Genomic DNA, 57,671 nt, shown 5'->3' with positions numbered 1-57,671 from the left:
TGGTGATAACAGTGAGCTGATGAGCCACGTTGTTGTCTCAGGTTTCACGACATTAGGTGAAAACGCTAAAGTATTTCCGCATGCTATTTTGGGCTGTGAGCCGCAGAATGGTAAACACAAAGGTGGGCATACAAAGCTTTTGGTTGGTAAAAATGCGATGATCCGCGAAGGCGTGACCATGCATCGTGGTTCGGATACCAGCCGCGGTTACACCAATGTCGGCGATAACTCTACATTCCTCGCTTATGCGCATGTGGCACATGATTGCGACGTAGGTAATCACGTAACATTCGCTAATAATGTGATGATCGGTGGTCATTGCGAAATCGGTGACTACGCTATCCTTGGCGGTGGCGCAGCTGTGCATCAGTTTGTTCGTGTTGGCCACCACGCTTTTGTTGGCGGTATGGCAGCCGTTGTTCAGGACGTTATTCCGTTCGGTATGGCTATCGGCGTTCATGCGCATCTCGGTGGTCTGAACATCATCGGGATGAAGCGTTCCGGTCTGGAACGTAAAGAAATTCATGCTGTTCGCCGCGCTGTCCGCATGTTGTTCGACCGTACAAAACCGGTGAAAGAACGTGTTGAGGATCTGCGTGTAGAATTCACGGATTCTGCAGCCGTTGCCGATCTGGTTGCCTTCATTACGGCTGATGCTAAGCGAGCATCTTTCACAACGCCGCTTTTGCATGGCAAGCACGGTCAGAGTGAAGACCATTCCTGATATGATCAAAAGCGATGTTCCAGTGCAGGCTAATCATGCCGATGCCAGAACCGCAATTATAGCCGGTAACGGGCTTCTGCCACAGGTTGTGGCGGAAGCTCTTGAAAAAAAAGGCAATCCGCCCTTTGTGATTTGCCTGAAAGGCGAGGCGGATGAGGGGCTCTACAAATACGACCATGTGGTCGTGTCTATTGTTGAGTTTACTCCGCTCATTCGTGCGCTGAAACAATCCGGTGCGAAAAATGTTATTCTCGCCGGTGGTGTACGTCAGCGTCCGCATTTAAGCGATATTCGGCTGGATATGACAACATTGCGTGCTTTGCCGCGCGTGTTTCGCGCTTTGGGTAAGGGCGATGATGCATTGTTGCGTGCCTTTATCGGGCTGCTGGAGTCTTATGGCTTCAATATGGTGGGAGCGCATCAGATCGTGCCGGATATTTTGGCGCCAAGTGCATCGGTTTTGACTGCAACAACTCCTGATAAAAAAGAACAGCATAATATTGATTTAGGCCGCGAGGCTGCATTTATGCTTGGTAAGCTGGATGTCGGGCAGGGTGCGATTGCTGTTGGCGGACGTGTCGTTGCGCTTGAGGGCGTTGAAGGCACGGACAACATGATTGAGCGTGTGCGCCAGCTACGTCAGGAAGGCCGGATTCCGCGCCAAGGCGGTGTGCTGGTAAAATGTGCCAAGCCGACGCAGGATGAGCGCGCTGACTTGCCGACAATCGGTATTGATACAATTACCAATATTGCCGCCGCCGGTTTAGCGGGCGTTGCAATTGAGGCCGGCCGCACTGTGATGTTATCCTATCACGATACCGTACAGGCTGCGAATGTACAGAACCTGTTTATTGTCACTTTTGACGGGGCTGCTTCTGCTTGAGACAGCCACTTTGATGCAAAACAGACAGTGTTTCTCCTGTCTTTAATGCACCCCGATATTCTGCAAAGAGTGTATAGCCGTGTTTGCGTCTAAATTTTTTTAGTGGTCGCATTGTCACGAACGTCAGGTGTTTCAACTTGACTGTGAAATGCTCCATAGCAATTATGCTACAAAACATCGTCGCTTAATGGATTTATTGAGCAAACGCGACCCACTCTGGGTATTTCATACTCCTCAAGGATGCCGGCCAGACTATGAGCGAAAAACTGCCTTTAAAAATTGCTGTCGTTGCCGGTGAAGAATCCGGCGATCTGCTGGGTGCCGATCTTGTAGACGCTTTGCGTATGAAAACGGATCGTCTTGTTAGCCTTGTCGGTGTTGGCGGTACGCATCTTCAGCAGCGCGGATTGCAGAGCCTGTTCGATCCAGATGAAATCGCATTAATGGGGCTTGGTGCCGTGCTGGCGCGCTTGCCCAAACTCATCATGCGTATTCGACAAACTGCTAAAGCTATTGTTGCGGCAAAACCGGATTGCCTGCTGATTATTGATAGTCCTGACTTTACGCATCGGGTCGCGAAAAAGGTGCGTCAGGCTGATCCTTCAATTCCGATTATCAAATATATTGCACCGACTGTCTGGGCATGGCGTCCGGAACGCGCCAAGGAAATGCGCAAATATATTGATCATGTTTTGACTGTTTTGCCGTTTGAAGTTGAAGTGATGCAGCGGCTTTCCGGTCCCAAATCGACCTATGTCGGGCATCGGCTGACCAGTTATCAGCCATTGGTAGATGTGGCGAATATGCGAGCTAATCGCAAAGCGCCGGACAAAGATGCAGAGAAAACTATTCTGCTTTTGCCGGGCTCGCGCCGGTCTGAAATACAGGCGCTGCTCAAAGAATTTGGCACGACGCTGCAAATGCTGAATGAGCGCAATGGTACTGTGCATGCGATTTTGCCAACGCCGGAACGTCATGCAGCCTATGTGCAGGATCTCACTAAGGACTGGCCGGTAAAGCCGGTTATTGTGACCGGTGAGGCGGCTAAATGGGATGCTTTCTCGAAAGCGGATGCGGCGCTTGCAGCTTCAGGCACAGTCTCTCTGGAGCTGGGTTTGGCTAAAATACCAACAGTCGTTACCTATAAAGCTGATCTGTTCAGTAGGTTGTTTCTCGCGCGTTTGATAACAATCTGGAGTGCATCTCTGCCGAATATTATTGATGATACGCCGATTATTCCGGAGTTCTTCAATGATTTTGTGCGTGCGGGAATGTTGTGCCGCCAGATTGAGCAGTTGTTAGAAGACGGACTGACACGTCAGGCGCAGATCGAGGGCTTTGAACGGATTATTGCTAAAATGCACACGGATAATCCGGCCGGCGAGATGGGCGCCAATGTGCTGCTGGAAATGCTTGCACCAGGCAAGTCTGGTTAAGCAGATTAGAGAGGCCTTTGTGCCAAGTCTGGCACAAGGTGCTCTGGTTTTGAGAATAAAAAAGCCTGCCCCTGAATTTCAGGGGCAGGCTTTTTTGTTTGTGGTACTGCCTTATCGTTTAGCGGATAAGGTGAATGGTGATACGGCGTTCAATCCACTCAATAATATTGCGAAGTACTTCGACAATCGCCAGATAAATGATTGCAGCCCACAGGTAGGTCTGAAAATCAAAGGTGCGGGAATAGGCACGACGGGTTTCACCCATCAGGTCATAAACAGTGATGATCGCGACAATGGCAGAGCCTTTAATCATCAAAATGATTTCGTTTCCATATGGACGCAGCGCAACGATCAAGGCCTGAGGCAGAATGATTTTGCGGAAAGTCTGGAACTTGGACAGACCAAGTGCATGGGCACCTTCCCACTGACCTTTAGGAACGCTGGCGATTGCACCACGCAGAATCTCAGCCTGATAGGCTGCTGTATTCAGCGTAAATGCCAGCACAGCGCAATACCATGCTTCGCGGAAGAAGCCCCACAACCCGATTGTTTCGAGAAACGGACGGAATGTTCCCAGGCCGTAATAGATCAGGAAGATCTGTGCCAGCAATGGTGTGCCGCGGAAGAAATAGACGTAACCATAGGCGATAGCGCCCAGAATACGATTGTCTGACATACGGGCAAGTGCAACCGGCAAAGATAGCAGTGCGCCAAGTACAATCGAGATGGAAACCAGAACCAGTGTTGTTTTAAGGCCGCTCCAATAGCGAGGACCATAGGTCTCAATCAGATCAATCTGCCAGGAATTATACAGATAGATCGCAAGACCGGCAAAAAGTGCAAGCCAGATGCCGACGAATACATGGCCGGTGATACGAGCGCCTGTCCATGGACGCGGTGGCTCAGCAGGGCGAAAAACGCGCTCGCTTGGTGTATCGGTTATAGTCGTCATTGGCTTACCCCGCTTGACGCCGGCTGTTTGCGGCTGCCTTCAGCCCATTTTTCAATGCGGGCGATAAAGTAAGAAGAGATGATTGCGAGTGCCAGATAGATCAGGCAGGCCACACCGTAGAACAGGAATGGTTCTTTGGTAACGCGTGCCGCTACAGAAGTCTGGCGCAGAATATCGGTGAGGCTGATAACCGAGACCAGCGATGTATCTTTGAGCAACACCATCCATAGATTGGCGAGACCCGGCAGCGCAATCTTAATCAACTGCGGAAGAATGATCTTTCGCATTGTCTGAAATTTGGTGAGGCCGATTGCAAAGGCCCCTTCATATTGGCCTTTAGGAATAGCACGAAATGCCGATAAAAAGACTTCACTGGAATAGGATGAAAATACAAAGCCCAGCGCGATCATACCTGCAGCAAAGGCGTTGACCTCAACAGATCCTTCAAATCCGATCAGCGAAAAGAATTTCTGAACCGCGAGAGAACCGCCAAAATAAACCAGAAACAGCGTGAGCAGTTCCGGAAGGCCGCGGAAGATCGTTGTATAAATATTGGAAGCAAGGCGCAGTGATGGCTCCGCAGATTGCTTGCCTAAGGCAACAAGGAAACCGAGGAACAAACCGATTGGTAATGTGGCCAGAGCCAACAGAACGGTTGTCAACAGTCCCCATGCTATGCTCAGCCCCCATCCGTCCGGACCAAAGCCAATCAACACAGCATATTTTTCCATTTAGTCTATCCCTGTGAGAACGGCGGCGAAAATGATTTGCCATCCGTCGAGAGCATGTCGCAGTTTGGCAACCGCGACTATGCGACCAATCAAAAATCCGAGCGGGGCAGAAATACATTCTATGTCCCGCTGCAAATCAGTGTTCAAAAATACCGGCCAGACGATGCTGACCGGTTGTTGTATGCTTATTCGCCGTAAATATCGAAATCGAAATATTTATCGTTGATTTCTTTGTACTTGCCGTTGTCGCGGATCGCGAGAATAGCCGTATTGAATTTTTCAACCAGCTCTTCGCGGCCTTTTTTGATGGCTACGCCAACACCCGGACCATGAATTTCAAGGTTTGGTTTGACCGGTCCGACCAGCTTACAGCATGCACCTTCCGGTGTTTTCAGCCAATCGATCAGCGACACAATATTATCATTCACTGCATCAACACGACCGGAGACCATGTCCATACGGGCTTCGTCAGCACTGCCATAAGGGTTGATCGTGCTGTCAGTATATTCATGCTCAGAGAAAATGGCATGAATGGTAGAAGACTGCACACCGATTGTTTTGCCGGCCAGATCTTCTTTGGTCGTGCCTTTAACATCGGAATCCTTCGGCACAGCAATTGCTGCGGCGGGATTGTAATATTTACGGCTGAAATCAACCTGTTCTTTACGAGCCGGTGTAATCGACATGGAAGAAATCACAACATCCAGCTTGCCGGATTGCAGTGCAGGGATCATCCCGTCCCAATCCTGCACAATGATCTCACATTTGGCTTTGAGTTCTTCGCAGAGGGCATTGGCAATATCAATTTCAAATCCGGCGACAGAACCGTCAGCTTTCACGAAATTATACGGAGGGTAAGCGCCTTCAGAGCCGACTTTCAGTACCAGTTGCTCTTGTGCCTGCGCTGAAGCTCCCAGAGCTGCAACGGCACCGGCTGTTACCATACCTGCAATGGCAAGATTACGCAGCGTTTTTCTGAAGGAGCTTTGTGCTCCAGTTGTATTTCTCATTCTCCTGATACCCCCATGAGATGCACTCTATATGTAGACTTGTTTTTCTGATTTTTCGCGATGTTTTGTTGTTGGTTTTTAGTGCGAAGAAAATTTTGTTAACGGTGATATTCCCATCATTTCAACGTGAAAGGCAAGTATCAAAAGCACGTTTTGCGTTGTCGTGGAAAAATAAAGCACTGGACAAGTGTAATAAGACGGCTTTATGCGTTTTTTGAAGTTTTATAAGATAATTTTTCTAATATTAATCAGTGAGTTAACTAGAATATATAATCTGTCGCACGATTGGTGTTTATATGTTTTTCAGAGAAAAACAGATTTTTAACGTACCGTATTTGCGACATTTAAACGGCGTTATTCATATAAAACAGCATGAGTTAATGCGGTTTTTGCATGAGCTGAGCCCCGAACATCACCACGAAAAAAGCTGCATATGACTATGCAGCTTTTCTGTACTTCAATTATTTATCGCAGTGGTTGTGCAACATACGACAAGAGAAGCGACAATTATTCTTTAATTTCTGCACCATAGGCATCAAATTCGAAATATTTGTCATTCACTTCTTTGTATTTGCCATTCGCGCGAATAGCCTTGATTGCATCATTGAACTTAGCGATCAGCTCAGGGTTGCCTTTCTTGAAAGCTACACCTGCACCCGGACCATGAATTTCAGGTACGGCCGGCCATGTACCAACCATTTCACAACAGGCACCATCTTCGGTTTTCAACCACTGACCGAGGGTCACGCTGTCATCACTGGCAGCATCAAGACGGCCATTTGCGAGATCAAGACGATATTCTTCCGCTGTCGGATAGGATTTGATTGTACTGTCGGTAAAGGTTTTTTCTGCATAATTGGCATGGGTTGTCGAAATCTGGACACCGATGGTTTTACCGGCCAGATCTTCTTTGGTGGTGCCTTTAATGCCGCTATTTTTTGGCGCAGCAAGACCCGGAGGGGTGTTGTAATATTTATTGCTGAAATCAACCTGTTTCTGGCGATCCGGTGTAATCGACATGGATGCGATGAAAGCATCAAATTTACCGGCTTGCAGGCTCGGAATAGCGCCATCCCATTCAATGGTGATGAACTTGCACTCAGCCTTCATTTCCTCGCAAAGCGCGCGGCCGATATCGACATCGAAGCCGGAAAGCTCACCGGCAGCATTGATGAAGTTGAAAGGAGGATAGGCGCCTTCTGTCGCGATTGTCAGCTTCAGAGGTTCTTGTGCCTGAGCAGCAGTTACACTCAATGAAACTGCACCTGTCATCAAAATGGCAGACAGTGCGGTTCCGATAATATGTTTATAATTTTTCATTGTACTTTTCACCCGTTAAACCCATCCAAAGTTGCAATGATTACGCCGCCGCCGGTTTATTCTAATCGGTTCATTTTTTAGCGCTTCGGGCGTAATTATTGTTCGCTGGATATTCCCACCATTTTTTAGGGAAAGGCAAGGGTAAAAAAGTGTTTTAAAACAATGTTAGAAACTATGAAAACGTAGCAATTGAAATTTTTAGCAGAGAAGAAATTAATTTTAAAAAATTATTATAAAATCATATGGATAGTAAGTTTTTATAATGCTTAAAGTGAGGTGGCTGTGTTGTTGGAAGCCATTCATTTTTGAAATCAGCTTTTTAATCCGCAGTAATTTTCAATAAAATCACTGACTGCAACGATATTGTTCAGATCAAGAACGGGTACGGTCTGGCTCTGTAAACCCTCATCTGTAGCAATTGCGACAATGGAATATTGCTCGGCATTCAGGGGTATCTGAGTCGGGCTATCCTTGCGGCGCACTTCAATCTTAGCGTGCTTATCATTTTTATAGCCCTCGACAATAATCAGATCGCACGGTGCCATGCGGCTGACAATATCATCCAGTGACGGCTCTGCTGTATCGCGCAGTTCATGCATCAGTGCCCAGCGGCTGAAAGAGACAATGGCAACCTCCTGCGCACCTGCTGCACGGTGGCGGTAGGAGTCTGTGCCTTCTGTATCAATATCAAAGCTATGATGGGCATGTTTAACGGTCGAGATTTTATAACCGCGATGGCTGAGTTCGCGCACAACACATTCTGTCAATGTGGTTTTTCCGGAGTTTTTCCAGCCGGTAATACCAAAGATTTTCTGGGGCATCTTGTTTACTCCGGCTGGTTGCCAGCATCCTGCAATTGCCATGCGGTTCTGGCCTGCGTTAGCTCCGTTTGTGTGTTGATATTAAAGAACGGATCCAGCCCGCTTATTTTATCAGCTTCCGTAAAATCTGCATAGGCAACCGTATGATTGGCGGCAAATACACGAATGCTCCGGCGTTTGGTTTCTGTGAACCAGTTCTCCAATGAGGCAGCAAGATCAACCGGCCACAATGCAAAAGTGGGGTGAGAGCCAAAATCCGAACGGGCAAAGACGATTGTATCCTGCATGAGGGATGTCGTATCAGCTAAGGTCTTCGCAAAACGCTGCAAAAGATCAGGCGGGAAAAACGGTGTGTCAGCTGCAACGCTCATCACATGACTATAGCCAAGCTGCGATGCATAATGAAAACCGGTGAGAATACCGGCAAGCGGACCGCTGTTAAGCCATTCCCCGTCATTGATAATAGGATAGCCGAAGCTGGCGAAAAAAGCAGGATCGCTGTTGGCGCTGATGACAATTTGGTCGGTTTGGGGTTTCAGCCGCGCGCAAACCTGATGGAGAATTGTGTGATCTCCCAGCGGGCGCAAAGATTTATCGCCGCCGCCGAGCCTCTGGCTGCTGCCTCCGGCGAGAATAAGCCCCAGTACGTTTTTACCGGTCAGAATTTGGTTCTCATCCGCCATTGTCAATTCTGCCTTTGTTACGAGCTGGATTAAGCGGAAAGGCTTTTTTGCTTACGCAACTCCTTGCGCTTACGGTAGCCGGTTATAGCTTCACGATAAAGCATATAGCAGCCGCTGGCGACCACGATTGTCGCACCAATCAGCGTATTCTGATCCGGCGCCTGATTGAAGATGACATAGCTGAGGACAATCGCCCATAGCAGGCTGGTATAGCGAAACGGTGAGGCAAAGGACATATCGCCTACGCGGGTCGCCAGAATGATGCAGTGATAGCCGATAATCAGCAAAACAGCGGCAATGCTGACATGAAGCAGATCAGCTTCTGTCGGCTGAACCCAGCCCGTATCCAGTTGCATCATGACAAAGCCGGTCATGGTTACCAGAACCGAGGTCATGGCTGAAATCAGAACGGTCGGGATTTGCATATTAATGCGGCGGGTCGAAAGATCGCGTAAGGCCGTAAAACACACACCAACCAGCAGCAGTAGGGCATAGGCATTCATGCCAGTGCCATCGCCACCACCACCGGGGCGGATAATAATCAGCACGCCGATAAAGCCGATGCCGATCGACAACCAGCGCCGCCAGCCTACTTTTTCACCGAGAAACAGCACCGCGCCAAGCGTTACCACCAGCGGCACTGCCTGATAAACGGATGAAACAAAAGCCAGAGATAAATGGGTAAGGCCGACAAGATAACAGGTCGTTGCGCCGATCTCACCAAAACCACGCAAAATCGTGATTTTGTCCAGAGTGTCGCGCCAGCGATGGAGTACACCTTGTCTGGAGGCCAGAAAGACCAGCAAAAGAATACATAATATTCCGCGCATAAACATAAACTGGCCGAGATTGAGCGTTTGGGTGGAATATTTTGTCAGCGCATCGCCGACGGCAAAAACGCCCATGCCGAGCATCATAAAAAGGCTGGAACGAATATTTGCTGAAAGTGCCACGGTCATTATCCTGCAGGAAAAGCTGATGAGCCTTTCGTTTATGCGAGTGTTATAACAAGTATTTATGCGACATGGTCACTTGTTTGCGTCATGCACAGCAAAATAAAATGCTATTAAAATCAATGGAATGCAGGAATGTGTTTTTAGCCGCCTGTAACGCTCATATGGCGCGAGACTGCAGGGCGGTTATTGCGGCGGTCAATGATGAAGTCATGACCCTTCGGTTTGCGCAGAATTGCATCGTCGATTGCGTCTGAGAGCAGCGCATTATCAGTGCTTGCACGCAGCGGCTCACGCAGATCAGCCGCATCCTCCTGACCAAGGCACATATAGAGTGTGCCGGTGCAAGTAATGCGCACGCGGTTGCAGCTTTCGCAGAAATTATGAGTCATCGGCGTAATAAAGCCAAGACGGCCGCCGGTTTCCGCAATCTGCACATAACGGGCTGGGCCACCGGTCTGATAGGGAATATCAGTCATAGTGAACTGGCGTGATAGCGTGGCACGCAGCATAGAGAGCGGCAGATACTGATCTGTACGGTCAAGATCAATCTCACCCATCGGCATCGTTTCAATCAGGGTCATATCCATGCCACGGCCATGCGCCCAGCGCAGCATGTCCGGAATTTCATGATCGTTGAAACCTTTGAGCGCCACGGCATTCAGCTTGATATGCAGGCCTGCTTTTTGAGCCGCATCAATGCCGCGCAGCACCTGTGCCAGATCACCCCAACGGGTAATCGTCTTGAACTTTTCCGCATCCAGCGTGTCGAGAGAAACATTGATGCGCTTGATACCGCAGGCGGCAAGCTCTTCCGCATAGCGTGAAAGCTGGGAGCCGTTGGTTGTCAGTGTCAGTTCATCAAGCCGGTCTGCCTCAATATGGCGCGACAGGCTGCCAATGAGATGCATGATGTTTTTGCGCACCAGAGGCTCACCACCGGTGAGACGGATTTTGCGCACGCCTTTATCAATAAAAGTTGAACAGAGGCGGTCGAGTTCTTCCAGCGATAACAGATCTTTTTTGGGCAAAAAGGTCATATGTTCCGCCATGCAATAGGTGCAGCGGAAGTCACAGCGATCAGTCACAGAAACGCGCAAATAGGTGATTGCCCGCCCAAACGGGTCGATCATCGGGGCTGCAGGCGCAGTTTTGCTGATGTTTTGTGCTGTTAAATCCATATTTCCGTATGCCGGTTTGCTCAAATACTATGTCTATATAAGAGAGATAAGTTCAACATATGGCACTGTCCAGTTGCATTATGTCACGCATGGGGAGAAGTAACGCGCAAACAAGGTCTTGTCCTGCTCCCGTTCTGAGACTACCACAGAACCAGATAAGAATATGGTGGATCATTCAATGAGCGATATCTGGCCGGAAGAACTGCGGGTTTCCCAAGACCGGAAAACCCTGTCTGTGACATTCAATAACGGGCATAATTATTCATTTCCTGCGGAAATGCTGCGCGTCTTGTCGCCGTCAGCTGAAGTACAGGGACATTCACCGGAACAGCGCGTGACAGTGCCTGGTAAGATCAATGTTGGTATCATGAAGATTGATCCGATTGGTAATTATGCCGTGCGCATTAGTTTTGACGATATGCACGATACCGGTCTGTTCACATGGATTTACCTGCATCAGCTGGGTGAAGAATATGAAACCCGCTGGCAGGGCTATCTTGATGAGCTGAAAGAGAAGAATCTCAGCCGCGAACCGAAGTTTCACTAAAAAGAAAGCCGGAGTTTCCTCCGGCTTTTTGTTTGGAAATATCTGAATCAAAAAGCGGTATGGCTTGGCGAAAATGATGACTTCGAGAACCGGAGCGGAGCGTACATACTGGTACGTGAGCACCGGAAACACAGAAGGCGCCATTTGCAGCCTGCCAGAGCGGCTTTTGGATCAGATATTATGACAGGTTCAGTTCCTTGAAGAAGTCATTACCCTTGTCATCAATAACGATGAAGGCAGGGAAATCTTCAACTTCAATACGCCAGATGGCCTCCATGCCGAGTTCAGCATATTCAACCACTTCGACTTTCTTGATGCAGTCCTGAGCCAGACGCGCAGCAGGGCCGCCGATGGAGCCGAGATAGAAGCCGCCGTGTTTGCCGCAAGCATCGCGCACCTGACGGGAGCGGTTGCCTTTAGCCAGCATCACCATGGAGCCACCGAAAGACTGGAACTGATCGACATAGGAATCCATACGGCCAGCTGTTGTTGGGCCGAAGGAGCCCGATGCGTAACCGGTCGGTGTCTTGGCAGGACCTGCATAATAAATCGGATGATTTTTGAAATAATCCGGCATGCTTTCGCCGTTTTCCAGACGTTCACGGATTTTTGCGTGTGCCAGATCGCGTGCCACGATGATGGAGCCGGTCAGCGACAGACGGGTTTTGACCGGATGCTGCGACAGGGTCTTGAGAATCTCTGCCATTGGCTGGTTGAGATCAATCTTCACCACGCTGTCGGAGAGCTTGGCTTCGTCAATGTCAGGCATATATTTCGCCGGATTGGTTTCCAGTTTTTCTAGGAAGATACCGTCTTTGGTAATCTTGCCTTTAGCCTGACGGTCAGCCGAGCAGGAAACGCCCAGACCAATCGGCAGCGATGCGCCGTGGCGTGGCAGACGGATAACACGGACATCATGGCAGAAATATTTACCGCCAAACTGCGCGCCGACACCCAGAGACTGGGTGAGTTTGTGGATTTCCTGTTCCATCTCCACATCGCGGAACGCATGGCCGACTGAAGAGCCTTTGGTTGGCAGGCTGTCGAGATAACGGGTGGAGGCGAGCTTAACAGTTTTGAGATTCTGTTCTGCCGAGGTGCCGCCGATCACAATCGCCAGATGGTATGGCGGGCAGGCCGATGTGCCGAGCGTCAGGATTTTCTCTTTGAGAAACTCGACCATGCGATCATGGGTCAGCAGGGAAGGTGTGCCCTGAAACAGGAATGTCTTGTTGGCTGAACCACCGCCTTTGGCGACAAACAGGAATTTATAGGCGTCTTCGCCTTCCTGATAAATGTCGATTTGTGCTGGAAGGTTGTTCTTGGTGTTAACTTCCTTGAACATTTCCAGCGGTGCGAGCTGCGAATAGCGCAGGTTCTTTTTGAAATAGGCATCCATCACGCCGGAACCCAGCGCGCTTTCATCGCCGGCTTCAGTCCAGACGCGACGGCCTTTTTTACCCATAATAATTGCGGTGCCGGTATCCTGACACATCGGTAAGATGCCACCAGCGGCAATATTGGCGTTTTTCAAAAGATCATAGGCAACGAAGCGGTCATTATCAGTCGCTTCCGGGTCTTCCATAATATTGCTGAGCTGCTGCAAGTGGCCAGGGCGCAGCAAATGGTTGATATCGGCAAAAGCAGCCTCGGCCAGCAAGCGCAGACCTTCCGGTTCAACGGTCAAAACTTCCTGACCTTTGAATGTATCAACCGAAACATGCTCGGATGTCAGTTTACGATAGGGGGTTGTGTCCTCACCAAGCGGAAACATTCCGGTATTCAATTGCTCAGCCATATATCACCTTGTTGTCTGTCTTCGCTTCAGATTTTCTGAGCAGCGCGGATAGACGTAAAATTATCAGATGACCGGCTTTTAGCGCTTGTAACCGCTATTGCCACTGCGGCAGATTGATCTTTTTACCGGAATTAGAAGGTTAGGCTGCTTTGAATGCTAAAATTATATTTATTGTTAAAAGTTTCTAAATCACAATGGCGCAGATTATTGGGAGTGAATCATTGCAGTGCTTGGACAGGTCAGGCGTGGTACCGGATAGCTGCCCGAAAATTGCGAATATCGCTTGTTTTTCTCCAGAACTGACGGACAGATATGACTACTCCGCTGAAATCCCGCTGCCTGATCGTAAGTTCTTCTATGCGTCATGCTTTTCTGACGACCGCACTTGTTGCCGTGACCGGTATTGCGGTTCTGGCACCTGTGCAGCAGGCGGATGCTGCGAGTAATCTGTTTGACCTGTTCCGCCAGAAGCGTGAAGCGCGTGAGGCGGCACAACAACAGCCGCAGCCTGTGCAGCAAGCCCCGCAGGTGAAGCAGCCGGTTGCACGCACTGCAAAACCTGCAGGCCAAGCAAATGTAGCCAAACCAGCAGCACCTGCTGCCAAGGCTGTTGCGGTTAAAGGCCCGCAGATTTATGACTACCGGCCGGAAAAACTTGTGAAAGTGGATTTTACCACTGTTGATATGCAGGTAACCGCTGCGATTTCTGAAAAAGAAGGCGGTTTGTCGCCTTCGGCACTATATACTCAAGCGGCTGATTTTATCATTACTCTGCCACGGCGTGCTGATGGTTTGATCAATCCGCCATCGGAAAAAGCAGAAAAACAGCTTGATCCTGCTCTGGTAACTGCGGTGCTGGATGCCCTGAAAACGACGGATGTGAGAGCCGAACAATCTCTAGCTGAGGCAATCGTTACATTCTATGCGACGGAGCAGACATTGCTCTGGTCGGATGGTCTGGCCGTTTCATCGCGTGCTGAAGAGGTTTTGGCCTTGTTCGAGCGCGCTGAAGAAGATGGTCTGGTATCAGCGGAATATGCTGTCAAAGTGCCGGATCTTGACTTTGACACTACACAAAAAGATCAGCGCATCCGTGAAATGGCTGCCTTTGAAGTGGCGCTGACCGCACGGGCGCTGCGCTATGCGCTGGATGCCGGTGAGGGACGGGTGATCGCCAATCGTCTGAGCGGCTTCCACGATCTGCCACGTAAGCGCATCAAACCTGATCTGGTATTGAAGGCTCTGGAAGATGCTTCTGATCCGGCGCAGGTATTGGCTGATTTCAATCCGCAGAACAGCTATTATCAGAAGCTGAAAGAGCAGCTGGCTGCGATGAAGCCTGAAGGCAAAAAGATTGCCCGCGTTGCACCGGATACATTGATTAAACCGGGGCAAGATAATGCGGAATTGCCTAAGATTCTGGCACTGATTGTGCAGAAGGCACCGGCTGGATACCTTAATTCCTATCAGGATGCTTTTGATCGTCATAAAGACGGAACGCTTTATGATCCTGAGCTGGTTTCTGCGGTCAAAGATTATCAGAAGCTGATGGGCAAGACACCGGATGGCGTGATCGGCCGCGCTACAATTACTGCTTTGCAGGGGGAGACTTCCTCGGTCAAGCGGGAGCGTATTCTCTATGCGATGGAGCGTTTGCGCTGGTTACCGCGTGATTTCGGTCAGCGTTATGTTTTCGTCAATCAGCCGGCCTATCGCGCTCAATATTTTGATCAGGGCAAAGAACAGCTGGCAATGGATGTGGTGATCGGCTCTGCGCGTAATCAGACCCATTTCTTCTATGATACCATCAGCACTGTGGTGTTTAACCCTTCATGGGGTGTGCCGCGCTCTATTGTGATGAATGAAATGATGCCGCGTATTCTGGCTGATTCCGGTTATCTTGATCGCAATAATTATGAAGTGGTTGTTGGCGGAAAGGTTGTGTCATCAACCGCGGTCAACTGGTCATCCGTCGCACAGGGCAAGGCGAATGTTGGTGTGCGCCAAAAGCCGGGCCCGAATAATGCGCTGGGTGAGTTGAAAATCCTGTTCCCGAACAGCCATGATATTTATCTGCATGACACGCCGTCGAAAGCTGCGTTTAAGCGCGATATGCGTGCGGTCAGCCATGGCTGTATCCGCCTTGCCGATCCGCGTGCCATGGCCTCTGCGGTGATGAGTACCGGCAAAGAAAATCTGACCAAATATTTTGGCAAGAATGAGCGCGGTATTAAAGTGCCGTCCGGTGTGCCGATTTACCTGACTTATTTCACTGCATGGCCGGATGAGGCGAGCGGTAAAATCCGTTATTATGACGATGTTTATGCGCGTGATGAAGGTCTGGCAAAGGCCTTCCAGAAAACGGAACAGAGTCGGGTTGCGGCAATGTGAACAAGAGAAAAGAGCGGTCAAACCGCTCTTTTTTTGTTTTAAGCGGAGTGATTGCACGCGCTGTCGCAAACTCTTCACTTTAATATCGTTTAAAAATCTTAAAATTAACATCTGATTGGCCGAAGTCCTTTGCGTCCGGCAATCTGATTGGTTATCAATAGCGCGAAATTTTGTAATGCCGTATCGCCTGATGAGGGCGGCGCGGTGTTGGCTCTACCGGTTTGTTTTACGCATTGTCTTTACGCAAAACCGCTTCGTCATTTTGCTGGGCATGCTTTATGGAAGGATACTCCCAATGACTGCGATCATCGATATTGTCGGTCGTGAAATTCTCGACAGCCGCGGTAATCCGACTGTTGAAGTTGATGTTACGCTGGAAGACGGTTCTTTTGGCCGTGCGGCTGTACCAAGCGGTGCGTCAACCGGTGCGCATGAAGCTGTAGAGCTGCGCGACGGCGGAAGTCGCTATTTGGGCAAGGGCGTTGAACAGGCTGTTGAAGCGGTTAATGGCGTGATTTTCGATGCGCTGGCCGGTCAGGAAGCTGAGTATCAGATCGAAATCGACCAGACCATGATCGATCTCGATGGTACACCAAACAAAAGCCGCCTCGGCGCCAATGCAATCCTCGGCGTATCCATGGCTGTTGCTAAGGCTGCTGCGCAGGCTTCCGGCCAGCCGCTTTACCGCTATGTTGGCGGTGCCAATGCTCATATTCTGCCAGTGCCGATGATGAACATCATCAATGGCGGCGCACACGCGGATAATCCGATTGATTTTCAGGAATTCATGATCCTGCCTGTTGGTGCATCAAGCTTGCGTGAAGCTGTGCGCTACGGTGCGGAAGTGTTCCACACTTTGAAATCCCGCCTGAAGGCAGCCGGTCACAACACCAATGTTGGTGACGAAGGTGGTTTTGCACCAAATCTGCTGAGTGCGGAAGCCGCGTTGGATTTCGTAATGGAATCGATTGCGAAAGCCGGTTTCAAGCCAGGTGAAGAAATTGCAATCGGTCTGGATTGCGCTGCGACTGAATTCTTCAAAGGCGGCAACTACGTCTATGAAGGTGAGGGCGTAACCCGCACACCACAGCAGCAGGCTGAGTATCTGGCCAAGCTGGCCGCTGACTATCCGATCATCAGCATTGAAGACGGTATGTCGGAAGATGATTGGGAAGGCTGGAAGACCCTCACCGATCTGACAGGTAAGAAAACCCAGCTCGTTGGCGATGATCTGTTCGTAACCAACTCGGCGCGTCTGCGTGATGGTATCAAGATGGGTGTTGCCAATTCCATTCTGGTTAAAGTCAACCAGATCGGCACATTGTCTGAGACTATGGATGCCGTGGAAACAGCGCATAAGAACGGTTACACTGCTGTTATGTCGCATCGTTCTGGTGAAACAGAAGATTCCACAATTGCGGATCTCGCTGTTGCCACCAATTGCGGTCAGATCAAAACCGGCTCACTGGCACGTTCAGACCGGTTGGCAAAATACAACCAGCTGATCCGTATTGAAGAAGAACTTGGCTCGCAGGCACGTTATGCTGGTCGCTCGGCTTTTAAAGCACTGTAAGACCCTGCTTTGAAGCAAATTAAGAAGAGGCCTGCATGAAAAATGCAGGCCTTTTTTGTATTAAATGTAGTTTTGCTCGTCTTCCGTAAGTCTCTGTTAAGGCTAATATGCTTTAAATAAATATCGGACGGGATTTATCGTGTTGTGGTAATTTAGTCCTTATTTTCGGGCAGATATCCGCGTATCGGATGCGTATTGCCTCAGAGGTGTGAGTATGTGGACAAAACAAAAGCGTAAAAGCATCAAGGGTCGACTGGTTGTGCCGGTTCTGGCCACTGCGTTTTTGTCCTATTTCGGTTTTCACGCTTATAATGGTGCCTACGGGATTTATTCCAAGGAACAATTGCAGGCGCAGACCGTTGTATTGAATAAGCAGCTTACGGATCTGACCGAGCAGAGAGAGTCTCTGGAGCGTCAGGTTTTGCAGTTGCGTGACGGCTCGATTGATAAAGATATTCTGAATGAGCAGGCGCGTCGTGCCCTGAATCTGTCCCATGCGGATGAGGTCACAATTATCGTCGATCGAGGCAAAAAGACCAATTAACCGAATTGCAGTTAATTGGATGTTTTCTTAGTGTTTTCAATAAGTTATATAGTGTAAAATTACACGTTTTAGTGTATTGTAAGTTTTGCCGATGAGGTTTATTCTGCGCTCACCATAACAGGGAGCAAAATATGGCACCTAGGGCACAAAAAACTGCTGCGGGTAAATCGCAGGCAGCTCTGTCGAATACTCTCAAGGCACCCCAGCCTAATCAGTTCACCAAGGAAGAAGATCTTCACGCTTATCGTGAGATGTTGCTGATCCGTCGCTTTGAAGAAAAAGCCGGGCAGCTCTATGGTATGGGCTTCATCGGCGGTTTCTGTCACCTTTACATCGGTCAGGAAGCTGTTGTTGTCGGTATGCAGAAGGCCATGCGTGAAGGCGATCAGGTTATTACAGCCTATCGTGATCACGGTCACATGCTTGCAGCCGGTATGAGCGCGCGCGGCGTAATGGCCGAGCTGACCGGACGTCAGGGCGGCTTGTCGAAAGGCAAGGGCGGCTCGATGCATATGTTCTCGAAAGAGAAGCATTTCTACGGCGGTCACGGTATCGTTGGTGCGCAGGTTTCGCTCGGCACCGGTCTGGCTTTTGCAAACCGCTACCGCGGTAATGACAGTGTTTCCATCACCTATTTTGGTGACGGTGCTGCCAACCAGGGTCAGGTTTACGAAAGCTTCAACATGGCATCGCTCTGGAAGCTGCCAGTTGTTTATGTGATCGAAAACAACCGTTACGCAATGGGTACTGCTGTAACCCGCGCTTCGGCTGAAACCGATTTCTCCCGTCGCGGTCTGTCCTTCAATATTCCTGGTATTCAGGTTGATGGTATGGATGTGCGCGCTGTGAACGCCGCCAGTGAAGAAGCACTGGAATGGGCACGTTCCGGCAAGGGCCCGATCATTCTCGAAATGCAGACCTATCGTTACCGTGGTCACTCGATGTCCGACCCTGCGAAATACCGCAGCAAAGACGAAGTGCAGAAAATGCGCTCCGAGCATGATCCGATCGAGCAGGCTAAATACCGCATGATGGATAATGGCTGGTTCTCGGAAGATGACCTGAAGGCGATTGATAAGGAAGTGCGTGACATTGTTGCTGATTCAGCAGACTTTGCACAGCATGATCCGGAGCCGGATGCATCTGAACTCTACACTGATATTCTGCTGTAAGGAGCGAGCGCTATGCCTGTTGAAATTCTTATGCCAGCGCTCTCCCCGACAATGGAAGAGGGCAAACTCTCCAAGTGGCTGAAAAAGGAAGGTGATAAAGTCACTTCCGGTGATGTCATTGCTGAGATTGAAACCGATAAAGCGACCATGGAAGTGGAAGCTGTTGACGAAGGCACCATCGGCAAACTGCTGATTGCTGAAGGCACCGAAGGCGTAAAAGTGAATACAGCTATCGCTGTATTGCTTGCTGACGGCGAAAGTGCCGATAGCATTGGCGCAGCTGCGCCTGCCGCTGCTCAGCAGACAATGGTTACTTCTGAAGCGCCAGTTGTTGGCGGCGAGAAGCCAGGTGCTTCAACACCTGCTGCTCCGGTTCCTGCTGCGCCTAAACTCGAAGTTGCTAATGATCCGGATATTCCGGCTGGCACAAAGATGGTGCCGACCACTGTTCGTGACGCATTGCGTGACGCGATGGCTGAAGAAATGCGCCGCGACCCTGACGTTTTCGTTATGGGTGAAGAAGTTGCTGAATATGAAGGTGCCTACAAGGTAACCAAAGGCCTTCTGGCTGAATTCGGTGACAAGCGCGTTGTCGATACACCAATTACCGAACACGGCTTCGCCGGTATCGGTGTCGGTGCGGCTTACACGGGCTTGCGTCCGATTGTTGAGTTCATGACCTTCAACTTTGCCATGCAGGCGATTGACCAGATCATCAACTCTGCTGCCAAGACATTGTATATGTCCGGTGGTCAGATGGGCGCACCTATGGTGTTTCGCGGTCCTTCGGGTGCCGCAGCCCGCGTTGGCGCGCAGCACTCCCAGTGCTATGCTGCATGGTACAGCCATATTCCGGGTCTGAAGGTCATCATGCCTTATTCGGCTGCTGATGCTAAAGGTCTGCTCAAGGCGGCTATCCGCGATCCTAACCCGATCATCTTCCTTGAAAACGAAGTTATGTACGGCCACACATTTGATGTGCCGGACATTGAAGATTTCGTATTGCCGATCGGTAAAGCCCGCATTCACAAAGTCGGTAAAGATGCGACCATCGTGTCCTTCGGTATCGGCATGACCTATGCGATCAAAGCTGCTGAAGAGCTGGCTGAAATTGGCATCGACGTTGAAATCATCGATCTGCGTACCATCCGTCCGATGGATATGCCGACTGTGATTGAATCGGTCAAAAAGACCGGTCGTCTCGTCACTGTTGAAGAAGGCTACCCGCAGTCTTCCGTGGGTACAGAAATTGCAACCCGCGTGATGCAGCAGGCTTTCGATTATCTCGATGCGCCGATCATGACCATCGCCGGTAAAGACGTGCCAATGCCATATGCCGCCAACCTCGAAAAGCTGGCTCTGCCATCGGTTGCGGAAGTAGTTGAGGCCGTTAAAGCTGTAACCTACACTCGTTAAGGGGAAGGACAAAACCATGGCTATCAAAATTACGATGCCGGCTCTTTCTCCGACAATGGAAGAAGGTAATCTGGCAAAATGGCTGGTCAAAGAAGGCGATAAAGTCTCCGCAGGTGACGTTATTGCCGAGATCGAAACCGACAAGGCGACCATGGAAGTGGAAGCTGTTGATGAAGGTATCGTGGCCAAGCTGGTTGTTGCTGGCGGCACTGAAGGCGTGAAGGTCAATGCCCTGATCGCCGTTCTGGCAGAAGAAGGTGAAGATGTTGCTGAAGCTGCCAAGGCAGCTTCGGGTGATGCACCTGCCGCTGCTCCAAAGGCTGAAGCTGCTCCTGCAGCCGCACCGGCACCAGTTGCTGCGGCTCCGGCTGCAACACCTCCGCCTGCTGCTGCTCCGGCTCCGGTTGCTGCTCCTGCCGCAAAAGGCGAACGTCTGTTCGCTTCGCCGTTGGCACGTCGCATCGCTAAAGAAGCCGGCGTTGAACTGTCTGCCGTTTCCGGCACCGGTCCGCATGGCCGCATCGTCCGTAAGGACGTTGAAACTGCGATTGCTTCCGGCGTTAAAGCACCTGTTGCCGCAACACCAAGTGCTGCAGCACCTCAGGCTGCTGTTGCTTCCGGCGCATCGGATGAAGCGACCCTCAAAATGTTTGAGGAAGGCTCATACGAGTTGGTACCACATGACGGTATGCGTAAGGTTATTGCGCGCCGCCTGATGGAATCCAAGTTGACGGTTCCGCATTTTTATCTGACGATTGATTGCGAACTGGATGCTCTGCTGGCTCTGCGCGCACAGCTCAATGCTGCTGCACCGGTTATCAAGACTGAAAAAGGCGAAGTACCTGCGTACAAGCTGTCGGTCAACGATCTGGTTATCAAAGCAACAGCTCTGGCGCTGCGTGATATTCCTGAGGCCAACGTGTCCTGGACTGATGCAGGCATGGTCAAGCACAAACATTCGGATGTCGGCGTTGCCGTTTCCATTCCGGGTGGTCTGATCACGCCAATCGTTCGCGGCGCAGAAACCAAGGCACTTTCTGCCATCTCCAACGAGATGAAAGATCTGGCCAAGCGCGCCCGCGACCGTAAGCTGAAGCCAACTGAATATCAGGGCGGTACCACTTCGGTGTCCAACCTCGGTATGTTCGGTGTGAAAGACTTCGCTGCGATCATCAACCCGCCACATGCAACAATCTTTGCAGTTGGTGCCGGTGAACAGCGTGCAGTCGTTAAAAACGGCGAACTGGCTGTGGCAAACGTCATGTCTGTTACGCTTTCCACCGACCATCGTGCCGTTGACGGCGCTTTGGCTGCAGAACTGGCGAAGGTTTTCAAGAACTACATTGAAAACCCGCTGAGCCTGCTGGTCTAAGAAAAAAACAGGCGCCTCAGTTTTCTGAGGCGCCGTTCCTTTCTCGCAAAAGGCGGAAACATGAAGTCAGTTTTATGTTTTGGTGATTCACTGACCTGGGGCTATCAGGCACCGGATGGTGAGCGTTTACCTCTGGAAGACCGCTGGCCATCTGTTTTGCAGAAGGCGCTCGGTTCTCAGGCACATGTGATTGCTGAAGGATTGAACGGACGCACCACTGCTTTTGACGATTATACTGCGCCGGAAGACCGTAACGGTTCGCGTATTCTGCCGACATTGCTGGGTACCCATGCACCGCTTGATCTGGTGATCATTCTGCTCGGCAGCAATGATATGAAGCCGCAGGTTGCAGGCGATGCTTTTTCCAGCCATTGCGGAACACGCAGACTGATCCAGCAAATCCGCAACCATCCGTATCGTGAAGGTTATGCGGCGCCGGATATTTTGATTGTTGCGCCGCCGCATATTTGCGAAAGCGCTGATCCGTTTTTTGCCTCGCTTTTTGCCGGTGGCATTGCGGAATCGCGCAAGCTGGGATTGCTGCTGTCGGATCTTGCAGATGAGACGGAATGCAATTTCTTTGACGCATCCGGCGTTGCCAAAACCACGCCGCTGGACGGTGTGCATCTGGATGCAGAGAATACACGGGCAATCGGGCAGGCACTGGAGCCTGTTGTGCGCCTGATACTGGGTTTGTAGTTATAAGAGCGTATCCCGAAAAGTGTGAAGCGGTTTTCGGATCAAGATACGCGAAAACAAATAGATAAAATGAATGATGCGCCGGTAACCGGCATAGAAACCATTCAAGGAGAATGAGCGTGTCCAACAGTTACGACGTTATTGTAGTCGGTGCCGGTCCGGGTGGTTATGTGGCCGCTATTCGTGCAGCGCAGCTTGGCTTGAAAACCGCTGTTGTTGAGCGTGAGCATCTGGCTGGTATCTGCTCGAACTGGGGTTGTATCCCGACCAAGGCGCTGCTGCGTTCCGCTGAAGTTAAGCATCTGGCAGAACATGCCAAAAATTACGGATTAAAGCTGGAAGGCACCATTACAGCGGATATCAGTGCTGTTGTTGCCCGTTCGCGCGGCATTGCCGAGCGCATGAACGGCGGCGTTGGCTTTCTGATGAAAAAGAACAAGGTTGATGTGATCTGGGGCGAAGCCAAGATCACCAAGCCGGGCGAAATCATTGTTGGCAAGACCAGCAAGGCACCGATGCAGCCGCAGGCTCCGCAGCCAAAGAATACACTCGGTGAAGGGACTTATACAGCCAAGCACATCATCATTGCGACTGGCGCACGTCCGCGTGCATTGCCGGGCATTGAGCCGGATGGCAAGCTGATCTGGACCTATTTCGAAGCCATGGTTCCGCAAGAACTGCCAAAGACCATGCTGGTTATGGGCTCGGGCGCGATCGGTATCGAATTCGCTTCGTTCTACAACGACATGGGCGTTGACGTGACTGTTGTTGAACTGATGTCGAATATCATGCCGGTTGAAGATGCGGAAATCTCCGCCTTTGCCCGTAAGCAGCTTGAAAAGCGCGGCCTGAAAATCATCACTGAAGCTAAAGTTTCGAAGGTTGAGAAGGGCGCGAATTCCGTGACCGCTCATGTTGAGACCAAAGACGGTAAAGTGCAGACACTGACCGTTGATCGTATGATCTCGGCTGTGGGTGTACAGGGCAATATCGAAAATATCGGCCTTGAATCTGTTGGTGTAAAAACCGACCGTGGCTGCATCGTTGCTGACGAATATTGCAAGACCAGTGTTGCCGGTATTTATGCCATCGGTGACGTAGCCGGTGCGCCGATGCTGGCACATAAAGCTGAGCATGAAGCTGTTATCTGCGTTGAGAAAATCGCAGGTCTGCCAAATGTTCATCCGCTGGATAAAGCCAAGGTTCCGGGTTGCACCTATTGTAACCCGCAGGTGGCTTCTGTCGGCCTGACCGAAGCAAAAGCCAAAGAGCAGGGTTATGATATCCGCGTAGGCCGCTTCCCGTTTGTTGCGAACGGTAAAGCGATTGCTCTGGGCGAAGATCAGGGTCTGGTTAAGACTGTTTTCGATAAGAAGACCGGTCAGTTGCTTGGCGCCCATCTGGTTGGTGCAGAAGTAACCGAGCTCATTCAGGGCTTTGTGGTTGCCATGAACTTGGAAACCACTGAAGAAGAACTGATGCACACCGTATTCCCGCATCCGACAATTTCCGAAACTATGAAGGAAAGTGTGCTGGATGCTTATGGCAAGGCTATCAATATCTAAGTGCTGAAATGCAGATGTGGCCGGAGTTAAAATCCGGCCACTTGAACCAAAGGAAATTATGTGCCGCTGATTAAAGACGGATATCCCTTTCGTAAGGCCGCTCTGACAGTGTTGAAATATTCAACGCTGATTGGTCTCGGGCTCGGTTTTGGTGTATCTGCGCTTAGTTTTTTGGCCGGTAACGTGATTTCAATCAATGGCTATGCGCTTTCCGGCTGGTATGGCGTATGGACAGTGACACTGGCGCTGGGCGCAGCCGGATTTTGCTTCGGTTTGATCTGGGCATTGGTGTTCAAAGCACTGGGTGAGGCGGCGCGACGCTGAGTCCGGTTGTATAAAAAGCTGAACAGCCTATATGAGCTGTTACGGCATTTGAGGCGGGCAGGGTTTAAAGCATATTTGTTTACCTCTGACCTCCTCCCTGCTATGCAGGCGCACTATTCTTGCCGGTTTTTCCGGTGATACGAAATCTGAAGGCCTTTTCGGCCGTTTTGGGAAAGACATATGGTTACGCTTCTGGACACGGTAAACGACGACAGAAAACGCCTTCGTCATCCTGAGAAGGCCAACCGGCCCGACACAGCACTTTTGAAAAAGCCTGACTGGATTCGTGTGAAGGCACCGACCTCACGCGGCTATGGCGAAACCCGTGATATCGTGCGCTCCAACAAGCTGGTGACAGTTTGTGAGGAAGCAGGTTGCCCGAATATCGGCGAGTGTTGGGATAAGAAACACGCGACATTTATGATTATGGGTGAAATTTGCACCCGTGCCTGTGCTTTCTGTAACGTATCGACCGGTATCCCGACGACACTTGATCCTAATGAGCCGGAAAATGTGGCCAAGGCCGTGAAACAGATGGGGCTGACCCATGTGGTTATCACTTCCGTTGACCGCGATGATCTGGCCGATGGCGGCGCACAGCATTTTGCTGAAGTGATTCACGCAATCCGCGCAGCCAGCCCGCAGACTACAATCGAAATTCTGACACCGGACTTCCTGCGTAAGGAAGGTGCTCTGGAGATCGTTGTTAAAGCGCGCCCGGATGTGTTCAACCACAATCTGGAAACTGTGCCGTCCAACTATCTTAAAGTGCGTCCGGGTGCTCGTTACTTCCACTCCCTGCGTCTGTTGCAGCGTGTGAAAGAACTCGACCCTACCATTTTCACCAAGTCAGGTATCATGGTTGGTCTGGGCGAAGAGCGTAATGAAATTCTGCAGCTGATGGATGATCTGCGTTCGGCTGATGTGGATTTCATGACCATTGGTCAGTATTTGCAGCCAACCCGTAAGCACCATGCGGTTATCCGCTATGTGACACCGGATGAGTTCAAATCTTTCGCAACAATTGGTAAAACCAAGGGCTTCCTGCTGGTTGCTTCCAGCCCGCTGACCCGTTCATCGCACCATGCGGGCGATGATTTTGCCAAGCTGCGTGCAGCTCGTGAAGCTCTGATCGCCAGCCGTAACTAAAACAGTATAACTGATAAGCTTATGCCGCAATTTACTGCCACACGTCAGGTTCAGCACCGCGCGGAGCAAATGTTTGCTCTTGTCGCGGATGTTGAGACTTATCCGCAATTTGTACCGATGTGTGAGGCATTGACCATTCGCTCCCGTAAAGAGCGCGACGGGAAAACACTACTGGTTGCCGATATGACCGTTGGTTACAAACTGATCCGTGAGACATTCACCACACAGGTGCTGCTGAAACCGGATGAGCGTGTGATCGAGGTCAAATATATTGACGGGCCGTTCCGCTATCTCGACAACCGTTGGACATTTGTGCCGGTGGGTGACGGTTCGCAGAGCGATGTGGATTTCTTCATTGATTATGAATTTAAAAGCCGCACGCTCGGACTGGTGATGGGATCAATGTTCGATCTGGCATTTCGCAAATTTGCCGAAGCTTTTGAAAAACGTGCCGATCAGATTTATGGCATCCAAGCCTGAGTTTTAGTAATCGTACAAAAAGCCGGACTGCAAAACAGTCCGGCTTTTTTATTTGTCTTTTTATTGTGCGGTATAGCCGCCGTCGACCATCAGAGATGAGCCGGTAACAAAGGAAGCCTCATCACTGGCGAGAAACAGCACTGCATTAGCCACTTCTTCCGCACGACCAAGGCGTCCCATCGGGTGCAGGGCAACTAATTTCTCTTTGGCGTCATCCGGAATATGGCTGAGCAGTGGTGTGTCGATATAGCCAGGGCAGACAGCATTCACGCGAATACCTTTCGCGCCGTATTCAATCCCTAAAGTCTGGGTGAGTAGTTTCACGCCGCCTTTGGCCGCAGCATAGGCTGTTACACCGCGTTTGCCGACATGGCTGTGAATGGAACCGCAATTGACAATGACACCGCCGCCCTGTTTGAGAAATTGCTGAATGGCATATTTGTCGCAGAGATAAACACCGCCGAGGTTAATATCGATGGTGCGTTGCCACGCGCTTTCTTCGAGTTCATCAATCGGCCCATCAGCAGCAATACCGGCATTGGCGAACATCACATCGAGACGACCGAACTGAGCCACGGTTTTGGTAATCATCGCCTGAACGGCTTCAGAATCTGTCACATCAATTTTGATGAACAGCGCTTTATCCGCGCCCAGTTCATCGGCAAGAGCCTGTCCGTGATCAGCGAAGTCTGCAATCACCACTTTAGCGCCTTCGCGGGCAAAGGCACGGACACTGGCTTCACCGATACCGCTTGCACCACCGGTGACGATTACGACTTTATCTTTGAAACGCATCATACAATTCCTTGATCTGAGGGAGGATTGAAGATTAAATTTTAAAGCCTGCCGCTGCGGATTACATTGATACGGATCAATCACTCAATGCTTTGAGAATAAGAGCAAAAGCGGCATGCACTGTGGCTAACCGGATAGCGTCGCGCGATTGGTTGCCGAAACGGCATTCCTGATGCAGCGTTTCAAAATTTTGTCCGGCGCAGGCAATATAGACCAGTCCGACCGGTTTTTCTGCTGTGCCGCCTGAGGGGCCAGCAACGCCGGTCACGGCAACAGAGATACCAGCTTGCGGGGCATGTTTCAGCGCACCTTCGGCCATGGCGATGGCGACTGGTTTGGATACGGCACCAAATTCGCGCAGCAAACTGTGAGAAACACCGATCAGAGAAGCTTTGGCTTCATTGCTATAGGTGATAAAGCCGCAATCAACAACATCGGAGGAACCGGCAATGTCCGTCAGTGCGGCGGCAATCATGCCACTGGTGCAGGATTCGGCTGTGGTAATCATGAGTTGCGCCATGCGGCAGGCATCAAGAACGGCGAGGGCTTGTGTGGTTGTTTTATTATTGCACATGTTCTTGTCCCAAAACCGCTGCACACTTTTGGGGAACATGATGCGCAACGAGACTCATGATTAGTTTCCTTTTATGCGGGGACTTCACCCGGATAGATAACGCTAACGGTTACAATCGAGGCAATGCCTTCCTTGCGGCCGACAAAGCCCATTTTCTCGTTGGTTGTGGCTTTGACCGAAACCCGATCCACACTCACACCCAGCATATCGCTGAGTTCAGCAGTCATAGCTTCGCGATGCGGGCCGATTTTCGGCTCTTCAGCAATCAGTGTAATATCGGCATTGGCAATGCGTCCACCGGCATCGCGCACAGTTTTGACGGCAAATTCGACAAATTGCCGTGAGGCAGCGCCTTTCCATTGCGGGTCAGACGGCGGAAAATGTGTGCCGATATCGCCTGCGCCACGGGTGGCGAGCAAAGCATCGGTCAGCGCATGCAGCGCCACATCGGCGTCGGAATGCCCGTTAAGCTTAAAATCATGCGGGATTTTTACACCGCAGAGCCACACATGGTCGCCCGGTTCGAAACTATGGACGTCGTAACCATTACCCGTGCGGATGTCCGGAAAAGCAACCATATCCTGACGCAAGCGCTGATCAGCCATTTCAATATCCTTTGCCCATGTAATTTTAGTGTTGTCGGCTGAGCCTTCGACCACACGAACAGGAATGCTCTGCCATTCAGCAATGGCGGAATCATCGGTAAAATCTGTGCGTCCCAGTGCAAATGCTGCATTATGCGCATCCAATATAGGCGCAAAGGGAAAGCTCTGCGGTGTCTGCGCCGCAAATAGTCCTGCACGTGGCACGGTTTTGGTGACCAGTGCATCACCGCCAGCCTGTTTCAGTGTATCAGAAACCGCAAGGGCTGGCAGCACACCGGTTTGCGGATGCAAGGCAATGATAATGCGTTTGAGCAGGTCTTGCGTGATGAATGGGCGCACACCATCATGGATCATCACATAATCCGGCGCATCGTCCTGCAAAGCCAGCAAACCTAGACGCGTTGATTCCTGACGTGTCGGGCCGCCGGTCACGAGCTTCAGGCGCGAGGCATCAATATCAGCGCGTTTCAGCGCAGCGTGATAAAGGTCGTGATCGTCGGCATGGATGACCACAACAACGGGCGAAATCTGCTCGCAAGCCAGAAAGGTGCGTAAAGTATGCGCCAGCACGGCCTGGCCGCCGATGCGGCGATATTGTTTAGGGCCTTCGGTGCTCTGACCGGCGCGTTCTCCGCGTCCTGCGGCGACTATAACTGCTGCTGTGCGAATGAGATAAGCCTTTCCGAGCTGCCACACCTGTGTTTATAGCGAATACCGCCTCGTGACGTGAAATGCTAGAGCATTTCACAGTCAAGTTGGAACAACTTGGACAGCCAGTGATAATGCGATCATTAAAGAATCTAGAGCGACCTTTGTGCGCCCAAGAGGGCGTACGGCGCTCTAGTGATGTTTTTTTGATAATGGATTCATCGGTTAATCGCATTGCGACGAATCCGCTTTTTCTTGCATGAAGCTGATAAAACCTATAAATCTGCTTAAAGTTTGAGCGTTTTTAATATTGCATAATTTTTAGGCTGATGATGACGACCGCAACCCTGCCATTAAAGATCGGACCCGTAGAAATTCGCAATCGCGTGTTTTTGGCGCCGATGTCCGGTGTGTCCGATCTGCCGTTTCGCCGTCGGGCATGGGAGGCCGGTGCAGGGCTGGTGGTCTCGGAAATGGTGGCCAGTGCGGAATTGTGTAATCATCATTCTGAGAGCCGTAAGCGTATGGAGCGCGGTGATCTGCAGACCCATGTCGTACAACTCGCAGGGCGCGAAGCCCATTGGATGGGCGAGGCCGCCAAGATTGCCGAGGCAGAAGGTGCGGATATTGTTGATATTAATATGGGTTGCCCTGCCAAAAAGGTAACCGGCGGTTATTCCGGTTCGGCACTGATGCGCGATCTGGATCATGCGCTGACACTGATTGAAGCGACCGTGCAAGCGGTGAAAGTGCCGGTAACGCTGAAGATGCGGCTTGGCTGGGATCACAATTCCATCAATGCGCCGGAACTGGCGCGACGTGCAGTGGAAGCGGGTGTGCAGATGATTACTGTGCATGGCCGCACGCGCTGTCAGTTCTATACCGGTCATGCCGATTGGGATGCTATCCGCGCCGTACGTGAAGTGATCTCTGTGCCGCTTGTTGCAAATGGCGATGTTGGCAGTGCTGCCGATGTGCAGGAAATTATGCAGCGCTCCGGTGCGGATGCGGTGATGATTGGCCGTGCAGCCTATGGTCAGCCGTGGCTGGCGGGTCAAATCGCCGATGCGTTGCGTGGGGATGTAAATAAGGCCGCTCCGGCTAACTTAAGTGATTATGTGCTTGCCCATTACCATGGCATGCTGGAGCATTATGGTGAGAAAACCGGTGTGCGCCATGCCCGTAAACATCTGGGCTGGTATATGGAGCGCCATACAGCGGATGTACCAGATACGGTCAAAAAAGCACTGATGACTTCCGGTAATGCGCAGGAAGTTTCCACCATACTGGCAGATATCTTCTCAGGAGTGGCACCGGTATCCGGCAATAAATCGCTCAAGGATGCAGCCTGATGGGTAATGCCACGCTGCCTCTGTCTGATTATGTGCTGAATACGCTGCCGCAGGCTGTGATTATGGCCGGAGCAAACGGACAGATTAGCTATGCCAATGCGCAAGCTGAGGTGTTTTTCCGCTCCAGTGCTGCAATCATCCGGCGACATGGGCTTGAATATTTTTTGCCGCCTGCAAGTCCGCTGATCAGCTTAATCGCACAGGTCATACACAGCGGCACTGCGGTCAATGAATATCATATTGATATGTCATCGCCGCGCATGGGCGCAGAGCGGATGGTGGATGTGCAGGTTACGCCGGTCAGCGAAAAGCCGGATCAGGTGGTTATCCTGTTTAAAGAAACAGCCATGGCAGAGAAGCTCAATCGCCAGATGAGCCATCGTGGCGCGGCACGTTCAGTTACCGGTCTGGCAGCAATGCTGGCACATGAAATCAAGAACCCGCTTTCAGGTATTCGTGGTGCAGCGCAATTGCTGGAAATGTCCGCCCGCGATGCCGCCAATGAAGCAGATTGCGAGCTGACCCAACTCATTCGTGATGAAGCTGATCGTATTGTCGCTCTGGTCGACCGGATGAATGTGTTTTCCGATGAGCGTCCGATTGAACGCTCTGCCGTCAACCTGCATACCGTTCTGGGGCATGTCAAAACGCTGGCCAGCCATGGCTTCGCTTCTCATGTCACTATTCGCGAGGAATATGATCCGTCCTTGCCGCGAGTCTGGGGCAATCGGGATCAGTTGATACAGGTCTTTCTCAACCTGATTAAGAATGCGGCTGAGGCGATAGAACCGGAGGAGCGCTCGGGGCGAAAAGGTGAAATCCTTCTGACCTCTGCCTATAAGGCTGGTATGCATATGACTGTTCCGGCAACCGGTGAGCGCCTGTCTTTGCCGCTGGAATTTTGCGTTATTGATAATGGCGGCGGTGTTGCATCAGATATTCTGCCGATCCTGTTTGACCCGTTTATCACCACCAAAACCAATGGCTCAGGACTTGGCTTGCCACTGGTTGCCAAGATCATTGCCGATCATGGCGGTATGATTGAATGCGAGAGTTTTTCAGGGAAAACCATCTTCCGCATTTTACTACCTGTCTGGAAGAACGAACATTCTGATATTTAAATTTAACTATCAGGAAATTGATATAATTATCTGTAATATAATGTTTTATGTGTTGGGAGTAAGACATTGAATGAACCGGTAATCATCGTTGCTGAAGATGATGCAGCCATGCGTACAGTGCTCAATCAAGCGCTGACAAGGGCTGGTTATACTGTGCGTCTTGCCAGCAATCGTGCAGCCCTCTGGGCGCTTGTCACGAGTGGCGAAGGCGATTTGGTTATCAGCGATGTGAATATGCGGGATGGTTCTGTCTTTGAGATTTTGCCACGTATCCGCAAAGCGCGCCCTGATTTGCCGGTTGTGGTGATGAGTGCACAAAATACTTTCATGACGGCTATCCGCGCCTCGGAGGCCGGAGCCTATGATTATCTGCCCAAGCCTTTTGACCTGAGTGAGATGGTGAGCCTGCTGCGGCGTGCGCTGTCTGAGCCAAAGCCGGTACAGGCAAAGCAGGAGAGCGACGAGCAGGCTGAAAATATGCCATTGGTTGGCCGCTCTGTCGCGATGCAGGATGTTTATCGTGTGCTGGCGCGGATGATGCAGACTGATCTGACACTGATGATCACAGGGGAATCCGGTACAGGTAAAGAGCTGGTTGCCCGCGCTTTGCATGAATATGGTCGTCGCCGTAACGGGCCATTTGTGGCGATCAATATGGCGGCTATTCCGCGCGATCTGATTGAATCTGAATTGTTCGGCCATGAGAAAGGTGCCTTTACCGGCGCGCAGCAGCGCTTTTCAGGGCGCTTTGAGCAGGCCAATGGCGGTACGCTATTCCTCGATGAAATCGGTGATATGCCGATGGAAGCGCAGACGCGCTTGTTGCGCGTGCTTCAGCAGGGCGAATATATGACCGTTGGCGGGCGCACACCGATTAAAACCGATGTGCGTATTGTTGCGGCCACCAACAAGGATTTGCTCAAGCAAATTCAAAAAGGCCAGTTCCGCGAAGATTTATATTACCGGCTGAATGTGGTGCCGCTGCGTATGCCGCCTTTGCGCGAGCGCAGCGAGGATGTGCCGGATTTGGTGCAGCATTTCTTCCGTCTGGTTGAAAAGGAAGGCCTGTCGCCGAAACAGATCACTACTGAGGGATTTGCGGTGCTGCGCCATTACAGTTGGCCGGGCAATGTGCGTGAGCTGGAAAATCTGGTGCGCCGCTTGGCTGCGCTTTATCCGCAGGATGAAATCAACGCCGAGATTATCCGTCATGAATTGCAGCATCTGCCGCCGTCATTAGCTGCCGGTGAGGCGGGATTGAAGTCAGATCAGATCACCAGCCTGCGCGATGCGGCAGAGATTTATTTGCGCCAGTATTTTGCGTCCTTCAACGGTCAGCTACCGCCGCAGGGGCTTTATGACCGGATTTTACAAGAGATTGAATATCCGCTTTTAGCAGCAAGCCTGACGGCTACATCCGGCAATCAAATCAAAGCGGCGGAATTGCTGGGTTTAAACCGCAATACGCTGCGCAAAAAAATCCGCGATCACGATCTCAATATTTTTAAAAGCAGCTGAGGTTTTCTCGTTGCACCCGCACTATCGTTGCATATGTGCAACATTCTGTTGCATGAAGGCAACGGTTCATAATACATTAACCACATGGATAAGACGAGTCTGGTTGAATGGTTGCGTGAATTGAAACCTGCCCGAGGGAGTGAACATCGCCGTTTGCTCGCTCTGCCGGGCGTGATCATTGTTGTTCTCTCGATAATTGCGTCACTTGCGTCCTTTCTGATCATGATCGGTGTGACACCGATTATTCCTGATTTGCATGTGACTTTGGCGCTTATCATTATCAATGTCGTGCTGGTCGTCAGTCTGCTGGCACTGATTATTCGTGAAATTTACCGTATTACGCAGGCGCGCCGTCATGGCCGCGCAGCAGCACGGCTGCATGTGCGTATTGTGGCGCTGTTCTCGCTGATTGCCGCGGTTCCGGCGATTGTGGTGGCGATTGTTGCCAGTGTGACGCTTAATCTCGGGCTGGATCGCTGGTTTGAAACCAACACACGCAATATCGTCAATTCTTCTATCAGCCTGACACAAGCCTATCTTACTGACACTGCGCGTAATCTGCAGAGCGCGACCTATTCGATGTGGCAGGATATGGATGCGCAGCGCACGCTTTACAGTCTCGACCGTAATGGTTTTGTGCAATTGCTGACCTTGCAGGCACTGGGGCGCGGTTTGCTGGGTGCGCAATTATTGCGTGAAGACGGCTCCGTTGCTGTGCGCAGCGATCAGGGTGGCGCTAATCTGCCACAACCACCATCTGAGGCGCTGGAAACGGCGAAGGATGGTAATCCGGTGATTATTCCGCCGGGTCCGACCAGCAATTTTGTTGGCGCAATCATCAAAATGCGCGAAATACCGGATGTATATCTTTATACGGTGCGTCGTGTGGATGCACAAATTCTGGATTCCATGCGCCTGATGGAGGCGAACACCGCGCGTTATCAGGATATGGAAGCCAATCGTATCCCGACACAGGTGATCTTTGCGCTGCTTTATTTTGGTCTGATGCTGATCGTGTTGCTGCCTGCAATCTGGACAGGGATTGCAGTGGCTGACCGTCTGGTTCGTCCGATCCGCTCGCTGATCGGCGCTGCAGATGAAGTCGCCGCCGGTAATCTTGACGTTTCCGTGCCGGTACGCTCCAGCGACGGTGATCTCGGCGCGCTTGCCGTTACCTTCAATAACATGGTTGCAGAGCTGAAAAGCCAGCGTACCGACCTGATGGCTGCGAAAGATCAGATTGATGAACGCCGCCGCTTCTCTGAAGCTGTGTTGTCCGGTGTGACGGCTGCGGTGATCGGCGTTGATGCGCTGGGGTTGATTAATATCGTCAACCGTTCGGCAGAGCAGATGTTCTGCTTAGAGCCGGATGTCGTTATCGGCACCAGCCTCAGTACTCACATTCCTGAAATCGGGCAGGTGTTTGAAGTTGCACACGATTCCGGCCGTGCGGTTTACCGTGAGCAGGTCTCGATGATGCGCGGCGGGCTGACCAGCACTTTCAACGTGCAGATTACGATTGAGGACGGCACTGCTGATGAGCGTTCTTATGTTGTGACGATTGATGACATTACCGATCTGGTGCAGGCGCAGCGTTCAACCGCTTGGGCGGATGTGGCACGCCGTATCGCCCATGAGATCAAGAACCCGCTGACACCAATCCAGCTTTCTGCGGAGCGTATTCGCCGCCGTTACGGTAAGGTGATTACCGAGGACAGAGAAGTCTTTGACCAATGCGTTGAAACCATTGTTCGCCAAGTCGGCGATATTGGTCGTATGGTGGATGAATTTTCGTCTTTTGCTCGGATGCCGAAGCCGAAAATGGAAACCATTGATTTGCGTAACGCGCTGAAAGAAGCCGCATTTCTGGTGGAAGTTAGCCGCAGTGAAATCAGTTTTGAGCAACGCCTGAGTGAAGTGCCGCTTTATGGTCACTTCGACAGTCGTCTGCTGGGACAGGCTTTTGGTAATATTATCAAGAATGCCAGTGAAGCGATTGAAGCTGTAACCGGCGAGGACGATTATCGCGGACATATTTTGCTGAAAGCCTATCAGGACAGTGATCAGCTGATTGTTGAAGTGATTGATAATGGCAAGGGCTTACCCGGTGATAACCGCCAGCGTTTGCTTGAGCCTTATATGACAACGCGTGAAAAAGGCACCGGCCTTGGCCTCGCGATTGTCCGTAAAATTGTTGAAGATCATGGCGGCCATATGGAACTGCATGACGCACCTGCCGATTTTTATAATGGCCGGGGCGCTATGATCCGCATGGTTTTTCCTGCAACATCACCGGATGCGGTGGTTGAAGCAGGCAGTAATACAACTGAGGAGCTGCGGGCATGAAACTAAGATGCAAGCAGTTTAATTATAAATACTTGCTAATGTGCCGATATATGGTGCATCAGCAGGGCAATGGGAACAAGGCAGGTGGATTAAATGGCTTCTGATATTCTCGTCGTCGATGATGAAACGGACATCCGTGATCTGGTTGCTGGTATTTTAAGCGACGAAGGTCATGAAACCCGTACCGCATTTGATTCAGATAGCGCATTGGCTGCGATCAATGATCGTGTGCCGCGCCTGATCTTTCTGGATATCTGGTTGCAGGGCAGCCGGTTGGACGGACTGGCGCTGCTGGATGAAATCAAAAAATTGCATCCGGATTTGCCGGTAGTGATGATTTCCGGTCACGGTAATATTGAAACTGCTGTTTCGGCAATTCGTCGCGGTGCCTATGACTTCATCGAAAAGCCGTTCAAAGCGGATCGTCTGATCCTAGTGGCTGAGCGCGCTCTGGAAACATCCAATCTCAAGCGTGAGGTTTCCAACCTGCGTAAGCGCTCCGGCGATAGCTTTGAGTTGCTCGGCAATTCGCTGGCGATGAACCAGTTGCGTCAGACGATTGATCGTGTTGCGCCGACCAATAGCCGTATCATGATTACAGGGCCTTCGGGTTCCGGTAAGGAAATGGCTGCGCGAGCAATCCATGCACTATCGAGCCGTGCTAATGGTCCTTTTGTGACGGTGAATGCCGCAACAATTACACCTGAACGCATGGAAATTGAGCTGTTCGGTACCGAAATGGATGGTGGCGAGCGTAAAGTCGGCGCGCTGGAAGAAGCCCATGGTGGTATTCTTTACCTCGATGAAATTGCCGATATGCCGCGCGAAACGCAGAATAAGATTCTGCGCGTGCTGGTCGATCAGCAGTTTGAACGTGTTGGTGGTACCAAGCGCGTGAAGGTTGATGTGCGTATCATCTCTTCAACGGCACAAAATCTTGAAGGCATGATTGCCGAGGGTCTGTTCCGCGAAGATCTGTTCCACCGTCTGGCGGTTGTGCCGGTGCAGGTGCCGCCTCTGGCACAGCGCCGCGATGATATTCCGTCATTGGTGTCCTTCTTTATCAATCAGGTCGCCGAGCAGGCCGGTATCAAACCGCGCCGTATCAGTGATGATGCAATGGCGGTTCTGCAGTCGCATAGCTGGCCGGGCAATGTGCGCCAGTTGCGCAACAATGTGGAACGCCTGATGATTTTGGCACGTGGCGATGATGTTGATGAGCCGGTGACTGCTGATCTGCTGCCTGCGGAAATCGGTGATACGCTGCCGCGCACACCAACGGATTCCGACCAGCACATTATGGCGCTGCCGCTGCGTGAAGCCCGTGAAATGTTTGAAAAGGAATATCTGGTTGCCCAGATCAACCGTTTCAGCGGTAATATTTCCCGTACGGCTGAGTTTGTGGGTATGGAGCGTTCCGCGCTGCACCGCAAACTGAAATCGCTCGGAGTGTAATTATGCGCATCATCATCTGCGGTGCCGGTCAGGTCGGCTTTGGTATCGCTGAGCGGCTCTCTGCCGAGCAGAATGATGTTTCGGTGATCGATACATCGGAAAAGCTGATTCACGCTGTGCGTGATTTGCTTGATGTTCGTGGTTTCGTCGGTCACGGCTCGCATCCGGATGTTCTGGAAGCGGCCGGAGCCGAAGAAGCGGACATGATTATCGCCGTTACGCTCTATGATGAAATCAATATGGTGGCCTGTCAGGTTGCCCATTCGTTGTTTAACGTGCCGACCAAGATTGCCCGTATCCGTGCACAAACCTATCTGCAAAAGCAGTATCAGGAGATGTTCTCGCGCGATAATATGCCGATTGATGTGGTGATTTCGCCCGAGCTTGAAGTCGGTGACATGGTGCTGCGCCGTATTGCGCTGCCTGGTGCGTCGGACGTGCTGCGCTTTGCCGATGATAAAGTGGTGGCTTTCGCCATTGAATGTCTGGAAGACTGCCCGATTATCAATACACCGCTGAAACAGCTCACCGATCTGTTTCCTGATCTGCCATCCACGGTTGTTGGTGTGGTGCGCAATGACCGGTTATTTGTTCCTCATTCAGAGGATCATCTGCTGGCCGGTGATATCGCTTATGTGGTGACAACCAGCGAGCAGGTGCGCCGCACGCTCGGTCTGTTCGGTCATGATAAGCCGGAAGCACGTCGTATTATTATTGCCGGTGGCGGTAATATCGGGCTTTATGTCGCGCAGAAGATGGAAGAGCGTCAGCCGCATACAAGGCTGAAAATCATCGAGCATAATCGCGAGCGCGCGGCTTTTGTTGCGGATGAGTTGAATAAGACCGTCGTGCTAAACGGCAGTGCGCTGGATCAGGAATTGTTGCGCGAAGCAGAAGTGCAGGATGCCGATCTGATGGTGGCGCTGACCAATCAGGATCAGGCGAATATTCTGTCCGGCATTATGGCTAAGCGTCTTGGCTGTAAGTCGAATATGGTGCTGATTAATAACTCGGCCTATCAGGAGTTTATTCACACGGTTGGTATTGATTCCTATGTCAGTCCGAAAAGCGTGACGATTTCCAAAATTCTGCAGCATGTGCGCCGCGGACGTATCCGTTCTGTCCATAGTGTCTATGACGGGCGGGCGGAACTGATTGAGGCAGAAGCACTGGAAACCTCGCCGCTGGTTGGTGCGCCATTGCGTAATATCTCTTTGCCAGCAGGCTTGCGCGTTGGCGCAGTCTATCGTGACGGAAAAGTTATCAAGCCGCATGGTGATCTGCATATCCGCCGCAATGATCGTGTGGTAATGTTTGCAACCAGTGATGCAGTTAAGCATGTGGAGCAGATGTTCCGTGTGAGCCTCGATTTCTTCTGACATTTGAGAATAGTATTTTATGGATATTTGCACTTTTTGGTACGGTACCAGATTACGCCCTGTTGATCATATGTGCCTGACCTCGATGGTGAAAACCGGGCAAAAAGTGAAGCTGTTCAGCTATCAGCCGGTTGAGAACCTGCCGGAAGGTGTGGAACAGCATGATGCAGCAACTATTCTGCCGATTAAATCTTTCCGTCGTCTTGATCCGGCTTTTCCGGATCTGAAAGAATATGTGACGATTGTTCAGTTCAGCGATATTTTCCGTATCAATCTGATGAAACAGGGGCAGGGTGTCTGGCTGGACACGGATGTCTATCTGCATAAACAGTTCCATCCGGATGCCTCCAAACCTTATCTGGCGCGGGAAAACAAAGAGCGCGTTGGTGTTTCTGCGCTGTATTTCCCGCCGGATCATCCGGTGATTGCTGAATTTGATGCCTATATGGCCGGTGATTACCCGTTGCCGAAATGGCTTGGTCTGCGTCGTCGTGTGTTGCGCCCGCTCTGGTATCGCCTGACGGGGAAGGAAGTCACGCCTGCGGCGATCGGGATTACGATTTTTGGCAATGACGGAATTTCAAGACTAGCCAAGAAATATGGCTGTTTTGATAATGCCGCGCCGAAAGAGAGCTTCTATTACTGGACAGGGCGCGAATGCCTGAACATGTTCAACCCGCAATACGGGCTTGAGCCGCTGGATCATCGGGAGTTTATCGGCTTTCATGTGCATCGCAAAAGCCCTGAGGAGCTGGTGGTGCGTGATGGCAGTTTCTATGAGTGGATGCTGAAGCAGACGGGCGAATTGCGCTGATCGCCTCAAGGTTTATAGCTGCTTCTGAGAATTTTCTGCTCATTCATACAGGCTGTGACTAGAGCGGTTTACGTGTCTGTTAGATCGCAGCGCTCGCGTCTCAATTCTTTATTGGGTCGCATTCTCACAGACGTCAAGTGATACCACTGACTGTGAAATGCTCTAAACATCATTCACTATACAACATTTTGACGTTGCGCAAAAAATAGCGGCCTGTTAACCCTTTGCAGAATGTGGGATTATTCCCGCAACTATTGATTCTGTATCAATATACAGGTGCAATATCTGGGGTGGATGATAAAAGCTGAGCGCAGGAAATATTTTTTCGCGTGCTCGTCTCATCCAAGTCAGTATTGGTTGCGGATCGAAATAAAGGAATAAAAAAATGGCTGAACGATCGCAAAATCTGCAGGATCTCTTTCTGAATTCTGTACGTAAGCAGAAAATCTCTCTGACGATCTTTTTGATTAATGGCGTTAAACTGACCGGTATTGTCACTTCTTTTGACAATTTCTGTGTTCTTCTGCGCCGTGATGGACATTCACAGCTGGTATATAAGCATGCCATTTCAACCATTATGCCAAGCCAGCCTGTGCAGATGTTTGAAGGCGAAGAAGAGTAAGCATTACAGGTCATTACGACTGTTTGCTGAAATTTTAAGATGTTTTTATATCCGCAGTGCCCTAAGGCCTGCGGATATATTTGTTTGTAAGTTTGAGAATAATTATCTCACATGTGTGCATTGATGCAGGCAGGCCGGATGATTATCTGATGTGGACGGAACATATGCTCAAGCGTTGGTTTGCCGTCATAATGAATTGAGAAATCAGGATAAACATTTGAAAAAACGAAATGATCCGGCAGATGATCTGATGCCAGAAACAGATATGGCAGACACATATGAATTATCAGAAGATGATAATTATGATGATGGCGCCAAACTGAAAAGCAGCAGAAAGCCTTTCACAACAAAGGTGGAAGAGACACGTGCTTTTGTTGTGGTGCCGATTTTGCCGGAGCGTTACGCGCTGGTCGTTGATCAGGATGAGAGCGAACGCCCGAAATATCGCCGTAGTGATGAGGCGCGGCTTGAAGAAGCTGCCGGTCTGGCACGCGCAATTGATCTGAATATTATCGATAGTTTTTTGGTGCAGACCACGCAGCCGCGTCCGGCGACGTTGCTTGGTACCGGTAAGGTCGAAGATATTGCCGAGCGCATTGAGCGGGAAGAAATCGAGCTGGTGATTGTCGATCACCCGCTGACACCGGTGCAGCAGCGCAATCTGGAACGAGAATGGAAGATCAAGGTGATCGACCGTACCGGCCTGATTTTGGAGATTTTCGGCCGTCGTGCGCAAACCCGTGAGGGTAGCTTGCAGGTCGAACTGGCGCATCTGAACTACCAGAAAGGCCGGTTGGTTCGCAGCTGGACACACTTGGAGCGTCAGCGCGGTGGCGGCGGCTTTATGGGTGGTCCGGGTGAAACCCAGATTGAAGCCGACAGACGCCAGTTGCAGGATAAAATTCTGCGTATTAAGCGCGAGCTGGATACGGTTGTTCGCACTCGCCAGTTGCACCGGCAGAAACGCCGCAAGGTGCCGCATCCGGTGATCGCACTTGTTGGTTATACCAATGCGGGCAAATCAACGCTGTTCAACCGCCTGACCGGTGCTGATGTGCTGGCTGAGGATATGCTGTTTGCGACGCTTGATCCGACTTTGCGCCGGTTGCGTCTGCCGCATGGTGATATGATCATTTTGTCGGATACGGTTGGCTTTATTTCCAACCTTCCGCACCATCTGGTTGCTGCCTTTAAGGCAACACTGGAAGAGGTGGTGGAAGCCGATCTTATTCTGCATGTGCGCGATATGTCTGACCCAGACAATGCCGCACAGGCCGAAGATGTGGAGACTATTCTCAGTGGTCTCGGCGTTAAAAAAGGCAATGACAAGCGCGTTATTGAAATCTGGAACAAGATCGACCGCCTGAGCGAGCCGATGCAGGACAGTGCTGAAAATTTAAGCAGCGGTAGCCATGAAGATACCAGACCGATTCCGCTTTCCGCGCTAACGGGGCAGGGAACACGCGAATTGCTGGCTTTGATTGAGAGCCGCATTTCAGGTTCCATGGAGAAAGTGCAGGTCTGCCTGCAACCGGATCAGTTTAGCCTGATCGACTGGATTTATCGTCATGGCAGCAATGTGCGCCGTCAGGATGAGGAAGACGGCTCAGTCATTATTGATGTTGATATGACAGCTGGTTCCGCGCAGAAATTCCGCGACAAATATGCTTCCATTACCAAACATTGACCTTTGAATGGCGTATTCCCTTGAACAGGGGGATCGCCTTTCTGAGTGCCCCTTTCTATAAGGCAGATCACAGTTGCGAGGGATTATATTCGCAATTGATCTCTAATTAGAACAGAGCGAATTTTCGCTTGGGGGGCAATAATGACTATTAAATTCAAACTGATAGTAGCCGCAGCTATAACACTGTGCAGCGGTGCGGCTTTGGCTGACGATTTGGTTTTCACGCTGAAAAACGGTACCAAATCGGTCGTCAATAATTTTCATGCTTCACCGGTTGGTGTCGACAACTGGGAAGATGATATTTTTGGCCGCGATGCTTTGGCACCGGGCGAAAGCATGAAAATCACGATTGCTGATGGCCGCAGCGTTTGCAGCTATGATATGCGTTTTGAATTTCAGGGTGATGATCTTGAAACCTTGGAAGACCAGCAGAACCTGTGTGAACTGGGCGAATATACCATTACAGAATAAATTTTAATTCTTGTTTGGCATCAATGCTCCGCCGGTTCTGCCTGCGGGGCATTTTGTTTTTTTACGCTGCTTTGCCACGCTTATACCGCATGTTTAGGTTTCGGTGCGTATGAGGAGTTAGATCAGCGGAATGAAGATGTTTGCTGGCCTGCATCTTGCGAAACCATAGGGGCTCGCCCTATGTATGGAATATCAACGAATCTTGACGGCAGTGCTTCGCTCCGTTCTCCGATAGCCAAAGGCAGTTACTCATGAGAGATCCAATTGAAACCGTTATGAATCTGGTCCCGATGGTGGTTGAGCAGACTGCGCGTGGCGAACGGGCCTATGATATTTTCTCGCGTCTTCTGAAAGAGCGTGTGATTTTCGTAAACGGTCCGGTTGAAGACGGCATGGCTATGCTGGTCTGCGCGCAGTTGCTGTTTCTTGAAGCAGAAAACCCGAACAAGCCGATTGAAATGTACATCAATTCGCCAGGCGGTGTCGTCACTTCCGGTATGGCAATTTATGACACTATGCAGTTCATTAAACCTCCGGTTTCCACGCTTTGCATGGGGCAGGCCGCTTCGATGGGCTCGCTGCTGCTGACAGCCGGCGCAACCGGCCAGCGCTTGGCGCTGCCAAATGCACGCATCATGGTTCACCAGCCATCCGGTGGTTTTCAGGGCCAGGCTTCCGATATCGAGCGTCATGCGCAGGATATCATCAAGATGAAGCGCCGCCTCAATGAAATCTACGTCAAACATACCGGCCGTGATTATGAAACCATCGAGCGCACCCTTGATCGCGATCATTTCATGACCGCACAGGAAGCGCTTGAATTCGGCCTGATCGATAAAGTGATCGAATCACGCGATCTGGCTGAAAAGAAAGACTGAGTAACCGGAAACTGATCCGCTTTCTTATAAAAGCGGATCAGATTTTGGCAGGCGGTCATTCCTGAAACGGGAGTTGTGGTAAGAAATTAATGGCTTTGTATAATTTTAGCCATATTTTATCTGCCATTAGCGCTTTTACTGCTCTGTCACGCAAAACAGTGTGACAGACAGGTTGTAAAACACTCTTTTGCCTGTTTAAGCTGGCTGCCATGTTAAGTGATTGTTTGGGTCTTGTGCCTAAAAGCAGATGTTGAGTGAATAGAGTTGCATGCAACCTGATTGTAGCGACCTTTGTGTGCCAGATCCGGCACGCGGCGCTCTGGTATGTTGCAAGGCTGCTTGTGTTGACATCTTGTCAATGGCACAAGAAGCCAATAACAGACAAATATATGACGACTGCCGTTCATGTCGGTTTCGGTCGGGAAGACATAACGGTTAGAACTTGGTGCCTGTTGCGGACAGCGGGTTGCCATTACTGAAAGGAAACTGCGATGAGCAAAGTCAGCAACGGCGGTGGCGATTCCAAGAATACGCTCTATTGCTCCTTTTGCGGAAAAAGCCAGCATGAGGTGCGCAAGCTAATTGCGGGGCCGACCGTATTTATCTGTGATGAGTGTGTCGAACTTTGCATGGACATCATCCGCGAGGAAAATAAATCCTCAATGGTGAAGTCACGTGAAGGTGTGCCGACCCCACAGGAAATTATGACTGTTCTTGATGATTATGTCATCGGTCAGAGCCATGCCAAACGTGTGCTTTCGGTAGCGGTTCACAATCACTATAAGCGTTTGGCTAACCAGCCGAAGAGCGGTGATGTTGAACTGGCAAAATCAAATATTCTGCTGGTTGGCCCTACCGGTTGCGGTAAGACCTATCTGGCACAGACACTGGCACGCATCATTGATGTGCCATTCACGATGGCTGATGCCACAACACTGACCGAAGCCGGTTATGTTGGTGAAGATGTCGAAAATATCATTCTCAAACTGTTGCAGGCTGCCGACTACAATGTTGAGCGTGCGCAGCGCGGTATCGTCTATATCGACGAAGTGGATAAAATCAGCCGTAAGGCCGATAATCCGTCAATTACCCGTGACGTATCCGGTGAGGGTGTGCAGCAGGCGCTGCTGAAGATCATGGAAGGCACTGTGGCTTCTGTCCCGCCGCAAGGTGGTCGCAAGCATCCGCAGCAGGAGTTCCTGCAGGTGGACACAACCAATATCCTGTTCATTTGCGGCGGTGCATTTGCCGGTCTTGATAAGATCATTTCATCGCGTGGTGAAAAGACCTCTATCGGCTTCAGTGCAACGGTTAAAGCGCCGGATGAACGTCGTATCGGTGCGATTTTCCATGAGCTGGAACCGGAAGATTTGACAAAATTCGGTCTCATTCCGGAATTTGTCGGCCGTCTGCCGGTTATTGCAACATTGGAAGATCTCGACATTCCGTCGCTGGTCAAGATTCTGTCGGAGCCTAAAAATGCTCTGGTTAAACAGTATCAGCGCCTGTTCGAGATGGAGAATGTTGAGCTGACATTCCATGAAGATGCGCTTCTGGCGATTGCCGGTCGTGCTGTGGAGCGTAAAACCGGTGCGCGTGGTCTGCGTTCGATCATGGAAAAAATCCTGCTCGATACCATGTTTGACCTGCCGACACTGGAAGGTGTTCAGGAAGTAGTTATTTCCAGCGATGTCGTAGAGGGTAAAGCGCAGCCGCTTTACATCTATGGTGAGCGCAAGGAAGAAAAAGGCACGGCTTCTGCATAATGCTTGCAGGTTTATGATTTTTAAAACGCCCGGAAGAAATTTCGGGCGTTTTTATTTGCGTTCGTTTTTGAATGAGAAAAAATTTAATATGAATTATTTTGTCATGTTAATGCTTGCATGGCTGTGGACTAGATCGTTAATGGGTGAAAAGCGGCGCTTTAGACGTTCCATTCGTGGTAAAAGCGTTTAAAGTGTTGGTCTGCAATTTGCATTTTGATCCGGTGGTCATAAATGCGCTGATTTATTCTGCTGTATGAGACACATGAAGTGCTTGAAATACGAGCAGTGGGTGGCCAATTATATAGTCGATGCACGCAATGATTTGCTGATGAAACGGGGATCATTGTGTGGCGATCGGGTGGTTTGCCCGGGAAAGGACTTAAAATGACGGATACAGAGTTGAAGACATCCGTGGGTGGTCAGGACGGGCTTTATGCCGTGTTGCCGTTGCGCGATATTGTTGTCTTCCCGCATATGATTGTGCCGCTGTTTGTCGGCCGCGAAAGATCAATCCGTGCGCTTGAAGAAGTGATGGGCGTTGATAAGCAGATTCTGCTTGCGACCCAGAAAAATGCTGCCGACGATGAGCCGGCCAATGATGCGATTTATGAAATCGGTACAGTTGCCAATGTGCTGCAGCTGCTGAAACTGCCGGACGGTACTGTGAAGGTACTGGTCGAAGGTATCGCACGTGCTAAAATCACGAAGTTCAGTGATCGTGAAGATTATCACGAAGCCTATGCTGACATTCTGGAACTACCGGAAGAAGAACCGGTAGAGATTGAAGCGCTGTCCCGCTCGGTGATGAGCGACTTTGAAAATTACGTAAAGCTGAACAAGAAGATTTCGCCTGAAGTTGTTGGCGCGACCGGTCAGATCGATGATCATTCGAAACTGGCTGATACAGTTGCCTCGCATCTGGCGATCAAGATTGCTGAAAAGCAGGAAATGCTCTCGATCCTGTCGGTTCGTGAGCGTCTTGAAAAAGCTTTGGAATATATGGAATCCGAAATCTCGGTTCTTCAGGTTGAGAAGCGCATCCGCTCGCGTGTTAAGCGCCAGATGGAAAAGACCCAGCGCGAATATTACCTGAACGAACAGATGAAGGCGATCCAGAAAGAACTGGGCGACGGTGAAGACGGCAAGGATGAACTGGCCGAGCTGGAAGAACGCATTGCCAAGACCAAGCTGAGCAAGGAAGCTGCGGAAAAAGCGCAGGCTGAAATGAAGAAGCTGCGGTCGATGAGCCCGATGTCTGCGGAAGCTTCCGTAGTGCGCAACTACCTCGACTGGCTGTTGTCGCTGCCGTGGAACAAGAAGTCCAAGGTCAAAACCGATCTGGCTTTTGCTGAAAGCGTGCTGGATACGGAGCATTTTGGTCTGGAAAAGGTCAAAGAGCGTATTGTCGAGTATCTCGCGGTACAGTCACGCGCTGCCAAGATCAAAGGCCCGATCATTTGTCTCGTTGGCCCTCCGGGCGTTGGTAAGACCTCGCTTGCGCGCTCTATCGCCAATGCAACCGGTCGTGAATATGTGCGTATGTCGCTTGGCGGCGTGCGTGATGAGGCTGAAATCCGCGGTCACCGCAGAACCTATATCGGCTCCATGCCGGGTAAGGTTATTCAGTCGATGAAGAAAGCCAAGAAGTCCAACCCGTTGTTCCTTCTCGATGAGATCGACAAAATGGGGCAGGATTTCCGTGGCGATCCGTCATCGGCAATGCTGGAAGTGTTGGATCCGGAACAGAATGCAACCTTCATGGATCATTATCTGGAGGTCGAATATGACCTGTCCAACGTAATGTTCGTGACGACTGCAAATTCGCTGAATATTCCGGGCCCGTTGCTTGACCGTATGGAGATCATCCGTATTGCCGGTTACACCGAGGATGAAAAGCTTGAAATTGCTAAGCGGCATTTGCTGCCAAAGGCAATCAAAGAGCATGTTTTACAGCCGAATGAATTCTCGGTTGATGAAGCGGCCATTCTTGCTGTGATCCAGCACTACACCCGCGAAGCCGGTGTGCGTAGTCTTGAGCGTGAAATGATGAAACTGGCGCGTAAAGCTGTCACGGAAATCGCACGCAAGAAGACCAAGTCGGTTCATGTAACACGAGATAATATTTCTGATTATCTTGGTGTGCAGAAATACCGTTACGGACAGATCGACGGCGAAGATCAGGTTGGTGTTGTGACCGGTCTGGCATGGACAGAAGTGGGCGGCGAATTGCTGACCATTGAAGGCGTGATGATGCCAGGTAAAGGTCGCATGACTGTTACCGGTAACCTGCGTGATGTGATGAAGGAATCCATTTCGGCTGCGGCATCTTATGTACGCTCCCGTGCGGTGGATTTCGGCATCGAGCCTCCGCTGTTCGACAAGCGTGACATCCATGTGCACGTGCCGGAAGGTGCGACACCAAAGGATGGACCGTCTGCCGGTACAGCAATGGTGACGGCAATTGTTTCTGTGCTGACCGGTATTCCGGTACGTAAAGACGTTGCTATGACCGGTGAGGTCACATTGCGTGGTCGTGTTCTGCCGATTGGCGGCCTGAAAGAAAAACTGCTGGCAGCTCTGCGCGGCGGTATCAAGAAGGTACTGATTCCGGAAGAAAACGCCAAGGATCTGGCTGAAATTCCGGACAATGTGAAAAACGCATTGGAAATCATTCCGGTATCTTTTGTTGGCGAAGTGCTTGAACATGCACTGATCCGCAAGCCGGAACCGATTGAATGGGTTGAACCGGAAGTTCCAGCGATTGCCAAAGCTGGCGAGGACGATGCAGTTGTGGGTATGGCTCACTAATCATCTGATCTGAGATAATAAAAAGCCCCGCAAGTCAGTCTTGCGGGGCTTTTTTTATTTCACAATGACAGTAAGGGTTTTCTCTTCCAAAACTCCATCTGAATATGCAAATCGTAGTTTAATAGTATCTGTTCCACTAAATCCTGAATTTGCTGTGTAATAAGCGACAGGCCCTTTAACTTTAATCGTCCGACACCGCTCATAAATTGTATCACTTGGGAACATTTGCTTTGTGCTAAGCTCAACTTTGCCATTTTTAGGTTTAGAAATTACTTGAATAATAGGTATACCAAAGTTTTCGCAATCTGGCTGTATATGCCAAACTGATGCAATCTCGATCCGTTTGCCTGCGATTGTGTATTCCGTACTATTAAATTGCTTTATTCCGGGTGTGGATACACATCCAGAAATTACAAAACCACTGACGATCAGCGGCCAAATTTTATTCAATTGCCTCATATATTCCTCCGATACTTCCCAGATACAGAGGCGAATGTATTTGAAAATAGCACACATGCAAAACCAACTAAGTACTAGCAAAATAATGTTAAATTGCCTTTTGAAGTCGAGCGCTTAGTCATCATTACGCGCCATGCAGATTGTCGGCTTCAAGTGCTTTTGTTGGCAAGAAGATTGACGCTGCCTTAAGCAGCGAACATCCGAATGGCAAATACAAAAAAAAGACCGGTGTGAAACCGGTCTTTTCATTCTTACGCTTCAGAATTTAATGCACAGCACCGGAGCCGCCAACAGCAACAATGCTGAATGGCTGATCAGCCACCGCGATAGTACGGTCTTCTTTAAAGCTTTCAATATCAATCAGACGAACCAGACTGTGGCGCGGATCGGTAATAGCGATATGATCGCCGGCAACCGCCAGACGCGGGCGAGGATCACGCCAGTGACCATCTTTGCTGTATGGCTCAGTCACTTTTGCAGAACGCACGATTGTCCCGTCCAGAATATTGATGAGATGCAATTGTCCATCTTCTGTCAGTACATAGGCGTTTTTCAGACGGGCAGGGTCGAGCGCAAAATCAACACGACGGGTTGGCAGATCAACAAGGCGGTAAGGCGTATCACTTTCAGGATCAATCAGCGCAATCTTGTCCTCACCATAATTTCCAAGGAAAAACTGCATGGCTTTGCTGCCAAGCAAGGTGCTGACTTTGCCTTTTGGCAGATCAGTTCCATAAGTCAGCATTTTCAGCTCGGCTTGTTTGTCTTTGTTTGGGCTGGCGATCAGCACACCTTCCTCACAACCAAAGGCCACAAGACTGGCGGAGAAGGCTTCACCATGCAAAGCTGTGCAGGTTGCAACATCGCCGCTTTGCTTACCATCAGCGTCAAGTACACGCAGGCCGAGACGCGGTGGCAGAGCATCCGGTTTGGTTTCTGCTTCGAGATTTGGCACGGAAGCCAAATATTGATTGCCGAATGGCACAACCACACCATGATGCGGTGCTGTGGCATCAATAATCTTAGCCTGCGGTTTGCCTTTCAGAATATCCTGCTCGGACAGTTCATGCGCTTTGCCTTCACGGTCAAAGAACAGCACAACATTGTCGCCATGCATCACGGCATGAACCGGCCGCTTGCCTTCAAATTTCTCTTTCAGCAAAGCTGTATCCGATACCTCAAGATCACGATGATCGCCATGATCTTCGAGCTTGATGCCGGTCTTGATAACATTCACCACATCATCTTCGGTTTGCACTGCAAAGACGGTTTCACCTGAATTGCTGGTCGCCAGAGCCGCATAGCCTTTAAGGTCGAATTTCCCGAGTTCTTTGCCACTTTCCAGATCAATCGCGCGAACCACCGGTTTGGTGTGATCGGCAACAAAGAGCCGCCAGACCTGTTTATGCTCCTCATCAGCATTGGCATGGCCTGCAATTAATACGGATCCTAACATGCTTAGCGCAGTCGCGCTTTTCAGCCACATACCCATCAATAACCTCGAATCTGAAATGTAATAACATTACGATTGATAGTTGTGATTACGTGGCATGTCTATGCAGTAGCAGAAATTATTTGTAATTATATAACATAAAATATGTTTTTCGAAAAACGGGCAGCGATATCGCAATAAACACGCTTAAAAATCATTTGGGCGCCGTATGTTCGGGAAAACACACAGCGCTCTAGTATTTATAAACTCAGCCAGTTTTGGGCACGGGCAATATCATCCGGCGACAGGGCATGTCCTGTTTCGAGCTTCTCCGCTGTCAGCTCCGCACCGCAATTTTCCAGCCATGTGTTAAGTGCCGGTGCAAATTCACTGAACGGGTCTTTGCTGCCGGTGAGGGTGAGAACTGCCGTACCTTTTAGATCAACTTGCGGGGCATTTTCCAGTACCTGCATCGGGCGGGACAGAATCGCACGACGGATCAGTTGCGGATAAAGCGCCATAACCGCAGCGGCAAAATTTGCACCGTTTGAAGAGCCGAGAACGGTGATAGTCTCCGCTTTCAGACCATAGGCAGCCATTGCCCCTTGATAGAAAGCGTTGAAAGCCTCTGCCTCAGAGCGGATATCCGCCTGATCGAACTGCGTTGCACCAAAGCGTCGGAACCAGCGCGCAGTGCCTTCTTCATGACTACGGCCACGTACACCAAGCAGTGTAGCGCGTGGATTAATGCGATGGGCCATAGGCATCAAATCGGCTTCATTGCCGCCGGTGCCGTGCAGCGATAGCAGAATGCTACCGTCCGGATCTTGCGGTGTATAAAAGCGATGCACAAAGGGCAGGTCACGCATGACAATACGCTCTTCACCCGGCATGGAGAATTGCGGCATCAACACTTTCAGGTCTTGTGCGCGCTCCTGATCGTGCGGCGGTACGAACAAGGTTTCGCCCAGATGCTCCGGTGTCTCATCAATCGTAAAGCCCGGTCCGTCGGTTGCCAGCTCAATCAATATGCCGCCAGGTTCACGCACATAGAGCGAGGTGAAATAGTTGCGGTCGTGGTAATTGGTAACAGAGGAGTTGAGGCGTGACAGTTCGGCCTCAGCAGCTTTAACCATATCAACATCCTTGGCACGGAAGGCCACATGATCGGCAATGCCAGTACCCGGAATGCCCTGAACGAATCCGGTGACATTACGCACATCAATGAAATCTGTGTCAGACACCATGCGCAGCACAGAATCTTCGCGCTGGCCTTCGCTATAGCCGAAGCGTTTGACAAAAGCGGCGGTTTCTTCTTGTGTTTCCGTAAACAGTGTCACGCTATGCAGGCGAGATGGTGCAGATTTCCACGGATGTTCGGTGGTCATCTCATGGCCGACCAGCTTGACGATCACACCATCCGGATCTTTAAGGCGCAACACAGATTCGCCGAATTCGCGTTTCGGCCCTTCAACCTGAATATGCTGCGATAAAGCGCGTGTCAGCCAGTCACCGATTGATTCCGGCGGTACAGCCAAGGCGATTTCCGCGACCTGACCATGGCCGACACGGCCACGCGCACCTTCTTCCCAAACCAAAAATGTAATCAGCGAGCCAGGAGAACCAACGGCATCTCCGTAAAACAGATGTAATTGCTCACCATCTTCATAACCGCCGGTTTGTTTCACCAGCCGCAACCTCAGAAAGCCGGCATAAAAATCAATATTGGCCTGCACATTGCGTGTAATCAGAGTCACATGATGAATACCGGAGGTCATAGTCGCCTTTCTGAGAACGGATAAGCAGAGATTCGCTTTATCCGTGATGATATCGCTTCATTTTAATTACTAGCTAATATGGGGAGATGAGAGAAATTTATCAATCAGTCACTTATGGGAGCATGATAATTTATGGCTCAGGATCAATATAAAAAAAGACCCCGTTCTGATAAACAAAACGGGGCTGATGTTGAGTAGGTATCATGAGGAGATCAACTTGGTGAAAAATCATCTGTTGACGAGACCACTATACGCAGGCTGCTGCGTTTAAATAGTCCAATTAGTTATAAGCGATATATTGGGGTAATTTGAGAGAGATGGTGAGCGCGCACGGGTTCGAACCGTGGACCTACTGATTAAAAGTCAGTTGCTCTACCGGCTGAGCTACGCGCTCTTGCAATCTCTTAAAGACGCTGGGTCTTTATTCGAGCACCTCGGTAATGCTCTGCAAGTGGGGCGATACATAAGGTGGATTGACCGGATCGTCAATACTAAAAATCACCGTTTAAATTCAAAATCTTAAGTTTATACACAGGATAGGTAAAATGACGGATTAAGGGTATAAATCTGTCTTATGCGAATTTTAGAGGATGTTTTATTCTGGGGGATTTTTGAGAGATGGTGAGCGCGCACGGGTTCGAACCGTGGACCTACTGATTAAAAGTCAGTTGCTCTACCGGCTGAGCTACGCGCTCTTGCAATCTCATAAAGGCACATAGCCTTTTGTCGGAGCACCTCGGTAATGCTCAGCAAGTGGGGCGATACATAAGGGGCGATGTTGGCATGGTCAACACCTGCTGCCGATATTTTTTGCTGAAAATGCCGTTTTTTTATATTTTCCCCAAAACTTCACTGCGAATAGCCCTGAAATGGTTCGAATGCAGCGCTTAATTGGCGATGAACGATGCAAAGAGGGATGAAAAAGAATTGTTTTGATCCGGCAGTCAGAAAAACGATTCTTTCAAGTCCTTGTTTTTATACCGATGATTCTGAGGGATCAGGCATTTGAGTCAGAGTGCAGGGGCGACGTGCAGCATGTATCTATCAGCAGTGTTTATCGTTATAAGAGCCTCACTTGATGAGGTTTGCAGAATCCGAGACGATCAATCCCGGCTTAAGCAGTCTTTAAGCTACGGGTTCTACCGGCGCTCTTTGAACAGCATGACAGGATGACACTATGGCAATTGATATTTCCAATCTCACGGCTTTAGGCGCGGGCGCACTGTCATTTCTCTCGCCTTGCGTGTTGCCGTTAGTGCCGCCTTATCTTTGCTATATGGCAGGCGTGAGTGTGGATGATTTTCGCAATGGCGGAGAATCATCGCAGGTTATGCGCAACCGTATTCGTTTACTGGTGACATCATTTGCTTTTGTTCTGGGATTTACCACGGTTTTCGTAGCCCTTGGCGCAGGGGCTTCTTCTGTCGGTCACTTCCTGCGCCAATGGCAGCAGGAAATGGCAATCGCTGCCGGTCTGGTCATCATTATAATGGGCTTGAACTTCCTTGGCGTGGTGCGCATCCCGTTTCTGTCTCGGGAAGCACGCTTTCAGGCTAATTCTGCGCCAGCCACCCCATTAGGGGCGTATATTATGGGGCTGGCCTTTGCATTCGGCTGGACGCCCTGCATCGGCCCTGTGCTCGGCCCGATCCTGACATTGGCTGGCTCAAAAGCCTCAGTACTGGACGGTGCATCGCTGCTGGCTATTTATTCTCTGGGCTTAGGCATACCGTTTATGCTTGCGGCATTATTCTCCGGCCGCTTTATGCGTTTCCTGTCGCGTTTCCGCGTGCATATGGGCAAAGTCGAGAAGGTCATGGGTATTCTGCTGGTATTGGCCGGTGTTCTGTTCCTTACCGGTGGTATGGAAGCTTTTGCCTATTGGCTGCTTGAAACATTCCCGGTGCTTGGCAAGCTTGGCTAATCACATCACAGAACGTGCCGGTCGCTTCATAAAAGTGACCGGCAATTTTATGAAATTTGAACCGGAACCTGTTTAAAAACGAAATTATGCACTGATTCATTGAAAAGCTTGGGCGCTTGCCTTGTATTGAGTAAATGAATCTATACGTTTTGCCTTTAAAGTGGTTCTGATAAATCAGACCTCTCTGCCTGTTATGAAACACGGAATTAATATGGCTTCCAGATCCTGCCTTACCATCATCCTCGCTGCCGGTGAGGGTACCCGTATGAAATCCTCTATGTCTAAGGTCTTGCATGAGATTGCGGGGCTTCCGCTCGTCGGGCATGTGGCTAAAGCTGTCTTAGGTACTGGTGGGGAAACTGATCTGGCTGTTGTTGTCGGGCGCGGTGCGGCGGATGTGCAAAAAGCTGTTGGCAAAATCAGTGATACCGCACGTTTCTATGAACAGACCGAGCGTCTGGGTACAGCCCATGCAGTGCTGGCAGCACGTGAAGCGCTGACGGAAACGCATGATGATGTGCTGGTCGTGTTTGGTGATACGCCACTGATCGAAGAAACATCGCTGCGTGCTGCCCGCCATAAACTGGCCGAGGGCGCGGATATCGTGGTGATGGGTTTCCGTCCGGAAAATCCGACCGGCTATGGCCGTCTGATTGAACAGGGCGGCAAGCTGGTTGCGATTGTTGAAGAAAAAGACGCAACGGAAGAGCAGCGTAAAATCACTTTCTGCAATGGCGGGTTGATGGCGCTGAGCGGTAAACATGCCCTCAAGCTGATTTCTGCTGTGAAGAATGACAATTCCAAAGGCGAGTATTATCTCACTGATGTGGTGAAGCTGGCGCATGCACAAAGCTTGAATGTCATCGCTATTGATGTGCCGGTTGAAAATGTTATCGGCATTAATAATCGCGCTGAACTGGCTGAGGCCGAAGCGCTGTGGCAGGCACGTAAACGCCGTGATGTGATGTTCTCTGGCGTGACACTGATTGCGCCGGAAACAGTGTTCTTCGCGCATGATACGTTGATTGAAGCTGACGTGCTAATCGAGCCGAATGTTTTCTTCGGGCCTAAAGTGACCATTGAAAGCGGTGCGGTTATTCACGCATTCTCGCATATTGAAGGTGCGCATATTGGTGCTAATACCAGCGTGGGGCCGTTTGCGCGTCTGCGTCCCGGTTCAAAACTGGCCGAAAAAGCCAAGGTCGGCAATTTCTGCGAAGTCAAAAATGCAGATATCGGTGCCGGTGCTAAGGTCAATCATCTGTCCTATATCGGCGATGCGACTGTGGGCGCCGACACCAATATCGGTGCGGGCGTAATCACCTGCAATTATGACGGCTATAACAAGTTTAAAACCACAATTGGCAGCAATGCATTTGTTGGCTCTAACTCTGCACTGATTGCGCCACTGACTATTGGTAATGGCGTTTATGTAGCTTCCGGCAGTGTGATTACCGATGAAGTGCCTGAAAATGCACTGGCACTCGGTCGTGCCCGTCAGGTCAATAAAGAAGGTCGTGCAGAAATTTTACGCGAAAAATACAAGGCCATTAAGGCAAGTAAAAACAAATAATTATCATAAAATCATCATTATTAGATTTAATATGATGATAGAGTTTGTGCGGCCACACACTACAATATCAGGCCGTCGTTCAAAGACGCAACAGGAACAGACAGTATGTGCGGAATTATTGGTATCGTCGGCAATCAGCCGGTTGCTATGCGGCTTGTAGATGCACTGAAGCGTCTGGAATATCGCGGTTATGATTCAGCCGGCATTGCCACTCTGGTGGACAATCAGATTGCACGTAGCCGTGCCGAAGGGAAGCTGGTTAATCTGGAAAACCGGTTGGCAGCAGAACCGCTGAGCGGCACGATTGGTATCGGCCACACACGCTGGGCAACCCATGGCGCACCAACCGAGCGCAATGCACATCCGCATGCGACCGAGCAGGTGGCTATTGTCCATAACGGTATTATCGAAAACTTTGCCGAACTGCGCACTGAACTGGAAGCTGAAGGCGTAAAGTTCCAGAGTGATACGGATACTGAAACCGTAGCACAGCTTGTCGCCCGCAATATCCGTTCCGGCGATGCACCTGTTGAAGCTGTGCGCAAAGTGCTTGGCCGCCTGCGCGGTGCATTCGCGCTGGCTTTCCTGTTTACCGGCGAAAATGAAATGCTGATTGCGGCTCGTCGTGGCTCACCATTGGCAATCGGCTATGGCGAAGGCGAAATGTTCCTTGGTTCCGATGCGATTGCGCTGGCACCATTCACCGATAAAATCACCTATCTGGAAGATGGTGACTGGGCAGTTCTGACCCGCGATAGCGTGACTTTCTATGATGAAGGCAACCATCCGGTCAGTCGTGTTGTGCAGCAGTCCACCGGCGGTGCCTATGTTGTCAATAAAGGCAATTACCGTCATTTCATGGAAAAAGAAATCTATGAGCAGCCGGAAGTAATCTCCCGCACGCTGGCGCATTATCTGGATTTCTCATCCTCAATGATCCGCACCGATGTTAATAATATTGACTGGTCGAAAATCAAGCGCATGGCAATGTCTGCCTGCGGGACTGCTTATTATGCAGCAACTATCGGCAAATATTGGCTGGAGCGTTATGCGCGTCTGCCGGTAGAAATCGATATTGCATCGGAGTTCCGCTACCGCGAAATGCCGCTTTCCACCGATACGCTGGCGCTGTTTGTGTCGCAGTCGGGTGAAACTGCTGACACGCTGGCCTCGCTGCGTTATTGCCGCTCTCAGGGCTTGCCGATTGCCGCTGTAGTCAACGTGCGCGAATCTACCATTGCCCGCGAGTCAGACATTGTTCTGCCGACACTGGCTGGGCCTGAAATCGGTGTGGCATCGACCAAGGCTTTCACCTGTCAGCTTTCGGTCCTGGCTTCATTAGCATTATCTGCCGCCAAAGCACGCGGCACGATCACTCCGGCCGAAGAGAAAGAGCTGGTCGATCAGCTTGGCAATCTCTCAGGCGTGCTGCATGAGGCACTGAAACTGGCACCGAAGGTAGAAGCCATCTGCCGCGATCTGATGAATGTCAAAGATGTGCTTTATCTCGGACGCGGCACGTCCTATCCGTTGGCTCTTGAGGGTGCACTGAAGCTCAAGGAAATCTCCTATATTCACGCAGAAGGCTATGCAGCCGGTGAGCTGAAACACGGCCCGATTGCGTTGATTGATGAAACCATGCCGGTGATTGTGATTGCACCATTCGACCGTCTTTATGAGAAGACCGTGTCGAATATGCAGGAAGTGGCAGCCCGTGGTGGTCGCATCATCCTGATTACCGACAAAGAAGGTGCAAAACACGCCAATGTGGATGCCCATTCCGTGCTGATTATGCCGGATGTGCCGGAATTTATCGCGCCTTTGATCTATGCACTGCCAATCCAGATGCTGGCTTATTATACTGCCGTCTTCATGGGGACAGACGTGGATCAACCGCGTAATTTGGCGAAATCCGTAACTGTTGAATAAATAATAAAATCAATATTTTGTATTATTATATTGATGTTTTATTTTAAGAAAGGCGGCATAATTGCCGCCTTTCTCTTATCCTGCTCTAAGTAGCCTGATAGCTTCATCACGACCGAAGATATAGAGCAGCATACGCAGTGCTTGGCCACGCTCAGAGTGCAGATCAATATCACGCTCCAGCATAAGGCGCGCATCTTTACGGGCTATTTCCAAAAGATCAGTATGCGCTTCCATTGACGCGAGTTTAAAGCCCGGTGTGCCGGATTGGCGGGTGCCGAGCAATTCACCTTCACCTCGCAGTTTCAGGTCTTCCTCGGCAATGCGGAAGCCGTCTTCCGTCTCACGCATCACCTGCAAACGCGCTTTGGCGATCTCACCTAAGGGGCCTTTATAGAGCAGCAGGCAGGTGGATGGCTTATCGCCACGCCCGACACGGCCACGCAGCTGATGCAATTGCGACAGGCCGAAACGCTCGGCATGTTCGATCACAATCACAGTTGCATCCGGCACATCAACGCCAACCTCAATCACCGTGGTGGCAATCAGCAGGCGGGTATCACCGCGCTTGAAAGCCAGCATCGCATCGTCTTTTTCCTGTCCGGTCATGCGGCCATGAATGAGGCCGAGCTTGTCTCCGAAAATCGGCTGGAACGATTGAAAGCGTTCTTCGGCAGAGGTCAGCTCAACATGCTCTGATTCTTCCACCAGCGGGCAAATCCAGTAGATTTTCTGTCCCTCGGAAATTGCTTTGCGCATCCGGTCAACAATTTCACTCAACCGCTCGCTCGGCACAATTGCTGTGGTGATTGGCTGGCGGCCTGCCGGTTTCTCAGTGAGTTTGGATACATCCATGTCGCCGAAGGCGGTCAGAACCAGCGTGCGTGGAATCGGTGTTGCGGTTATCACCAGCATATCCGGCGCACTGCCTTTGGCTGTCAGTTGCAAGCGCTGATGAACACCGAACCGATGCTGCTCATCAATAATCACAAAGACCAGATCATGATATTCGACCTTATCCTGAAACAGCGCATGGGTGCCGATGATAATATGGATTGTACCATCCGCCAGTTCATCAAGAATACGCTGGCGTTCCTTGCCTTTTTCACGCCCTGTCAGCAGTGCCGCTTTCAATCCGGCTTTTTCAGCCAGTGGCGCAATAGTGGCATAATGCTGGCGTGCCAGCACTTCTGTTGGTGCCATCAAAGCAGATTGCCCGCCGGATTCTGCCGCATGTGCCATAGACAGCAGACCGACCACGGTTTTACCGGCGCCGACATCACCTTGCAGCAGACGCAACATGCGCTCCGGTGCTTTAAGGTCAGTCATAATATCTTTGACCGCCTGTTCCTGACCTTTCGTCAGGCTATAGGGCAGGCTCGCTAATATCTGTGCGGTGATTTTACCGGTACCAATGAGCGGGCGACCGGACAGGCGTTTGGTTTTGGCGCGCACCAATGCCAGCGCCATTTGTCCGGCGAGAAACTCATCATAGGCGAGGCGGCGGCGCGAAGGGCTGTCCTGAGCAATATCTTCCGGCTCTTCCGGCAAATGCAGATGGTGCAGGGCTTGCGAGAAAGACGGAAAATTCTCCCGCTGCATCAGCGTTTTGTCCTGCCACTCCGGCAGATCGGGAATGCGTGTTAGCGCATCGCGCATGGCGCGCGCCAGAGTTTTGGGTGAAAGACCGGCGGTTAGCGGGTAGACTGGCTCAATCAATGGCAGATCATCGCTGCCGTCAATCGGCGCAATATGATCGGGATGCACCATTGAGGCGCGACCGTTGAACCATTCCACCTTGCCGGAGACGATGACTGTCTCGCCCAGTGGCAGACTTTTCTCCAGCCAGGGGCGCTGTGCATGGAAGAAAACCAGAGTTACTTCACCGGTATCATCATGGGCAAAGACGCGATGCGGCACGGAACCGCGCATAAAGGCGCCGGATTTACCACCCGATGGCGAGAACTGATATTCATCAACGGTCACCTCTAATGTGACCACGGCACCTTCCTGCGC

Annotated in this window: 47 protein-coding genes and 2 tRNA genes (2 of these 49 cut by a window edge); 31 read left to right on the top strand and 18 right to left on the bottom strand. The window is 50.6% G+C overall.

Annotated features, from left to right (window positions below; all coding sequences use genetic code 11):
• The 3 genes from lpxA to lpxB all read left to right on the top strand — a co-directional run.
• Positions 1-724, top strand: the 3' portion of a protein-coding gene (lpxA, locus tag QUF18_RS10000; RefSeq protein ID WP_289386911.1) for an acyl-ACP--UDP-N-acetylglucosamine O-acyltransferase. The gene continues 107 nt to the left of window position 1, outside the view; only the last 724 of its 831 coding nucleotides appear in the window; its start codon lies off the left edge, out of view; it ends in the stop codon at positions 722-724.
• Position 725: 1 nt separating this feature from the next.
• The gene (locus QUF18_RS09995; protein ID WP_289387166.1) at positions 726-1,607 is read left to right on the top strand and encodes an LpxI family protein; all 882 of its coding nucleotides are present in this window, start codon (positions 726-728) and stop codon (positions 1,605-1,607) included.
• A gap of 254 nt (positions 1,608-1,861) precedes the next feature.
• A complete protein-coding gene (gene lpxB / locus QUF18_RS09990) occupies positions 1,862-3,043 on the top strand; it encodes a lipid-A-disaccharide synthase (protein WP_289386909.1) in 1,182 nt (393 codons plus the stop codon).
• 118 nt (positions 3,044-3,161) lie between these two features.
• On the opposite strand, the gene QUF18_RS09985 is transcribed toward lpxB, so the two are convergent.
• The 8 genes from QUF18_RS09985 to moaA all read right to left on the bottom strand — a co-directional run bounded on the left by QUF18_RS09985 (position 3,162) and on the right by moaA (position 10,694).
• Complete coding sequence (locus QUF18_RS09985) at positions 3,162-3,995, bottom strand: ABC transporter permease (RefSeq protein ID WP_289386907.1); 834 nt, start codon at positions 3,993-3,995, stop codon at positions 3,162-3,164.
• Positions 3,992-4,726: an ABC transporter permease gene (locus tag QUF18_RS09980; protein WP_289386906.1), complete on the bottom strand. Its 735-nt coding sequence runs from the start codon at positions 4,724-4,726 to the stop codon at positions 3,992-3,994. Before QUF18_RS09980 ends, QUF18_RS09985 begins: the two co-directional genes overlap by 4 nt.
• A gap of 185 nt (positions 4,727-4,911) precedes the next feature.
• Positions 4,912-5,670, bottom strand: a complete 759-nt coding sequence (locus QUF18_RS09975; RefSeq protein WP_289387165.1) for a transporter substrate-binding domain-containing protein — start codon at positions 5,668-5,670, stop codon at positions 4,912-4,914.
• A 573-nt stretch (positions 5,671-6,243) separates the two neighbouring features.
• Entirely contained in the window at positions 6,244-7,008 is a 765-nt protein-coding gene (locus QUF18_RS09970) for an ABC transporter substrate-binding protein (RefSeq protein WP_289387163.1), read from the bottom strand.
• 359 nt (positions 7,009-7,367) lie between these two features.
• A complete protein-coding gene (mobB, locus tag QUF18_RS09965; RefSeq protein ID WP_289386905.1) occupies positions 7,368-7,877 on the bottom strand; it encodes a molybdopterin-guanine dinucleotide biosynthesis protein B in 510 nt (169 codons plus the stop codon).
• Positions 7,878-7,882: 5 nt separating this feature from the next.
• Positions 7,883-8,560 carry a molybdenum cofactor guanylyltransferase MobA gene (gene mobA, locus QUF18_RS09960; protein ID WP_289386904.1) on the bottom strand — a complete coding sequence of 226 codons (678 nt, stop codon included), beginning with the start codon at positions 8,558-8,560 and terminating at the stop codon, positions 7,883-7,885.
• A gap of 29 nt (positions 8,561-8,589) precedes the next feature.
• Positions 8,590-9,513, bottom strand: a complete 924-nt coding sequence (locus QUF18_RS09955) for a DMT family transporter (protein WP_289386903.1) — start codon at positions 9,511-9,513, stop codon at positions 8,590-8,592.
• A 143-nt stretch (positions 9,514-9,656) separates the two neighbouring features.
• Positions 9,657-10,694, bottom strand: a complete 1,038-nt coding sequence (gene moaA / locus QUF18_RS09950; protein WP_289386902.1) for a GTP 3',8-cyclase MoaA — start codon at positions 10,692-10,694, stop codon at positions 9,657-9,659.
• Between the two features lie 178 nt (positions 10,695-10,872).
• On the opposite strand from moaA, the gene QUF18_RS09945 reads away from it, so the two are divergent.
• Positions 10,873-11,241, top strand: a complete 369-nt coding sequence (locus QUF18_RS09945) for a gamma-butyrobetaine hydroxylase family protein (protein WP_289387162.1) — start codon at positions 10,873-10,875, stop codon at positions 11,239-11,241.
• 178 nt (positions 11,242-11,419) lie between these two features.
• On the opposite strand, the gene QUF18_RS09940 is transcribed toward QUF18_RS09945, so the two are convergent.
• A complete protein-coding gene (locus QUF18_RS09940) occupies positions 11,420-13,039 on the bottom strand; it encodes a fumarate hydratase (protein WP_289386901.1) in 1,620 nt (539 codons plus the stop codon).
• A 312-nt stretch (positions 13,040-13,351) separates the two neighbouring features.
• Between QUF18_RS09940 and QUF18_RS09935 the strand changes: the two genes are divergently transcribed.
• The 11 genes from QUF18_RS09935 to QUF18_RS09885 all read left to right on the top strand — a co-directional run bounded on the left by QUF18_RS09935 (position 13,352) and on the right by QUF18_RS09885 (position 25,724).
• Positions 13,352-15,430: a L,D-transpeptidase family protein gene (locus QUF18_RS09935; RefSeq protein WP_289386900.1), complete on the top strand. Its 2,079-nt coding sequence runs from the start codon at positions 13,352-13,354 to the stop codon at positions 15,428-15,430.
• A gap of 295 nt (positions 15,431-15,725) precedes the next feature.
• Positions 15,726-17,003 (top strand): phosphopyruvate hydratase, encoded by a 1,278-nt coding sequence (gene eno, locus QUF18_RS09930; protein WP_289386899.1) that lies wholly within the window; start codon positions 15,726-15,728, stop codon positions 17,001-17,003.
• A 214-nt stretch (positions 17,004-17,217) separates the two neighbouring features.
• The gene (locus QUF18_RS09925) at positions 17,218-17,547 is read left to right on the top strand and encodes an FtsB family cell division protein (RefSeq protein WP_289386898.1); all 330 of its coding nucleotides are present in this window, start codon (positions 17,218-17,220) and stop codon (positions 17,545-17,547) included.
• Between the two features lie 131 nt (positions 17,548-17,678).
• Positions 17,679-18,719, top strand: coding sequence for a pyruvate dehydrogenase (acetyl-transferring) E1 component subunit alpha (gene pdhA / locus QUF18_RS09920; protein ID WP_289386896.1), 1,041 nt, complete (start codon positions 17,679-17,681; stop codon positions 18,717-18,719).
• A gap of 12 nt (positions 18,720-18,731) precedes the next feature.
• Entirely contained in the window at positions 18,732-20,135 is a 1,404-nt protein-coding gene (locus QUF18_RS09915; RefSeq protein WP_289386895.1) for a pyruvate dehydrogenase complex E1 component subunit beta, read from the top strand.
• 16 nt (positions 20,136-20,151) lie between these two features.
• Complete coding sequence (locus QUF18_RS09910; protein WP_289386894.1) at positions 20,152-21,507, top strand: pyruvate dehydrogenase complex dihydrolipoamide acetyltransferase; 1,356 nt, start codon at positions 20,152-20,154, stop codon at positions 21,505-21,507.
• 60 nt (positions 21,508-21,567) lie between these two features.
• Positions 21,568-22,206: an SGNH/GDSL hydrolase family protein gene (locus QUF18_RS09905; RefSeq protein WP_289386893.1), complete on the top strand. Its 639-nt coding sequence runs from the start codon at positions 21,568-21,570 to the stop codon at positions 22,204-22,206.
• 119 nt (positions 22,207-22,325) lie between these two features.
• Positions 22,326-23,771: a dihydrolipoyl dehydrogenase gene (gene lpdA / locus QUF18_RS09900; RefSeq protein ID WP_289386892.1), complete on the top strand. Its 1,446-nt coding sequence runs from the start codon at positions 22,326-22,328 to the stop codon at positions 23,769-23,771.
• A 126-nt stretch (positions 23,772-23,897) separates the two neighbouring features.
• Complete coding sequence (locus QUF18_RS09895) at positions 23,898-24,095, top strand: hypothetical protein (protein WP_113943227.1); 198 nt, start codon at positions 23,898-23,900, stop codon at positions 24,093-24,095.
• Between the two features lie 180 nt (positions 24,096-24,275).
• Positions 24,276-25,244, top strand: a complete 969-nt coding sequence (gene lipA / locus QUF18_RS09890) for a lipoyl synthase (RefSeq protein WP_289386891.1) — start codon at positions 24,276-24,278, stop codon at positions 25,242-25,244.
• A gap of 21 nt (positions 25,245-25,265) precedes the next feature.
• The gene (locus tag QUF18_RS09885; protein ID WP_289386890.1) at positions 25,266-25,724 is read left to right on the top strand and encodes a type II toxin-antitoxin system RatA family toxin; all 459 of its coding nucleotides are present in this window, start codon (positions 25,266-25,268) and stop codon (positions 25,722-25,724) included.
• A 60-nt stretch (positions 25,725-25,784) separates the two neighbouring features.
• Here the strand turns inward: QUF18_RS09885 and QUF18_RS09880 are convergent, their stop codons facing one another.
• The 3 genes from QUF18_RS09880 to QUF18_RS09870 form a co-directional block, all read right to left on the bottom strand.
• Positions 25,785-26,519, bottom strand: coding sequence for an SDR family NAD(P)-dependent oxidoreductase (locus tag QUF18_RS09880; protein ID WP_289387161.1), 735 nt, complete (start codon positions 26,517-26,519; stop codon positions 25,785-25,787).
• Between the two features lie 76 nt (positions 26,520-26,595).
• Positions 26,596-27,093 carry a CinA family protein gene (locus QUF18_RS09875; RefSeq protein WP_289386889.1) on the bottom strand — a complete coding sequence of 166 codons (498 nt, stop codon included), beginning with the start codon at positions 27,091-27,093 and terminating at the stop codon, positions 26,596-26,598.
• Positions 27,094-27,164: 71 nt separating this feature from the next.
• The gene (locus tag QUF18_RS09870) at positions 27,165-28,394 is read right to left on the bottom strand and encodes a bifunctional 2-C-methyl-D-erythritol 4-phosphate cytidylyltransferase/2-C-methyl-D-erythritol 2,4-cyclodiphosphate synthase (RefSeq protein WP_289386888.1); all 1,230 of its coding nucleotides are present in this window, start codon (positions 28,392-28,394) and stop codon (positions 27,165-27,167) included.
• 284 nt (positions 28,395-28,678) lie between these two features.
• On the opposite strand from QUF18_RS09870, the gene dusB reads away from it, so the two are divergent.
• From dusB to lon, 13 genes are all read left to right on the top strand, one after another.
• Entirely contained in the window at positions 28,679-29,698 is a 1,020-nt protein-coding gene (dusB, locus tag QUF18_RS09865) for a tRNA dihydrouridine synthase DusB (RefSeq protein ID WP_289387160.1), read from the top strand.
• Complete coding sequence (locus QUF18_RS09860; protein ID WP_289386887.1) at positions 29,698-30,819, top strand: two-component system sensor histidine kinase NtrB; 1,122 nt, start codon at positions 29,698-29,700, stop codon at positions 30,817-30,819. Before dusB ends, QUF18_RS09860 begins: the two co-directional genes overlap by 1 nt.
• Positions 30,820-30,927: 108 nt before the next feature.
• Positions 30,928-32,337, top strand: coding sequence for a nitrogen regulation protein NR(I) (ntrC, locus tag QUF18_RS09855; protein ID WP_374806928.1), 1,410 nt, complete (start codon positions 30,928-30,930; stop codon positions 32,335-32,337).
• An 84-nt stretch (positions 32,338-32,421) separates the two neighbouring features.
• Positions 32,422-34,683 carry a sensor histidine kinase NtrY-like gene (locus tag QUF18_RS09850; protein WP_289386885.1) on the top strand — a complete coding sequence of 754 codons (2,262 nt, stop codon included), beginning with the start codon at positions 32,422-32,424 and terminating at the stop codon, positions 34,681-34,683.
• Between the two features lie 93 nt (positions 34,684-34,776).
• Positions 34,777-36,138, top strand: coding sequence for a nitrogen assimilation response regulator NtrX (ntrX, locus tag QUF18_RS09845; RefSeq protein WP_289386884.1), 1,362 nt, complete (start codon positions 34,777-34,779; stop codon positions 36,136-36,138).
• A gap of 2 nt (positions 36,139-36,140) precedes the next feature.
• Positions 36,141-37,517, top strand: coding sequence for a Trk system potassium transporter TrkA (gene trkA, locus QUF18_RS09840; protein ID WP_289386883.1), 1,377 nt, complete (start codon positions 36,141-36,143; stop codon positions 37,515-37,517).
• Between the two features lie 19 nt (positions 37,518-37,536).
• Positions 37,537-38,331, top strand: a complete 795-nt coding sequence (locus QUF18_RS09835) for a glycosyltransferase family 32 protein (RefSeq protein WP_289386882.1) — start codon at positions 37,537-37,539, stop codon at positions 38,329-38,331.
• A 385-nt stretch (positions 38,332-38,716) separates the two neighbouring features.
• Complete coding sequence (gene hfq, locus QUF18_RS09830) at positions 38,717-38,953, top strand: RNA chaperone Hfq (RefSeq protein WP_022712353.1); 237 nt, start codon at positions 38,717-38,719, stop codon at positions 38,951-38,953.
• Positions 38,954-39,218: 265 nt separating this feature from the next.
• Positions 39,219-40,640, top strand: coding sequence for a GTPase HflX (gene hflX, locus QUF18_RS09825; RefSeq protein WP_374806930.1), 1,422 nt, complete (start codon positions 39,219-39,221; stop codon positions 40,638-40,640).
• A gap of 141 nt (positions 40,641-40,781) precedes the next feature.
• On the top strand, positions 40,782-41,111 hold the full coding sequence (locus QUF18_RS09820; protein ID WP_289386880.1) for a hypothetical protein: 330 nt from the start codon (positions 40,782-40,784) through the stop codon (positions 41,109-41,111).
• A gap of 251 nt (positions 41,112-41,362) precedes the next feature.
• Positions 41,363-41,989: an ATP-dependent Clp protease proteolytic subunit gene (locus QUF18_RS09815; RefSeq protein ID WP_289386879.1), complete on the top strand. Its 627-nt coding sequence runs from the start codon at positions 41,363-41,365 to the stop codon at positions 41,987-41,989.
• A gap of 491 nt (positions 41,990-42,480) precedes the next feature.
• Positions 42,481-43,755 (top strand): ATP-dependent Clp protease ATP-binding subunit ClpX, encoded by a 1,275-nt coding sequence (gene clpX, locus QUF18_RS09810; protein WP_289386878.1) that lies wholly within the window; start codon positions 42,481-42,483, stop codon positions 43,753-43,755.
• Positions 43,756-44,139: 384 nt separating this feature from the next.
• A complete protein-coding gene (gene lon, locus QUF18_RS09805) occupies positions 44,140-46,563 on the top strand; it encodes an endopeptidase La (protein WP_289386877.1) in 2,424 nt (807 codons plus the stop codon).
• 54 nt (positions 46,564-46,617) lie between these two features.
• Here the strand turns inward: lon and QUF18_RS09800 are convergent, their stop codons facing one another.
• The 5 genes from QUF18_RS09800 to QUF18_RS09780 form a co-directional block, all read right to left on the bottom strand.
• Entirely contained in the window at positions 46,618-47,022 is a 405-nt protein-coding gene (locus QUF18_RS09800; protein ID WP_289386876.1) for a hypothetical protein, read from the bottom strand.
• Positions 47,023-47,287: 265 nt separating this feature from the next.
• Positions 47,288-48,478 carry a zinc metallochaperone AztD gene (gene aztD, locus QUF18_RS09795; protein ID WP_289386875.1) on the bottom strand — a complete coding sequence of 397 codons (1,191 nt, stop codon included), beginning with the start codon at positions 48,476-48,478 and terminating at the stop codon, positions 47,288-47,290.
• Between the two features lie 236 nt (positions 48,479-48,714).
• Positions 48,715-50,232 carry a VOC family protein gene (locus tag QUF18_RS09790; protein WP_289386874.1) on the bottom strand — a complete coding sequence of 506 codons (1,518 nt, stop codon included), beginning with the start codon at positions 50,230-50,232 and terminating at the stop codon, positions 48,715-48,717.
• 318 nt (positions 50,233-50,550) lie between these two features.
• Positions 50,551-50,626 (bottom strand) — tRNA-Lys (locus QUF18_RS09785).
• A gap of 225 nt (positions 50,627-50,851) precedes the next feature.
• Positions 50,852-50,927: transfer RNA gene (locus tag QUF18_RS09780), tRNA-Lys, on the bottom strand.
• Between the two features lie 482 nt (positions 50,928-51,409).
• Between QUF18_RS09780 and QUF18_RS09775 the strand changes: the two genes are divergently transcribed.
• From QUF18_RS09775 to glmS, 3 genes are all read left to right on the top strand, one after another.
• Entirely contained in the window at positions 51,410-52,156 is a 747-nt protein-coding gene (locus tag QUF18_RS09775; RefSeq protein WP_289386873.1) for a cytochrome c biogenesis CcdA family protein, read from the top strand.
• Positions 52,157-52,367: 211 nt separating this feature from the next.
• Positions 52,368-53,729: a bifunctional UDP-N-acetylglucosamine diphosphorylase/glucosamine-1-phosphate N-acetyltransferase GlmU gene (gene glmU / locus QUF18_RS09770; protein ID WP_289386871.1), complete on the top strand. Its 1,362-nt coding sequence runs from the start codon at positions 52,368-52,370 to the stop codon at positions 53,727-53,729.
• Positions 53,730-53,834: 105 nt separating this feature from the next.
• Positions 53,835-55,658, top strand: coding sequence for a glutamine--fructose-6-phosphate transaminase (isomerizing) (gene glmS, locus QUF18_RS09765; RefSeq protein WP_289386870.1), 1,824 nt, complete (start codon positions 53,835-53,837; stop codon positions 55,656-55,658).
• Positions 55,659-55,733: 75 nt separating this feature from the next.
• Here glmS and recG read toward each other — a convergent pair whose 3' ends face one another.
• Positions 55,734-57,671 carry the 3' portion of an ATP-dependent DNA helicase RecG gene (gene recG, locus QUF18_RS09760; RefSeq protein ID WP_289386869.1) on the bottom strand. 195 nt of this gene lie beyond the right edge of the window, so only the last 1,938 of its 2,133 coding nucleotides appear in the window; its start codon lies beyond the right edge, outside the window; the stop codon is at positions 55,734-55,736.

The organism is Pseudochrobactrum kiredjianiae, from assembly GCF_030362795.1.
Taxonomy (GTDB): Bacteria; Pseudomonadota; Alphaproteobacteria; order Rhizobiales; family Rhizobiaceae; genus Pseudochrobactrum; species Pseudochrobactrum kiredjianiae.
Note: the sequence above shows the minus strand (reverse complement) of the source record. Positions and strands in the feature narration are given on the sequence as shown.

Bases quoted from the DNA above. Each gene is read 5' to 3' on its own strand.
- QUF18_RS09995 (WP_289387166.1), top strand. From the start codon at position 726: ATGATCAAAAGCGATGTTCCAGTGCAGGCTAATCATGCCGATGCCAGA.
- lpxB (WP_289386909.1), top strand. From the start codon at position 1,862: ATGAGCGAAAAACTGCCTTTAAAAATTGCTGTCGTTGCCGGTGAAGAA.
- QUF18_RS09985 (WP_289386907.1), bottom strand. From the start codon at position 3,995: ATGACGACTATAACCGATACACCAAGCGAGCGCGTTTTTCGCCCTGCT.
- QUF18_RS09980 (WP_289386906.1), bottom strand. From the start codon at position 4,726: ATGGAAAAATATGCTGTGTTGATTGGCTTTGGTCCGGACGGATGGGGG.
- QUF18_RS09975 (WP_289387165.1), bottom strand. From the start codon at position 5,670: ATGGTAACAGCCGGTGCCGTTGCAGCTCTGGGAGCTTCAGCGCAGGCA.
- QUF18_RS09970 (WP_289387163.1), bottom strand. From the start codon at position 7,008: ATGACAGGTGCAGTTTCATTGAGTGTAACTGCTGCTCAGGCACAAGAA.
- mobB (WP_289386905.1), bottom strand. From the start codon at position 7,877: ATGCCCCAGAAAATCTTTGGTATTACCGGCTGGAAAAACTCCGGAAAA.
- mobA (WP_289386904.1), bottom strand. From the start codon at position 8,560: ATGGCGGATGAGAACCAAATTCTGACCGGTAAAAACGTACTGGGGCTT.
- moaA (WP_289386902.1), bottom strand. From the start codon at position 10,694: ATGGATTTAACAGCACAAAACATCAGCAAAACTGCGCCTGCAGCCCCG.
- QUF18_RS09945 (WP_289387162.1), top strand. From the start codon at position 10,873: ATGAGCGATATCTGGCCGGAAGAACTGCGGGTTTCCCAAGACCGGAAA.
- QUF18_RS09940 (WP_289386901.1), bottom strand. From the start codon at position 13,039: ATGGCTGAGCAATTGAATACCGGAATGTTTCCGCTTGGTGAGGACACA.
- QUF18_RS09935 (WP_289386900.1), top strand. From the start codon at position 13,352: ATGACTACTCCGCTGAAATCCCGCTGCCTGATCGTAAGTTCTTCTATG.
- eno (WP_289386899.1), top strand. From the start codon at position 15,726: ATGACTGCGATCATCGATATTGTCGGTCGTGAAATTCTCGACAGCCGC.
- QUF18_RS09925 (WP_289386898.1), top strand. From the start codon at position 17,218: ATGTGGACAAAACAAAAGCGTAAAAGCATCAAGGGTCGACTGGTTGTG.
- pdhA (WP_289386896.1), top strand. From the start codon at position 17,679: ATGGCACCTAGGGCACAAAAAACTGCTGCGGGTAAATCGCAGGCAGCT.
- QUF18_RS09915 (WP_289386895.1), top strand. From the start codon at position 18,732: ATGCCTGTTGAAATTCTTATGCCAGCGCTCTCCCCGACAATGGAAGAG.
- QUF18_RS09910 (WP_289386894.1), top strand. From the start codon at position 20,152: ATGGCTATCAAAATTACGATGCCGGCTCTTTCTCCGACAATGGAAGAA.
- QUF18_RS09905 (WP_289386893.1), top strand. From the start codon at position 21,568: ATGAAGTCAGTTTTATGTTTTGGTGATTCACTGACCTGGGGCTATCAG.
- lipA (WP_289386891.1), top strand. From the start codon at position 24,276: ATGGTTACGCTTCTGGACACGGTAAACGACGACAGAAAACGCCTTCGT.
- QUF18_RS09885 (WP_289386890.1), top strand. From the start codon at position 25,266: ATGCCGCAATTTACTGCCACACGTCAGGTTCAGCACCGCGCGGAGCAA.
- QUF18_RS09880 (WP_289387161.1), bottom strand. From the start codon at position 26,519: ATGCGTTTCAAAGATAAAGTCGTAATCGTCACCGGTGGTGCAAGCGGT.
- QUF18_RS09875 (WP_289386889.1), bottom strand. From the start codon at position 27,093: ATGTGCAATAATAAAACAACCACACAAGCCCTCGCCGTTCTTGATGCC.
- dusB (WP_289387160.1), top strand. From the start codon at position 28,679: ATGACGACCGCAACCCTGCCATTAAAGATCGGACCCGTAGAAATTCGC.
- QUF18_RS09860 (WP_289386887.1), top strand. From the start codon at position 29,698: ATGGGTAATGCCACGCTGCCTCTGTCTGATTATGTGCTGAATACGCTG.
- ntrC (WP_374806928.1), top strand. From the start codon at position 30,928: ATGCGTACAGTGCTCAATCAAGCGCTGACAAGGGCTGGTTATACTGTG.
- QUF18_RS09850 (WP_289386885.1), top strand. From the start codon at position 32,422: ATGGATAAGACGAGTCTGGTTGAATGGTTGCGTGAATTGAAACCTGCC.
- ntrX (WP_289386884.1), top strand. From the start codon at position 34,777: ATGGCTTCTGATATTCTCGTCGTCGATGATGAAACGGACATCCGTGAT.
- trkA (WP_289386883.1), top strand. From the start codon at position 36,141: ATGCGCATCATCATCTGCGGTGCCGGTCAGGTCGGCTTTGGTATCGCT.
- QUF18_RS09835 (WP_289386882.1), top strand. From the start codon at position 37,537: ATGGATATTTGCACTTTTTGGTACGGTACCAGATTACGCCCTGTTGAT.
- hfq (WP_022712353.1), top strand. From the start codon at position 38,717: ATGGCTGAACGATCGCAAAATCTGCAGGATCTCTTTCTGAATTCTGTA.
- hflX (WP_374806930.1), top strand. From the start codon at position 39,219: ATGGCAGACACATATGAATTATCAGAAGATGATAATTATGATGATGGC.
- QUF18_RS09820 (WP_289386880.1), top strand. From the start codon at position 40,782: ATGACTATTAAATTCAAACTGATAGTAGCCGCAGCTATAACACTGTGC.
- QUF18_RS09815 (WP_289386879.1), top strand. From the start codon at position 41,363: ATGAGAGATCCAATTGAAACCGTTATGAATCTGGTCCCGATGGTGGTT.
- clpX (WP_289386878.1), top strand. From the start codon at position 42,481: ATGAGCAAAGTCAGCAACGGCGGTGGCGATTCCAAGAATACGCTCTAT.
- lon (WP_289386877.1), top strand. From the start codon at position 44,140: ATGACGGATACAGAGTTGAAGACATCCGTGGGTGGTCAGGACGGGCTT.
- QUF18_RS09800 (WP_289386876.1), bottom strand. From the start codon at position 47,022: ATGAGGCAATTGAATAAAATTTGGCCGCTGATCGTCAGTGGTTTTGTA.
- aztD (WP_289386875.1), bottom strand. From the start codon at position 48,478: ATGTTAGGATCCGTATTAATTGCAGGCCATGCCAATGCTGATGAGGAG.
- QUF18_RS09790 (WP_289386874.1), bottom strand. From the start codon at position 50,232: ATGACCTCCGGTATTCATCATGTGACTCTGATTACACGCAATGTGCAG.
- QUF18_RS09775 (WP_289386873.1), top strand. From the start codon at position 51,410: ATGGCAATTGATATTTCCAATCTCACGGCTTTAGGCGCGGGCGCACTG.
- glmU (WP_289386871.1), top strand. From the start codon at position 52,368: ATGGCTTCCAGATCCTGCCTTACCATCATCCTCGCTGCCGGTGAGGGT.
- glmS (WP_289386870.1), top strand. From the start codon at position 53,835: ATGTGCGGAATTATTGGTATCGTCGGCAATCAGCCGGTTGCTATGCGG.